Genomic DNA, 55,308 nt, shown 5'->3' on the forward strand with positions numbered 1-55,308 from the left:
CGGCGGCGGAGGTCGCCCGTCTGGCCCGGCAGGTGGACGCGACGGCGCTGTTCCTTGCGGACGAGCGGTCGGCGTACGGCCGGCGGCGGCTGGCAGCGCTCCGCGAGATCGGGCTGGAGGTGAGCGCGCTTCCGGGCGTCACCGTCGTCCCGCCGGGCGACCTGGTCCCGGCCGGCGGCGACCACTACCGGGTGTTCACTCCGTACTGGCGGGCCTGGGAGGCGGCCGGCCGGCACCCGGTCGCGGCGACGCCCCGGAAGGTCCGCCTGCCGGAGGGCGTGCGCGCTGGCCCGCTGCCGAGGTTCGCCGATCTGACGTCGGGCGAGGCGTCCCCTGACCTGGCCGAAGGCGGCGAACGGGCGGGACGGCGGCGCCTGGAGCGATGGCTGGACGAGGACGCGGCGGACTACGAGCGGGTCCGCGATGACATCGCCGCCGACCGGACGTCCCGGCTCGGCCCGTACATCAAGTTCGGGTGCGTCTCACCGAGGGAGGCGGCCGAGGCCGGGCCCGGCGCGTTCCGGCGGCAGCTCGCGTGGCGCGACTTCCACCACCAGGTCGCCGCCGCGTTCCCGGACCTGTCCAGAGCCGACTACCGGCCCCGCCGCCGCGAGTGGAACCGGGACGAGGACGCCCTGGCCGCCTGGCGCGACGGCCTGACCGGCGTCCCGATCGTCGACGCCGGGATGCGGCAGCTGCGCCGCGAGGGCTACATGCACAACCGCGCCCGGCTGATCACCGCGTCGTTCCTGACCCGCGACCTCGGAATCGACTGGCGGGCGGGGCTGCGCCACTTCAACGACCTGCTCGCCGACGGCGACGTCGCCGACAACGCCGGGAACTGGCAGTGGGTCGCCGGGACCGGCAACAGCACCCGGCCCGGGCAGGTCATGAACCCGCTGCGCCAGGCATTCCGCTTCGACCCATCCGGCGACTACGTCCGCAGATACGTGCCCGAACTCGCCGGTATCGAGGGGCGGGGCGTCCACCGCCCCTGGACGCTGCCCGAGGACCGCAGGCGCGGGCTCGGCTACCCGCCGCCCGTCACCGACCTCCCCTGACCCGTCCGGCCGGGCACGGCCCGTCATTTCAGCGGGTCGTGACCCCAGTTCATGAGCGAATGGCGCCACTTGGTGTCCTTGACGTCGCCGGACGGGCGCTGGGCGAGGTGGCGGCGGACATAGCCGACGACCTTGTTCATATGGTCGTAGTCCTGGTCGGACAGGTCCGCTCTCTTCGCGCGCATCAGCTCGACGATCCGGCGCCCGGACGCGTGGCCGGTCGATTCGCCGCCGTTCCTCCTCTGGCCGGCGGACCTGGACTCGTCGGTGTCCAGCCAGTCCTCGAGCTCCTTGGGCGTCATGTTGACGGCCGCGCCGAACTCCGACGCGACGGCGTCCCGCGCGGCGGCGGCGTCGCGCCCGGCGCGGTGATCGGCTCCGCGTTCGCTGCCCATGCGCCCGCGATACCCCCTCACGCGCCGGCCATTCCATGAAACCCCTGGTCAGAGGCATGATCTTCGGTCGTTCAGGGGCGCCTGGGGGTGACGAGTCCGGACTCGTAGGCGAACACGACGAGCTGGGCGCGGTCCCGGGCGCGCAGCTTGGTCATCGCCCTGCTGACATGCGTCTTCGCCGTCGTCGGGCTGATCACCATGCGGGCGGCGATCTCGTCGTTGGACAGCCCGCGCGCCACCAGCGCGGCGACCTCCCGCTCGCGGTTGGTCAGCACGTCGAGGGCCTGCGGGACGGGCTCGGGACGGCGGGCGACGTACTCGGCGATCAGCCGGCGGGTGATCGCGGGCGACAGCAGCGCGTCGCCGCGGGCCGCGACCCGCACGCCCTGCAGCAGGTCGGCGGGCTCGGTGTCCTTCACCATGAAGCCGCAGGCGCCGGCGCGCAGCGCGTTGAAGACGTACTCGTCGAGGCCGTAGTTGGTGAGGATGACGACGTGGACGCCGCTCAGCCGCTCGTCGGCGGCGATCAGCCGGGTCGCCTCGATGCCGTCCATCACCGGCATCTGGATGTCGACGAGCGCGACGTCGGGCCGGTGCTCGCGGGCGAGCGCGACGCCCTGCTCGCCGTTCGCGGCCTCGGCCACCACCTCGATGTCGTCCTCGATCTCCAGCAGGGCGCGGAAGCCGCCGCGGATGAGGGCCTGGTCGTCCATGAGCAGCACGCGGATCACGGCGCCTCCTCCAGCGGGAGCTCGGCGCGGACGGTGAAGCCGCCCTCGGGGCGGGGCTCGGCGCGGAGCCGGCCGCCGAGCGCCGCGACGCGCTCGCGCATGCCGAGCAGCCCCTTGCCGGGCACGGGCGGCGCGTCCGGATCGGCCTTGCCGTCGTCCTCGACCTGCACGACGAGGGCGTCGCCGGCGTACTCGACGCACACCGCGGCGGCCGCGCCGCCGGAGTGCCGCGAGACGTTGGTGAGGGCCTCCTGGACGATCCTGTACGCCGCCCGGTCCACCTCGGACGGCAGGTCGCGGCGGGTGCCGGAGACCGTCACCGTGGCGCGCAGGCCGGTGGAGCGGGCCCGTTCGACGAGGTCGTCGAGGCGGTCGAGGCCGGAGACCGCGGCCTCGCCGTCGGGGCCGCCGGAGCCCTCGGCCCCGTCGGGGTCGTCGCGCAGCACCTCCAGCGTGGCGCGCAGCTCGCGCATGGCGTCGCCGCTGGCCTCCTGGATCGCGACCAGCGCCGGCGGCACGTCCTCGCCGCGCCGGTGCGCGAGGTGGACGGCCACCCCGGCCTGGACCTTGATGACGGAGATGCTGTGGGTCAGGGAGTCGTGCAGCTCCCGGGCGATGCGCAGCCGCTCCTCCCCCGCGCGGCGCAGCGCGGCCTCCTCGCGGGTGCGCTCGGCCTCGGCGGCGCGCTGCTCGGCCTCCTCCAGGTACGCCTGCCGGTGCCGGGTGACCGTCGCCGCGACGCCCGCGGCCACGAACCAGCCGATCAGCAGCGCGACGCTCTGCAGGTTCTGCCCCGTCCCGTCGGCGCCGGGCAGGTTCACCGCCACGCCGGCGGCCAGGAACGCCAGGCTCACCAGCGCCGCGGCCACCTGGTGGCCGGCCCGCACCGCGGCGAACACCGCGATCATGACGGGGTAGGCGGCCGCCGGGCCCGGCTGGGTGCGCGCCGCGATCACGAGCATGAAGGCCGTGCTGGCGAAGAGCGCGACCAGCGGCGCGCGCCGCCACGCGACGAGCGCGAGCGAGCCGGCGATGCCGGCCGCGATATCCAGCGCGCCCGCGCGCGGCGAGTAGATCATGACGACCGACAGCAGGACGGCCATCGCCGCGGCGAGCAGGCCGTCCTGGGCGAGCGGCCGCCACCCGTCCAAGAACCTCATTCAGGTAGGTTATGGACCTTTTTGCCCCCCGTCCTCCGCTGGAGGGCGTAATACCCGGCTACTCCCGGCGTTGTAGAGCGGCCGAGCGTACTGCGGCGGTGCCAGGTGAAGGAGTCTTCCCCCGCACGATGACCGCCGACCAGCCCGAACAGCACCATTTCCGGCATGGACACGACGCGAGTCGCAAGGGAATGGGTGCGGTGACGACGACAAGACCGGCAAGTGCGCGGACGGCGGCCGGACCGGGGGCGCGGCCCGGGCTCACGCTCGCCGCCGTCGCCGTCGTGCAGTTCATGGTGTCGCTGGACCTGTCCGTGGTGAACGTGGGGCTGCCGCGGATCGCCTCCGGCCTCGGTTTCAGCGCCGTCGGCGTGACGTGGGTGATCCACGCCTACGCCCTGACGTTCGGCGGGCTGCTGCTGCTCGGCGGCAAGGCCGCCGACCGCTACGGCCGCAGGCGGGTGCTGCTGCTCGGGCTCGCCCTGTTCGGCGCGGCCTCCCTCGTCGGCGGCCTCGCCCAGGAGCCCTGGCACCTCGTCGCCGCGCGCGCCGCGCAGGGCGTCGGGGCCGCCGCGCTCGCACCGGCCGCGCTGGCGCTGCTGACCTCGACGTTCCCGGCGGGCCGGGAACGCATCCGGGCCTTCGGGATCTGGAGCGCGGTGAACGCCGCCGGGGGCGCCCTCGGCGTCCTGATCGGCGGCCTGCTCACCCAGTACGCCGGCTGGCGGTGGGTGATGTTCGTGAACGTGCCGATGGCCGCCTGCGCGCTGGCCCTCGCCAGGCGCGGCGTCGCCGCCGACGCGCCGCGGGTCCCCGGCGGCCGCCCGGACGTCCTCGGCGCCGTGCTCGCCACCGCGGGCCTGGTCCTGCTGGTCTTCGGCGTCGTCCGCACCGACCGGTACGGGTGGACCTCCCCGGCCACGCTCGGCACGCTGGCGGCCGCCGCCGCGCTGCTGGCCGCGTTCCTGCAGGTCGAGCGGACCACCCGCCGCGAACCGCTGATCCGGCTCGGGCTGTTCGCCAACCGGTCGGTCGCCGGCGCGAACGCCTACAACCTGCTGGCCGGCGCGGCCCTGTCCTCCTCGTTCTACTTCGTCTCCCTCTACGTCCAGCGGGTCCTCGGGACGGGCCCGGCGCTGACCGGCGTCGAGTTCGTGCCGTTCGCGCTCGGCGTCATCGCCGGCGCCGCGCTCGCCGTCCGGCTCGGCTACCGCTTCGCGCCCCGGACGCTGCTCGTCACCGGCGGGCTGCTGACCTCGGCCGGGTTCGCCTGGTTCGGCCTGATCAGCGCGGACGGGTCGTTCGCCGCCGACGTCCTCGGTCCGTCCCTGCTCGCCAGCGTCGGCTTCGGGCTGTGCCTCGGGCCGGTCGTGTCCATCGCCACCGCCGGGGTCGCGCCGCACGAGGCCGGCACCGCGTCGGGCCTGCTCAACAGCGTCCGCCAGATCGGCGCCTCGCTCGGGCTGGCCGTCCTCGGCACCGCGGCGCACCACCGCACCGGCCCGGTCGCCACCCCCGCGGCCCTCAACGACGGGTACGCGATCGGCTTCACCCTCGGCGCGGTGCTCATGCTCGCCGCCGTCCTGCTCGCCGTGGCCGTCCTGCCGCGGACGGGCCCGCCGGAGGCGGCGGATACCGGCGAACTCGTACGGGACTGACTCCGCCCCATGAACCGGCAACCACCGCAGGAAGGACGTCGCGGCATGCCCGTCACTCCGATCGACCTCTTCGCTTCCCTCCTCCACTTCCGCCAGGGCGGCGACATCCGCGCCGAGAAACGGACGGTGTGCTCCGGGCACGACGGCTGGCAGCTGACGGCCTTCCACGCGAAGACCGACGCCGACGTCCACGCCGACCGCTGGGAGGTCCACCCCGAGGCCGAGGAGGTCGTCTCCTGCCTCATCGGGAAGATCCGCCTCTACCTGCGCCCCGAGGAGCCGGGCCAGGAGGAGGAAGAGGTCCGGCTGACGGCCGGGACCGCCGCGATCGTCCCGCGCGGGCGGTGGCACCGGATCGCGCTGGACGTCCCCAGCAGCATCATGGCCGTCACCCTGCCGCACGGCAGCAGGCTGGAGGCGCACCGATGACCGCCGCCGGCGTCGCCGCGCCGGTGCAGGGCGCCGGTGACGCGGCGGACCGCGACTCGGCCGGGCTGCTGCGGCCTCACCTCCCCGGCTTCGCCGCCCTCGTCGTCCTGCAGGTCATCGGCGCCCTGGCCGGTCTGGCGCCGCTCCTCGCGGTCGCCGAACTGGGCCGTTCGCTGCTGGCGCCCGGCCCGGTCGACCACGGCCACGTCCGGGCCGTCGTGATCGCGGGCGCGGTCGGGCTGCTCCTCCGGCTGCTGTTCACGGGCGCGTCGTCGGCGATCGGGCACCTGCTCGACGGCCGGGTGCAGCTCGAATTCCGGCGGCGGCTCGCCGCGCGGCTCGGCCGCGTCCCGCTCGGCTGGCTGTCCGGGCGCCGGACCGGTGAGCTGGCGAAACTCGCCGGGGACGACGTGAGCGCCGTGCACCCGTTCATCGCCCACACTCCGGGCGAGCTGATCTCCGCGTTCGTCGTCCCGCTCGCGTCGCTGGTGTACCTGTTCACCATCGACTGGCGGCTGACACTGATCACACTCATCCCGGTGCTGCTGGCGGTGGCGCTCGTCCCGCTGATGATGACCCCGTCCCGTGTGCGCGCGCAGAAGGAGTTCGACGGCGCGATGGGACGCATCACGAACTCCGTCGTCGAGTTCGTCCAGGGCATCGCGGTCGTCAAGGCGTTCGGGGGCGGCGACCGCGCACTGCGCAGGTTCGGCACGGCCGTGGACGACTTCGTCACCTCCTTCTCCCGGATGGTGAGCGCCCTCTCCGCGGTCGCGGCCGGGATGCAGGTGGTGCTGTCGCCGCCGTTCGTGCTGCTCACGGTCCTGACCGGCGGCGCGGCCCTCATCACCGGCGGCGGCATGGCCCCGGCCGACCTGCTGCCGTTCCTGCTGCTCGGGATGGGCCTGACCGCTCCGGTCGCGGTGCTCGGCCACGGCTTCGACGATCTGCAGGCCGCCCACCGCGCGGTCGGCCGGATCCGGGACGTGCTCGCGGTGCCGCCGCTGCCGGAGCCGGAGCATCCGGTCGCGCCGCGCGGTCACCGGGTGGAGCTGCGGGACGTCCGGTTCGGCTACCGCGCCGGCCACGAGGTGCTGCGCGGGATCGACCTCGTGCTCGAACCCGGGACGGTCACCGCGGTCGTCGGCCCGTCGGGAAGCGGGAAGTCGACGCTGGTCCGGCTGCTGCCGCGGTTCTTCGACCCGGCCGGCGGCTCGGTCTCGCTCGGCGGCGCCGACCTGCGCGACCTCGCCGCGCGGGACCTCCACCGGATGGTCTCGTTCGTGTTCCAGGACGTCCGCCTGCTGCGCGCGTCGGTCGCGGACAACATCGCGCTGGCGGTGCCGGACGCCGGCCTCGACGCGATCGCCGACGCGGCGCGGCGTGCGAACGTCCATGACCGCGTCCTCGAACTGCCGCGCGGCTACGACACCGTCATCGGCGAGGACGCGGAACTGTCGGGCGGCGAGGCGCAGCGGATCGCGATCGCCCGCGCGCTGCTCGCCGACACACCCGTCCTGGTGCTCGACGAGGCGACCGCGTTCGCCGACCCGCAGACCGAACTGGCGGTGCGGCGGGCCCTGACGGCGCCGGACGGCGACCGGACGGTGCTGGTCATCGCCCACCGCCTGGAGACGATCACCGACGCCGACACGATCGTGATGCTGGAGGACGGGGCGGTCGCCGAACGCGGCACGCCCGCCGAACTGCTGGCCCGGGACGGGAGGTTCGCGGCGTTCTGGCGGTCCCACCGGGCGGCGGTCGCCGGCGGGACCGGGCCCCGGGACGGCGCGCCACAAGGAGACGACCTGCGATGATCTCGATGCTGCTGCGCGTGCTGGGCGACCGGTACGCCCGCCCGGTGCGCCGCACCGTCGCGCTGATGACGATGACCGCGGTGGTCGAGGGCCTGTCGTACGCGCTGCTGGTCCCCGTCCTGCGGGCGCTCTTCGGGAGCACGCCCGGGGGCGCCCGGCCCTGGCTGATCGCGTTCGGGGCCGCGGTCGCGGTGTACGCGGTCCTGCGGTACGTGAGCGACCTGTCCGGGTTCCGCGTCGGGACCACGCTGCTGCGCGGCATGTACCGCCGGCTCGGCGACCATCTGGCGCGGCTGCCCGTCGGCTGGTACGGCCCGCGCCGCGTCGGCGAGGTGTCGGTGCTGGCCGGGCGCGGCGTCCTGCAGGCGATGAGCGCGATCGCGCACCTGCTGGGCCCACTCGTGTCCGCCTGCGCGACGCCGCTGACCATCGTCGCCGTCATGCTCGCCTTCGACTGGCGGATGGGGCTGGCGGCGCTGCTCGCCGTACCGGCCGTCGCGGTGATCCAGGCCTGGGCGGGACGGGCGACGGCCGCCGCCGACGCCGAGCGCGCCGACCGCGACCACGAGGCCGCGGCGCGGGTCATCGAGTACGTGCAGGCCCAGCCGGTGCTGCGCGCCGGCGGCCGGACCGCCGAACGCTTCGAGATGCTCGACGACGCGCTGCGCGGGCTGCAGCGCGCGTCCCGCCGGTCGCTGGTGTCGGCGCTGCCGGGCGTCCTCGGCCTGACGCTGACGGTTCAGGCCGTGTTCACGGCGCTGCTGGCCCTCGGCGCCTACCTCGCGCTCGGCGGGGACATCGGCACCGCCGACCTGCTGGCGATCCTCGTGCTCGCCGCCCGCTGCGCGGACCCGCTGCTGTCGCTGTCGGAGATCGGCGGCAAGCTGCGCGGTGCGCGCGCCGAACTGGTACGGCTCGACGCGGTGCTGAGCAGCCAGCCGCTGCCGGAGCCCCGCGAACCGGTCCGGCCGCTGCACCACGGCCTGGAGTTCGACTCCGTCGCCTTCCGGCACGGCGACCGGACGGTGCTCGACGGTGTGTCGCTGTCGGTCCCGGAAGGGCGACGGCTCGCCGTGGTCGGTCCGTCGGGCGCGGGCAAGAGCACGCTGCTGCAGCTGGTCGCGCGGTTCTACGACGTGGACGTCGGCGCCGTCCGCATGGGCGGCGCCGACGTCCGCGACATCAGCACGGACGTGCTGATGTCGCAGATCGCCGTGGTGTTCCAGGACGTCTACCTGTTCGACGGCACGATCGAGGAGAACGTCCGGCTCGGCCGCCCCGGCGCGAGCGAGGCGGAGGTGCGGGCGGCGGCGAGCGCGGCGCGGCTGGACGAGGTCGTCGGACGGCTGCCCGGCGGATGGGCGGCGCGCGTCGGCGAGGGCGGCGAACTGCTGTCGGGCGGCGAACGCCAGCGCGTCTCGATCGCGCGGGCGCTGCTGAAGGACGCGCCCGTCGTGCTGCTCGACGAGGTGACGTCCGCGCTGGACCCGGTCAACGAGGCGGCCGTCCACGACGGCATCGAGCGGCTGGTGGCGGGCCGGACGGTGGTGATGGTGGCGCACCGGATGCGGACCGTCCGCCGCGCGGACCACGTCGCCTTCCTGGACGGCGGCCGGATCGTCGAGGAGGGCACCCACGACGAGCTGCTGCGCCGCGGCGGCCGCTACGCCGACTACTGGGACCTCTCCACGAACTCCGTGCCGGCCGGACCACGATCGGCGGCCCGGCCGTGACCGGCCTACCCGCCCATCACCTGGGTCACATGCGTGCCCTCCGGCAGCGGGCGCAGGATCGTCCACAACGGCCGGACATGCGACTTCACCATCTTCCAGCGCCCGTCCTCGACGACGTACTCGTCGTCGTACTCCGCCGCCATGAGCAGCTCGGTGTTGTCGACCCGGTTCACCTGCCTGAAGCGCAGCGTCCAGGTGCCGGACGCCCTGGAATCGTCCAGCACGGTGATGACCGGGTGGAAGCCGTGGTGCATGTCCAGCACCGCGTACCCGCCGTCGACCTCGCGCAGCGCGATGTCGCTGAACACCTTCGTCAGCGCGTCCGCGTCCGCGAACGTCCCGAGCGAGCCGTAGTCGATCGACGCGGCGCCCTTGGTGAAGCAGTCCCGGAACGCGACGGGGTCCTTCCCGTCGCACGCGCTCCAGTACCGGTGCTTGAGGGCCTTGATCGCCTCGATCCGCTCCAGGTCCGCCACCCGCTGCTCCAGGGAACGCTCCCCTGCGGCCTCCGCCATCCCGAACCCCTCTCAGAGTGGATCACGCAACGCTAACCGCGTGCGCCGGACGGGGCGCCGCGCGTTCCCGGCCAGCGGGAGCATGGGCCGCGGAGAAAAAGAATGGGCGGAACGTCGGCCGGCTGCTAACGTGCCGGAGGCCGTGAACGCAGGCGAGGAGGTGAGACCCATGAACGCTGTACCGAAGTGGGTGCTCCCCTTCATCCTCACGGTAGGCGACTGACATAGGTGTCGCCGGGAGCGCCCCAGACAGGCACTCCCGAAAGGCAACACCTATGCATTCCCTGCGCTTCACCGCGTCGATGACGTCCGACGGCGTCCTCGAACGCGACTTCACCCTCGGCGAGGTCACCGGCGTCCTGTGGTCGCCGGCCTCCGGCCCCGGCCACGCTCCGCTGATCCTGATGGGCCACGGCGGCGGCCTGCACAAGAAGACCCCGGCGCTCATGGCCCGGGCACGCCACCTCGCCACCACCTGCGGCTACACCGTCGCCGCCATCGACGCCCCCGGGCACGGCGACCGGCCCCGCACCGCCGAGGACGACCAGGCCCGCGCCGAACTCCGGCGGGCGGTCGCGGCGGGCGAGCCGATCGGCCCGGTCAGCGCCCGGTACGGCGCCTCGCTCGCGGAGCGTGCCGTCCCGGAATGGCAGACCACCCTGGACGCCCTCCAGGACCTGCCGGAGATCGGCCCCGACGCGCCGATCGCCTACGGCGGCGGCATCACGCTCGGCACCGCGATCGGGATGCCGCTCACCGCGGCCGACCCGCGGATCACCGCCGCGATCTTCGGCGGCGGGTTCGTCGTGCACGACGCCCTGCTGGAGGCGGCGCGGCGCATCACCGTCCCGGTCCTGTTCCTGCTCCAGTGGGACGACGAGCACGTCGACCGGCAGTCCGCGCTCGGGCTGTTCGACGCGATCGGGACCAAGGAGAAGACGATGCACGCCAACCTCGGCGGGCACGGCGGGGTGCCCGCGTTCGAGGACCCGGCCCCGTTCCTCGTCCGGCACCTCGGCCGGGCGACCATGTCACCGGCCTGACGCCACGGCACCGGCGCCCGGCCCCGTACGGCCGGGCGCCGGTGCCCGTCGTCCCGTTTCGCTACTCCGGCACCGGGCGGCCGCGGCTACCGGGTGACCATCCGGAGCAGAGCGCGGCCGAGTTCGCGGACGGAGTCCTCGGCCTCCTGCAGCGCCCCCTGCAGGTCACCGCCCTCGTCCTTGCGCTCGGGTTCGGGCTCCTCGCCATTCCCCTCGTCGCTGGAGCCGGAGCCGGACGGCGCATCCTCCCCGTCCTCCTCACGGGACGCCTCAGGGGCTTCCTCTCCGTTCCCCTCGCCGGTCTCCTCTGTGTCCTCCCCCGCATCCCCCTCAGCTTTCTGACCTGCACCTTCGTCCGCTTTCTTGGTGTCTGCGTCGGCCCCGTCACCCGTATCCTCAGCGGCGGCGTCTTCGCCCTTGCCCGCGGCTTCGGCGGCCTGGCCTGAGCCGTCGCCTGCGGTCCGAGCTACCGCACCGGCGGCTTCGCCCGCGCCCTCGCCTGCATTCTTGGTGGCGGCGCCGGCCCCGTCACCCACGGCCGAAGCGGCCTGGCCTGCGCCCTTGCCTGCGTTCTCTGCCGCCGCGCCGGCGCCCTTGCCTGCGCCTTCGGCGGCCTTGCCCGCGCCCTTGCCCGTGCTCTCGGCGGCCTTGCCCGCGCCTTCGCCGACGCTGCCCGCGGCTTCGCCGGTGCCTTCGCCGACCTTGTCGACGGCGCCGCCCGTGCCCTTCCCGACTTCCTTCGCTGCGCCGCCGGTGCCCTCGCCGACGTCCTTCACGGCACCGCCCGCGCCCTTGCCGACCTCCTTGGCAGCGCCGCCGGTGCCTTCACCGACGTCCTTCACCGCGCCGCCGGCGCCTTCACCGACGTCCTTCACGGCACCACCCGCGCCTTCACCGACGTCCTCGACCGCGCGGCCCGTGCCCTTCCCGACGTCCTTGACGGCACCACCGGCGCCCTCGCCGACGTCCTTCACGGCACCACCCGCGCCTTCACCGACGTCCTCGACCGCGCGGCCCGTGCCCTTCCCGACGTCCTCGACGGCGCCCCTGGCGCCCTTGCCGACCTCGCCGACCGCCTCGCCGGTCCCGCTGCCGATGTCGGTCACGGCGGCCTCCACGCCGCGGCCGAGATGCTCGAGGATCTGCGGGTTCCGGTCGAGGGTGGTCAGGACCCGGTCGACGATCCGGGCCACGTTGTCGAGCCGGACCTGGAGCATCGCCTGCGCGCCGACGCCTTTGATCTCCAGCTTGACCCGGCCGAGGCCCACGTCTGCGCCCACGTTCAGCTTGAGCAGGTCGAGCACCTCGGCGACCAGCGAGACGTGCGCCTCGAGGTCGTTGACCTCCAGGGAGATCTCGTCGACCTTGACCTCGGGCACATTGAGGTAGACGTCCGGTCCTTCGGCGGAGGGGCTCTTCTCGTCGTGCGGGACGATCCGCCCGGTCTTCTCCGGGACCTCGCCGGACTCGCTCCGGTCGCGGTCGGGGCTCGTGCCCGCAGCGTTGTCGGCCATGGCTCCTCCAAGCCGGGGATCGGGGACGGGCGGATCAGTCCTCGCCGCGCCCTTCCTTCTGCTCCTGCTCCTTGTTCTCCTGCTCCTTCTTCTCCTGCTCGATCGCGTCCTCGTGCGTCCGGACGACCTCGCCATCGCGGATCTCGCCGCGCCAGCCCTCGGTGTCGTCCTGCTCCAGCATCGTGCGCGTCATCATGTGGCGCTCGATGTGCTTGAAGTCGAGGCGGAGCCGGCGCCCCTGGGCGCGCCACAGGTTCGCGGTCTTCTCGACGAAGCCGTCCGGGTGGTACTCGGCGACCAGGAGGATCCGGGTCAGGGTGGGGGCGAGCTCGTGGAAGGTGATCGAGCCGTCGACGTACCCCTTCGGACCCTCGGACTTCCAGACGATGCGCTCGTCGGGCACCTGCTCGACGATCGTGGACTTCCAGGTGCGGTGGGAGAAGAAGATCTTGGCCCGCCAGTTGAGCTGCTCGTCGGACTCCTGCTCGACGCTCTCGACCTTGCTGGTCATGCTCGGGAAGTCGGCGAACTGGGTCCACTGGTCGTAGGCGACGCGTCTCGGCAGGCCGACGTCGAACTTCTCGACGATGTTGGTGGCCTTGGCCTCGTCGCTGCCGCCGCCACCGCCGCCGTCGCCGGATCCGACGGCCTTCTTGGCGGTCTCCTTGGCGCCCGTCATGCCCGCTTTGAGGCCCGCCTTGAGCGGGGACTTGCCCTCGCCCAGGGTCTTGGCGCCCGTGGCGGCCATCTTCGCGGCGGTGCCGCCGCCGTTTCCGTTTCCGTCTCCGCCGCCGTCGCCGGAGCCGTCTCCGACCGCGTCGGTCAGCCGCCCGGTCATGTTCTTCACCGTTCCGCTGGCGGTGTGGAGGGCCCGGACCATCAGCGCCTGGACGAACTCCTGCCCGGCCTGTTTGAGCTGGTCGATGGGGAGAGCGTCGGACGGGCCGTGGGCGGACTCCTGCTTCCGGTCAGTGTCGGGAGGGCTGGTTCCAGCCATCGTCACCACTTCGTCTCGTCTTGATGCCGGTCGTGTTGGTGCCGGACTCGTCCGGCGGACGGGAACATGCGCAGCGTCCATCGGCCGCGCCACCGTGCGTCAATGCACCTGCTTGCGAACATAGCCCGTAGAACGCGACTTAACGTACAGATACGCATTGACCTGCGGAAATTACGATCTACGCGACATCACCGGACAAAAGGTCCAGAGTCGGCGCCGGCAGGCTTGGCGCGATCTCGATACCGCCACCGGACGGCCGAGCGTGCCGCGTCCCGGCCCCGCGGTTCGGGCCCGGGGCGCGGTGGCCGTTCGTCGCGGGAATGGCGCCGCTCGCCGCAGCACCGCCCCGGTGGCGCGTCGCGACCGATTGAAACGGTTAAAAAGCGGGAGGCGAAATCCGTCGGGACTCCCGCGGCCGACCCTCCGGCCGTGGGGGCGATTCCGATTCACATAGGAGAATATCCTTGAAAACGCACTACAAGGCGGCCATTGCCGTCATGGCGGGCGTCATGGGCACCGGCACCCTCGCCGTGCCGGCCGCGTTCGCGGACGCGGGCCCCGCCGGCGTGCCGGTGGTGCTGCCGGCCGTCAACGCCTACGCCAAGGGACTGGTGACCTCCCACCACAGGCTCGCGATCCGGGCCAGGCCGACCACCCGCTCCCGAGTCCTGGGCCACCTCCACCCGAGGCAGATCGTCGACATCAAGTGCTGGGCGCGGGGCCAGTCGGTCCACGGTGACCGCACCTGGTACCGGCTGGGCATCAGCACGCCGGAATGGGTCGCCGGCCGCTACATCAGGATCATCAAGGGCCGCGTGCACCACTGCTAGGCCCGCGCCGTCGCATGCGGTGAGCCGGGCGCCCGGCTCACCGCATGCACGTTTTTCCCGGGTGCCCCCGGTGGACGGGTCGGGCTAGGCGGCCGGCTGCAGGGGAATGCGCAGGACCATGCAGGTGCCGGTGGTCCGGTCGGCGATCTGCAGGGTGCCCTGGTGGGCCCTGGCCGTCTGGCGGGCGATCGCCAGCCCGAGGCCGGTGCCGTTCGGGTCGGCGCGCCGGGCGTCCGCTCTCCGGTAGAAGCGCCGGAAGACCGCCTGCCGCTCGTCCTCGGGGATGCCGGGCCCGTCGTCGGCGATCTGCAGGACGGCGTCGCCGTGGTCGCAGGCCACCGACACCTCGATCCGCGTGCGCGCGTGCCGCTCGGCGTTGGCGAGCAGGTTGCCGAGGAGCCGCAGCAGGCGCGAGCGGGAGCCGGCCACCACGGCCGGCGGCTCGAAGCTGGTGTCGAGCGTGAGCGCGCAGCTGTGCCCGGCCAGGATGTCGCGCGCCAGCTCGCACAGGTCCAACGCCTCGGTCGTGACGGGTGCGCCGGCGTCGAGGCGGGCCAGTTCGAGCAGGTCGGAGACGATGTCGCTGAGGCGTTCGGCGTCCTGCAGGGCGGCGTGCAGGACCTGCCGCGAGTCGACGTCCGGTTCGGCGAGCGCCGCCTCCAGGCGGGTCTGCAGCCCGGTGAGCGGGTTGCGCAGGTCATGGGTGGCGTCGGCGACCTCCTGCCGCTGGCGGCGCACCGTCTCGCGCAGCTCGGCGGCGGTCTCCCGCTCCTCCCGCTGGACCTGCCGCAGCCGGTGGTTGACGCTCTGCAGCTCCCGCGTGCGGACGTACAGCTCGACCTCCACCTTCAGCAGGTCGACGGGCACGTCGGCGCCGTACGGCTGCTCCGCGCGGAGCTGCTCGATGAACGCGGTGACGTCCTCGATCCGGTGGATGATCAGCGACACCCGGCCGTCGGTGTCGAGCAGCGGGGCGTTCACCGTGCTCCAGTACCGCTTCTCGTAGACGCCGGGACGGCCTGGCACCTGCGCGTCGTAGCGTCCCCACGGCATGACGTAGGGCTGCCCTTCGGCCAGCACCCACTCCAGGGCCGTCCGCCAGTGGGCGGCGTTCTGCCCGTCCGCGCCGCCCGGGAGGACGTCGAAGACGCGGTGGCCGAGGAGCCGCTCCCGCGGCCCGGCCAGCCGTTCGTAGGCCCGGTTCACCGCGACGAACTCCAGGTCGGGCGAGATCACCGCGCACGCGACCGGCTCCGCGTCGAACACCGTGGCCAGATCCAGCTCCACCATCCCGCGAACGTACCCGGATATGCGACGGAACAGCACATATGGCGCAATTGAAATATCCCAAGAAACCATAAACCGGCACCAGGTCTCGGCAGATCACCGGCGGACGGGCGCGCGGATACCGCCCGGAATCCCGGCGTGTCCGCGGGGCACGAAGTTTCCCGAGCCATGAATGGCCGCTGTGAGGGCATCGGCTCCACGGGGGAATCACTCCCCGGTGAGCACACCGATGTACACGACGGACCGCATCCCCGACGACCAGGAGGGGGTCACCACGCTGGGGATCAGGGCCGGCCAGCCCGGCTCGAGCCCCGAGTCCGCCTTCACCAACCTCGAACGCGCGAGCGCCGACCTGCGGCCCGACGCGGTCCTCGGGGTGTGCCTCCTCGCCGTCCCGAACGTGCTGGGCCGCACCGACTTCACCACGACCGACGTCATGCGCATCCACACCGAGACGCAGTACATCGCGTACGGGACCTGTGTCCGGTTCGAGACCTGATGGGCGGGCCGGCCGCCCCGCCCTTGTCGGCGGCGACAAGCACCCTTGGCGCGCGCGGCGCCGACGCCCGGACCGTCGCCGAGCTCGGCACCGCGTTCCAGGCGCTCCGGTTCGGCGCGGGGCGGCCGCGGGACGCGGGCGGCCCGGGGGCGGACCGGCGCCGGTGAGCCGCCCGCGATGAACCGCGTCCGACGCCAGGTCGCCGACCTGCACCCCGGGTACGCCGCGCTGGTCATGGCGACCGGGATCGTCTCGACCGGCCTGGAGCTGTTCGGCTCGGACGCGCTGTCGGACGCGCTGCTCGGCGTCGCGGCGGCCGCGCTGGTCGTGCTGGCGGCGGCGTACGTGTGGCGGGCGGTCGCCTACCCGCGGCGCCTGCTCGCCGACGCCCGGAACCCGGGCAAGGGGTTCGGCTACTTCTCGCTGGTGGCCGCGCCGAACGTGGTGGGCGTGCGGCTGGCGCTCGACCACCACGTGCTGACGAGCGCGGTGCTGGCGCTGGTCAGCGTCCCGATCTGGCTGGTGCTCACCTACGGCATCCCCGGTGTGCTGATCGTCGGCCACCGCGACGACCCCGTCACGCCCGGGATCAACGGGAGCTGGTTCATGTGGGTGGTGGGGACCCAGTCGCTCGCCGTCTCCGCGGCGACGGTGGCCGGGGCGAAGCACGGGTGGGCGGGTTCGCTCGCGCCGCTGGCCGTGGCGTTATGGGGCATCGGGGTCGTCCTGTACCTGATGCTGGCCGGGCTGGTCACCGCCCGCCTGCTGGACGAGCCCGTCACGCCGCACGCGCTGAGCCCGACGTACTGGGTCTACATGGGCGCGACCGCCATCACCGTCCTCGCCGCCGCGAAGATCCTGGCGCTGCCGGCGGGGCTGCCGGTGCTCGCGTCGACCGGCCAGGTGGTGTCCGGGCTCGCGTTCCTGCTGTGGGCGTTCGGCACCTGGTGGATCCCGCTGCTGCTGTTCTTCGCGGTGTGGCGGCACCTGGTGCGCGGCGCGCCGGTGAGCTACGAGCCCACGCTGTGGAGCATGGTCTTCCCCCTCGGCATGTACGCGGCGGCGACCGCGAGCTACGGCCGGGCGCGGGGCCTGGGGTTCATGGTCGACATAGCGCGCGTCGAGGTGTGGGCCGGTTTCGCGGCCTGGCTGTCGGTGGCCATCGCCATGGGCGCGGCGCTGCTCCGCCCTCCCCCGGCGCCGCCGGACGGGGCGCGGGGACCGGTGGACCGCGGCGGCCCGCCGCGGGACGAGGAGAGGAAGGCGGACGATGGACAGTGACCGCGTGGCCGACATCTGGGGTGCGCGCACGCCCCACGGGGCCGGCGCCCCCTGGCCGGACCGGGTGGACGGGTTCCTCTCCGGCGGGATCGGCGAGGACGACGTCGAGCGGTGGGTCCGCAGCGCCTGCCTGCTCTGCTCGAACGGCTGCGGGCTGGAGATCGCGGTCGCCGGCGGCCGGATCGTCGGCGTGCGGGGCCGCGCGGAGGACCGCGTCAACCACGGGCGGCTCGGCCCGAAGGGGCTGTACGGGTGGCAGGGCGAGCAGCACGAGCGGCTGACCGCGCCGATGGTCCGCGAGGGCGGCCGGCTGGTGGAGACCGACTGGGACACCGCGATGGCGCGGGTGGTGGAGCGGTCCCGGGCGCTGCTGGACGCCAAGGGGCCGCTGTCGCACGGGTTCTTCACGTCCGGGCAGCTGATGACCGAGGAGTACTACACGCTCGCGGCCATCGGGAAGGGCGGGATCGGCACCCCGCACATGGACGGCAACACCCGGCTGTGCACGGCGACCGCGGCGACGGCGTTCGGAGAGAGCTTCGGCTGCGACGGGCAGCCCGGCTCCTACACCGACATCGACCACTGCGACACCGTCTTCCTGTTCGGGCACAACGTCGCCGAGACGCAGACGGTGCTGTGGGCCCGCGTGCTGGACCGGCTGGACGGCCCGAACCCGCCGCGGCTGGTGTGCGTCGACCCGCGCCGCACCAAGGTCGCCGAGCGCGCGACGGTGCACCTGCCGATCCGCAACGGCACCAACCTCGCGCTGATGAACGCGCTGGTCCACGAGCTGATCGCCCGCGGGCACGTCGACGCCGGCTACGTCGGGGCGCACACCATCGGCTACGCGGGTCTGGAGGAGCTGACCCGGGACGCGACGCCGGAGTGGGCGGCGGAGATCTGCGGCGTGCCGGCCGCCGACATCGTCCGCGCCGCGGAGATCTTCGGCACCGGCGAGCGGGTGGTGTCGACGGTCTCGATGGGCTTCTACCAGTCGCACCAGGCCACGGCGGCGTCCTGCCAGGTGAACAACCTGCACCTGCTGCGCGGGATGCTGGGGCGCCCCGGCGCGGGGATTCTGCAGATGAACGGCCAGCCGTCGGCGGAGAACAACCGGGAGGCCGGCTGCGGTCCCGCGCTGCCGGGCTTCCGCAACTGGGACAACCCCGAGCACGTGCGCGAGCTGGCCGAGCTGTGGAACGTCGACCCGATCGTCATCCCGCACTGGTCGCCGCCGACCCACGCGAACGCCATGTTCCGCTACGCCGAGCAGGGCTCCATCGGCTTCCTGTGGATCGCCGGGACGAACCCGATGGTGTCGATGCCCGACACCGGCCGGATCCGCCGCATCCTGTCCGGCGACCAGTGCTTCGTGGTGGTCTCCGACGGCTACCGCACCGAGACGACGGAGCTGGCCGACGTGGTGCTGCCCGCGGCGCTGTGGGCGGAGAAGACCGGCACCGCCACCAACGTGGACCGGACGGTGCACCTGTTCGAGAAGGCCGTCGAGCCGCCCGGCCAGGCCCGCAGCGACCTGGTGATCTGGCTGGACTACGCCCGCCGCCTCGGCCTGACCGACAAGGACGGGGCGCCGCTGCCGGCGTGGAACACCCCGGAGGAGGCGTTCGAGGCCTGGAAGCGCTGCACCGCAGGCCGTCCGGTGGACTACACCGGGCTCACCTACGGGATGCTGCACGACCGCGGCGGCATGCAGTGGCCGTGCAACACCGGCGCGCCCGACGGCACCGAACGGCTCTACACCGACGGGCGCTTCCCCACCGCCTACGACGACTGCGAGACGTTCGGGCACCACCTCGCCACCGGCGCCACGGTGTCGGAGACCGAGTTCCGCGCGAGCCGTCCCGACGGGCGGGCCGTCCTCAAGACCGCGCCCTACGAACCGGCCTACGAGCTGCCCGACGAGGAGTACCCGCTGCGGTTCACGACCGGCCGCACCGTCTACCACTGGCACACCCGCACCAAGACGCGGCGGGCCCCGCAGCTACAGGAGGCGGCGCCGTCGATGTGGGTGGAGATCTCCGAGCCGGACGCGGACCGCATCGGCGTCGCCGAGGGCGACATCGTCCGGGTGACGTCCCGCCGCGGCAGCATCGAGGCACCGGCGCGGATCTCCCGCATCCGCGAGGGGACGGTGTTCGCGCCCTGGCACTACGGCAACCCCGGCGACGAGGACCCCACCGACCGAGACGCGGCCGGCCGGGACACGGCCGACACCGCCGCGAACGAGCTGACCATCAACGCCTGGGACCCGATCTCCAAGCAGCCGGAGTTCAAGGTCGCGGCGGTGTCGGTGGTGCGCGTCCGGGCGGGCGACGGCCCGGCGCCGGCGCCCACGACCACCGCGTCCGCGCCCGTCCACGGCACGTCCACCACGAACCGGCGGTGACCGCGATGCATCTGCCCACCTACCTCACGATGCTGGCGGCCGCGGAGCGGACGCTGGCCGCCTCGCACCTGCGGGTCGCCGGCGGGCACACCGACGAGCCCGACGTGCGCTACACCTGCACCGGCTTCGCCGCGCAGAGCACCCGGAACGCCGACGCGCTCGACCCGATCGCCGAGCGGTACGCCGGCCGCCGGCAGGCCGAGCCGGACCGGCTGCACCCGCGCGGGCTCACGGCCGTCCGGCCCGGTCCCGTCGGGCTGCTGCGCGACCTCCAGGACCTCTACCAGCTCGCCGGCCTGGTCGAGATCACCTGGACGCTGGTCGGGCAGGCGGCGGCCGGCGCGCGCGACCGCGAGCTGATCGGCGTCGCCGGGGCGTCCGGACCGCGGATCGGCGCGCAGCTCGCCTGGCTGCGGATGCGGATGAAGGCCGCCGCCCCGCAGACCCTCCTGGTCGCGCCGTGACCCGCCGGTGTCAGCTCGTGATGCGGTGTCAGCTCGAGATGCGGTGTCAGCTCGTGATGCGGGGTCAGCTCGCGATGATGCCCGCGACGAGGTTGATGGTCGCGGCGAGGATGACCGTCCCGTAGAGGTACGACAGCAGCGTGTGGCGCAGCACCACGGCGCGGATCGCCGTGCTCGACACGTCGGTGTCCGACACCTGGTACGTCATCCCGAGGTTGTAGCTGAAGTAGAGGAAGTCCCGGTACGACGGCTGCTCCTCGCTGTTGAAGTCGATCCCGCCGGCGGGCTCGCCGTAGTAGAGGTGCGCGTAGCGGACGGCGTACATCAGGTGCAGCATCCCCCAGCTCATGAAGACGCTGAACAGGCCGACCGCCGCGGCCGCGCTCCGGGTGCCGGAGCTCCCCACGGCGAGCAGCACCGCGACGCCGACCAGGCTCCCGGCCGCCGCTGTCACGATGACCGACTCGGCGACCAGCGGGCGGAAGCCCTCGCGGCGCGCGTGCCGCCGGGTGTCCCCGGCCGTCATCGGCCAGACCGCGACGACCCCGGTCAGGACGAACACGGCGGTCGCCGCCGCGATCCCCGACAGCAGCCCCACCGGGACGTTCGCGAGGACGCACACCAGCACGCAGACCACGGCCCCGGCGGCGACGGAGACCGCACGCTGGGCGGGTATGGACGGCGGCGGCACCGGCATCGGCGCGTCCCTCCCCGAGCGCCTACAGCTTCGTCAGAGCCGGGCCCTTGTGCATGGCCACGTGGTCGGTCTTGTCGCTCTTGATCTCGTACTGGGGGTCGTCCTCGCTGCACCGGCGCATGTGGCCCTTGTACTCCACGTCGTGCGTGTGCTTCCTGATGATGACGCCCTCGACGTACCCGGCCTCGGAGTTCCACCTGACGTGGTCCCCGACGGAGAACTGCTCGGCCATGCCCCCGTGCCCTCCCGCGTCTCGTCCCGCCGGCACCCCTCGTCCCGCGGCGCTGATCGACCGGAGGAGGATACCCACGGACCCGCGGCCCTCACCTGGCGCGCCGTCCGTGTCGGCCGCACCAAGGGCCGCTGTCGCCACGGACAAAACTGCCCCCGTCCAGCCCCCGGACCGGTTTCACCGGCTCAGGGCCGGGGGTAGACCGGCGCTGACGATGATCGGGTGCGCGGCACCCGGGGGCGGGAACGGCGGGGGGACGCGATGCCGCAGCAGGGACAGCCGCAGGACGTGCTGGCGCCGCCCGCGACGGCCGCGATCTTCCTGGTCGTGACGGTCCGCCCGGGCGGCGAGGACACGGTGCGCGGGCTGCTGCCCGACATCGCCGGGCTGACGCGCGCCGTGGGCTTCCGCTCCCCCGAGGACGGCCTCAGCTGCGTGACCGGCATCGGCGCGCACCTGTGGGACCGGCTCTACGGCCCGCCGCGCCCGGCCGGCCTGCACCCGTTCCGGACGCTGACCGGCGCCGCGCACACCGCGGTGTCGACGCCCGGCGACCTGCTGTTCCACCTGCGGGCCCGCCGCCCCGACCTGTGCTTCGAGCTGGCGCGCCGGCTCATGTCCCGGCTCGCCGGGCACGCCGACGTCGCCGACGAGGTGCACGGCTTCCGGTACTTCGACGAGCGGGACCTGCTCGGCTTCGTCGACGGCACCGAGAGCCCGTCCGGACCGGACGGCGTCGTCGCCGTGACCATCGGCGACGACGACCCCGCCTTCACCGGCGGTAGCTACGTCGTCGTGCAGAAGTACGTCCACGACATGCGCGGCTGGAACGCGCTGCCGGTCGAGGCTCAGGAGCTGGCGATGGGCCGCGAGAAGCTCAGCGACATCGAGCTGCCCGACGCGGCGAAGCCGTCGAACTCGCACGTCGCGCTCAACACGATCGTCGACCCGGACGGGACCCAGCACCAGATCGTGCGGGACAACATGCCGTTCGGTTCGATCGGCGCCGACGAGTTCGGCACCTACTTCATCGGCTACGTCGGCCGCGTCGACGTCATCGAGAAGATGCTCGAGAACATGTTCATCGGCGACCCGCCGGGCAACCACGACCGCATCCTGGACTTCTCGACGGCGGTCACCGGCGGCCTGTTCTTCGTGCCGACCGCCGACTTCCTCGACGACCCGTCGCCCCGCCTCGCCCTCGCGTCCGCCACGACCGCCGCGGAGCCGGAGCCGGAGCCGGGCGGGGGCCCGGCCGCGGACGGCTCGCTCGGCATCGGCAGCCTGAGAAGGAACGGCACATCATGAACAACCTGCACCGCGAACTCGCCCCGATGTCGGACGCGGCCTGGACCGACCTCGAGGCCGAGGTGCGCCGCACCTTCACCCGCCACCTCGCGGGCCGCCGCGTGGTGGACCTCGTCGGCCCCGCGGGGCCGGCGCTGTCCGCGGTCGGCACCGGGCACGTCGAGCCGCTGGCCCCGCCCGCCGAGGGGGTGCTGGTCCACCGGCGGCGGTCCCAGCCGGTCATCGAGCTGCGGGTCCCCTTCGAGGTCGCCAGGCAGGACGTGGACGACGTCGAGCGCGGCGCGCTCGACCCGGACTGGCAGCCCGCGAAGGACGCCGCGAAGAAGATCGCGTTCGCCGAGGACCATGCCGTCTTCCACGGCTCGGACCCGGCCGGGATCACCGGCATCGCGCCCGGCAGCTCCAACCCGGCGCTGCCGCTGCCGGCCGACGCGCGGGAGGTGCCCGACGCGGTCGCGAAGGCGCTGAGCGCGCTGCGGCTGGCCGGCGTCGGCGGGCCGTACAGCCTGCTGCTGTCGGCGGACGCCTACACGGCCGTCTCGGAGACCACCGACCACGGCTACCCCGTCCGCCACCACCTCGCGCGGCTGCTGGGCGACGGCGAGATCATCTGGGCGCCGGCGCTCGACGGGGCGCTGCTGCTGTCCACCCGCGGCGGCGACTACGAGCTGCACCTCGGGCAGGACCTCTCGATCGGGTACCTGTCGCACGACGCCGAGCACGTCCGGCTGTACCTCCAGGAGACGCTCACCTTCCTGGCGGTCACGTCCGAGTCCAGCGTCCCGCTGACCGCGTAGCCCGCGCCGCCGGTTCAGCCGCTCAGCGCGGCGTTCCCGGCGCCCAAGGCCAGGCGCATCGGCTCGGGGACCGGCACCGTCCGGCGCGGGTCGGCGGCGTCCACGCAGACGAGGGTGAGGGCGGCGGTGCAGGCGCGGTCGCCGTCCTCGGTGACGAAGTCGCCGCGCACCGCGAACGAGGTGCGTCCGAGCCGCTCGGCGAACAGCCGGCACTCCACGACGTCGAACAGGGTGATGGTCCGCTCGTACTCGGCGGTGGAGGCGCGCGTCACCACCGCGACCCCGAGCCGCGCGGGCAGCTCGTCGAACCGCAGGCCCCGCAGGTACCACCATTCGGTGTGCGTCCGCTCCATCCACCGCTGGTAGTTGGCGTAGTAGACGATCCCCGCGGGATCGCAGTCGCCGTAGGACAGGCGGAAACTCACGGCGTGCAGCGGCTCGGCCGACACATGCGCTCCCTCGGTGGTCGGTGCTGGGGCTTGAGATCCTAGGGCGCGCCAATGATCATCTCGCGTCCACTCCCACGTCACCGGCCGCGTCGATCATGACGGCATGACACGCCCCCTGCTCGCCGCGGCGCTCTGCGCGGCGGCCGTGACCGCGCTCGCCGCCCCGGCCGCGGCCTCCGCCCGCAGCGCCGCCCTCCCCCTCGGTCCCTCCTCGCTGCACGAGCAGCGCGACACGCGCCCCTTCGCGCCGGGCGTCACCCTCACCACGATCGTCCGCGGCGAGAAGTCGGCCGCCGACGTCTGGACGCTGCACGTCCGGCTGGCCGTGCCCGGCAACCCCTCCGCGGTGATCGCGCCGAAGGCGACCGCCGAGGACGCCGCGCGCCGGCTGGAGGCCGCCGGCTTCCAGCCGCGCGTCGAAGCCGTGGACGGCCCGCGCTTCGCGGACGTGCGCGCGGGCCGGGTCGGTTACGTCGTCCGGATCGGCCGGTACGCGACGGAGGCCGACGCCAAGAAGGACCTCCCGGCCCTCAACGCCGCCGGGTTCTCGGCGGGCACGTCCTACACGGCGCAGGACGGGACGGCGGCGACCGGCCCGTGGCGCCTGCACGTGATCACCGTCGACCCGCGCCGGTTCGGCGGCCGCGTGGTGTCCTCCGTCGGCGGCACGCTGACCGCCACGGACAAGGTGTCGGACCTGGTGCGCTCCAGCGGCGCCGTCGCCGGCGTCAACGGCACCTACTTCACCGCCGGCGGCAAGGGCGGCTCGGCGGGCCTGCACGTGCTGAACGGCGAGCTGACCAGCGAGGCGAACGACGGACGCACCGCGCTGATCCTGCCGCAGAACGGTCGCGGCGCGCGGTTCGCGCAGCTCAGCACCGTGCTGCGCGTCCGGGCGCAGGACCGTGCCGGCCGCGAGCTCGACGGCGTCAACCGGCTGCCCGGGCTGGTCGACAACTGCGGCGGCGTCGGTGGCGACCAGCCGACCGAACGCCCGCAGCACGACGTGACCTGCACCGACCCCGACGAGCTGGTCGCCTTCACCCCCGTCTACGGGGCGTCGAGCCCGGCCGGCGACGGCGCCGAGGCCGTGCTGGACGCGTCCGGGCGCGTGACGGAGCTGCGGCCGACGCGCGGCACCGCCATCCCGGCCGGAGGCCGCACCGTCCAGGCGATCGGGACGGCCGTCGACTGGCTGCGCGGCCACGCCCGCCCCGGCACGAGGCTCGCGATCTCCGAGCAGGTGCTCGACCACGGGCGCCCCGTCCGCCTCGACGCCCGGACGTCGATCCTCGGTGCGGGCCCGCAGCTCGTCCGCGACGGCCGCGCCTGGGTCGACGCCTACGCCGACGGCCTCGTCCACACCGGCGACGACCAGTCGTTCTACTACAACTGGGTGCTGCGCCGTAACCCGCGCACCATGGTCGGCGTCGACCGGCGCGGGCGGCTGCTGATGGTCGCGGCGGACGGCCGCGCGCCCGGCTACGCCGAGGGCCTGTCCATCGAGGAGGCCGCGAAGGTCATGCGGTCGCTCGGCGCGGTGGAGGCCATGAACTTCGACGGCGGCGGATCCACCACGATGGCGACGGCGGGCGGCGCGCTCGTCAACCGCCCGTCCGACGGCACGGGCGAGCGCAGTGTCGGGGACGGGATCCTGCTGCTGCCCGGCCGCCGCTGACCGCCCGTTCGCCTGCCGGAACCGGCCCCTCCGCCGCCCCTGACCGGGCGGCGGAGGGGCCGCCGCTTTCCCGGGCGGCACGGCGGCCTTTCCGTTTCCCGGCGGCCCGTTCACGGAAGGCCGGTTCCGGCCGCCGGGGTTTGCATGGCCACATGCGGTAACCCTCATGTTCCTTGCGTCCCGTGGCCACTCGATTAACGATGACGTGGACCGCGTGGAGGAGGGCGAATCGAGCGGCGAATAATGGTCCGCCGCAACGCGCGAAAACAGGGCGGCCGCATGCACCTGACCGCCGGAGGACGACTTCCAGCATCCGCAGATCGACCAATGAGGGCCGACGCCATGATGAATGATCTTCTGTCTCTGTCGACGAACGCGTTCATCGCCGGCATCGAGGCGGCCGCCCGCCGATTCGACACCGCGACCTATCCGCAGCAGAACCTGCCCGCCGACGACTGGACCCTGCTCACGCGGGCCGGGGTGCTGCTGCCGACACTGCCCAAGGAGTACGGCGGACGCGACGACCACGTCGAGATGTGCCGCGCCGTCGAGACCGTCTCCGAATGGAACCTGCCGGTCGGCATGTACGTCACGGTCATCACGGCGGTGGCCCTGCGCCCCATTGTGCTGTGGGCCCGCGAGGAGGCCAAACAGGAAGTGCTGCCGCTGTACGCCGGCGGCGACCCGGCGATCTGCGGATTCGCCTCCACCGAACCCGGCTGCGGCTCGGCGATGTCCGGCATGCGCACCACGTTCGAGGAGGTCGAGGGCGGTTACCGGATCCGCGGCCGCAAGCACTGGCAGGCGTTCAGCATCAGCGCGCACTGGTGGCTGGTCAGCGCGAAGAACGACGAGGACGGCCGCAGTTACGGCTATTTCATCGTCAAGCGCAGCGAGGGATTCCGCACCGTCCAGCCCTACGAACCACTCGGCCTGAAGGCGATCGACTACGGGCTCAACGAGATCGACGCGGTCGTCCCGCGGCACCGGCGCATCCCCGCGGAGGGCAGGAATCTGCGGCCGATGGTGGAAATGCTCATGGCGTCGCGGGCGATGATGGCGGCGATGGGCTGCGGATTCCTGCGCCGTATCAGCCGCGAGGCGCACGCCTACGCCGATCACCGCAAGATCGGCCCGGGCCCGCTCTCGGATATCCGGTTCGTCCGGTACAGGCTGGCCGCGATCGACGCGTCGTACACCGTCTGCGCGGCGCTCAACCATTACCTGCAGAACGACCTGGACATGAAGGAGAGCATGATCGGCGCTTTTCCCGCCGTCCAGGCGATCAAGACGGTCGCCACCGAGCGGATGCTCAGTTCCGCGCACCATTACCAGCAGCTCGCCGGCGGCGAGGGCTACCGCTGCGGGTCGCCGACCAACATCTCCGGCCAGGCGTTCCTCGACGCCCGCGTCTACACCGTCTTCGACGGCACCAACGACCTGCTCAGCCAGCAGCTCGCCGAGCACTGCCTGTCCCGGACGGCCGGGCGGCCGCTCAGCCGGTTCCTCGCCGGCTGGCCGCTCACCTCGGCCGCGGTCGCCGCGCACCGCCTCGACCTCGGCTTCCTGGACCGCGACCTGCGCCAGGAGCACCGCGTCCTCGCCGGCCGCGTGATCGGCTACGCCTTCGCGATCGGCCAGGTCATGCGGTGGGCCGCGGAGACCGGCGCCGACCCGCGGCGGGCCCGCGCGGCGATCGAGTTCCTCAAGGCCGACATCGCCCGCGGCGCCGGCGAGTTCCGGCTGCTGTCCACCGGGGCGCTCGGCATCGACGACGGCGCCGCTCCCCCGGCCGACGCGCCGGCGTCGCACTCGATCCCGGTGGCGCCCGGCGCGTGGCCGGGCCTGCCGCGGCACCCGTGACCGCGGCGGCGCCCCGTCAGCCCTGCCGTTCCTCGCGCCGGCGGATCACCTGCATCAGGTCCGCCGCCCGCGCCTTGATGAGGTCCAGCCCGGCGTGGCCCCAGGGGCGCGGCTCGCGGTCGATGACGCAGATCGTGCCGAGCACCGTCCCCGTCCGGTCGATGAGGGGCGCGCCGACGTAGGTGCGGATGCCGAGCTTGTCGACGACCGGGTTCCCGGCGAAGCGCGGGTAGTCGCACACGTCGTCCAGGACCAGCGCCTTGCGGCGCACGACGACGTGCGGGCAGTAGCCGTGGTCGAGCGGCACCTCCCGGCCCAGCTCGACCGCGTCGGCCGGGTCGGCGCCCGGCGCCTGCGGCGCGTACAGGCCGCCGAGGTACTGGCGGTCGGTGACGAAGTTGACCATCGCGAACGGGGGCAGGTCGGTGCCGGCGAGGTGCCGCGCGGCCTCGGCGAGGTCGCGGGCGAACGCGTCGAACTCGGCGTCCGGTCCCCCGAGCCGCAGTTCCCGCAGCCGCACGGCGCGCTCGGGCACGTCCGGGTCGACGGGCGTCAGCAGGTGGCCGGACGGCTCGTACAGCGGGTCTTGGATCACGGGGGCTCCTGGGAGGCGGGACTTGCGTCAGACGGAGGCGGACGGGACGGCGACGAGCAGATGGCGGATCAGCGCCCGCAGCACCGACGTCGCGGAGCCGCCGTGCCGCGCGTCGCACAGCACGATCGGCACCCGCGGGCCGAGCCCGAGGGCGCCGCGGACCTCGTCGGGGGCGTAGCGGAACGCGCCGTCGAACTCGTTGACCGCGACGAGGAAGCGGGTCCCGCGGTTCTCGAAGAAGTCGACGGCGTCGAAGCAGTCCTCCAGGCGGCGGGTGTCGGCGAGCACGATGGCGCCGAGCGCGCCCGCGGACAGCTCGTCCCACATGAACCAGAAGCGCTGCTGGCCGGGGGTGCCGAACAGGTACAGCACGATGCCGTGCTGCTCGATCGTGATCCGGCCGAAGTCGAGCGCCACGGTGGTGGTGGACTTGCCCTCGATCCCGCCGAGGTCGTCGGCGCCGACGCTGGCCGCGGTGATGAGCTCCTCGGTGCTCAGCGGCTCGATCTCGCTGACGGCGCCGACGAAGGTCGTCTTCCCGACGCCGAACCCGCCGGCGATGAGGATCTTGACCTGCGTCGGCGACGGCGGCGGCGTGGAGGGCGGGGACTGCGGCGGCGCGTCAGGCTCGTTGAAGGCCATCGAGCAGCTTCTCCAGGAGGGCTCTGTCGGTGGGGTCGGCGGCGGTGCGCCGCGCCCCCGTGGTCATGGCGCGGCACTCCAGCAGGTCGGCGAGGAGGACCTTGGTGATGGTCACGGGCAGCCGCAGGTGCGCGGCGACCTCGGCGACCGACGTCGGCGCGCGGCAGCAGGCGAGCGCCTCGGCGTGCTCGGGGGCCATCTCCCGGGGCCGCCGGCCCGTCGCCACCACCAGCGACAGCAGGTCGAGCCGGACGGCGGGGCGGGTGCGGCCGGCGGTCACCGTGTACGGGCGCACCAGCGGCCCGGCGGCGGCGTCGACCCAGACCTCCTCGTCACCGGCCGTCATGGCGAGGGCGCGCGGTCGCCCGCCGCGGCCGCCGGCCGTGCCGCGGTGTGCAGGAACGGCCGGACCGCGCGGATCAGCCGGGCCATCTCGAAGCCGACGACGGCCGGGTCGGCGTCCGCGCTCGCCATCACCGCGAGGACGGAGTTGAAGCCGGCCCAGGAGATGAACAGCTGGCTCGACCGGAGCTCGGCGACGACCTGCCGCACCTCGTTGCTCCCGTCGAACCTGGTGCCGGCGCTCCGGGTGATGGAGAAAAGGCTGGAGGCGAGCGCCGCCATCTGCTCGGCGCTGGTGCGGTCGAATCCGTGCGCCGCCTTCAGCATTCCGTCGGCGGACAGCAGCACGCTGCCGCGTATCGCGGGGACCTCGTCGCCCAGTCCCTGCAAAAGCCAGGCGAGGTCCTGGGACTCGTTCGGGGGCACGGCGTTCAATGGGAACTCCTCGTCATTTCCTGGTGGCCCGTCATTTCCCGGTGTCCAGGCCGTCGGCGGCGCCGTCGTTCTCCAGTGCGCTGCGCATGCCCTTCTGGAATGCCGCCATCAATCCCGGATTGTGCTCGGCCTCCTGGTCGGGCTCCCGGCGCGCGGGGGCGGCGGCCAGTTCGGGCGACAGGTGCTGCTGCGCCCGGCGCCGCGGCAGTTGCGGGCGCTCGCCGTCCGGCAGGGGGACGGCGGGGCCGGGCACCGCGGGCTGCGGGCCGGTCTCCCAGCTGGGCGCCGCGGGCCGGTGGGGCGCCGCGGGCGCGGAGGACCCCTGTGCGAACACGGGGACGTCCTGGGGGTCGCGGGCAAGGTCCGGCCGCTCGGACGCGGCGTGCCGCGGGCCGGGCGGCGGCGCCGATGGGACGGGTGCCTGCGGGACGGGTGCCTGCGGGGCGGGTGCCGGGGACTCGACGGCGTCCTCCGCCTCGCCCGTCAGCTCCGCCGGGACCACGACGACGGCCTGCGTCCCGCCGTAGACGTTGGTCTGGAGCTGCACGCGGACCTTGTGCCGGCGGGCCAGCGCGGAGACGACGTGCAGCCCGATGCGCCCCTCGCTCAGCAGTTCCTCGGTGTGGCCGCGCTCGTGGTCGGCGAGCAGCTCGTTCAGCCGCCGCTGCTCCTCGCGCGGGACGCCGAGGCCGCGGTCCTCGACCTCGATGGCGAGGCCGGCGGCGACGCCCTCGACGCGGACGAGCACCTGCGTCTGCGGCGGCGAGTACCTGGTGGCGTTCTCGATGAGCTCGGCGAGCAGGTGGACGATGTCGGCGACCGCGCTGCCGTGCACGCTGCCCTCGGCGGGCGGCACCACCTTGACCCGCTTGTAGTGCTCCACCTCGGCGATGGCCGAGCGCAGCATCTCGTACACGGTCACCGGCCGGGTCCACTGGCGGCGGGACGCGGCGCCGCCGATCACGGCGAGGCTCTCGGCCTGCCGACGGGTGCGGGTGGCGAGGTGGTCGACCTTGAACAGGCCCTTGAGCAGGTCGGGGTCCTCGACCTGGTTCTCCAGCCCGTCCAGGCCCTGGATGGCCCGGTGCGACAGCGACTGCATCCGCCGGGCGAGGCTGACGAAGACGCCGACCCGCCGGTCGCCGCCCGCCGGCCGACGGGTCGCGGCATCGAGCACGGCGTTCCACGCCTCGCCCTGCGCCCGCCGCAGCTCGCACGCGAGCTGCGCGGCGGGGTCGGCCTGGTCGGCGGGCGCGGCGTCCTCGCTCCAGCGCGCGACCGGTTCGCCGGCGTTGAGGCGCTCGGCCATCTCGCGCAGTTCCCGCCGGCCGCGCGCGGCCAGGAAGGCGAGCTCGCCGAGCCGGCGGCGCACGGCCTCCTGGTCGCGGGCGGCGAACCGGGCCCGCTGGCGTTCGACGCGGCGGGTCGCCGCGTCGGCCGCCCAGGCGGCGACCAGCAGGACGGCCACGGCGCCGAGCGCGGCGACGACCAGCACGATGCGGGTCGACCGGGGCAGGGCGCGGTCGCCGTAGAGCACCGCGACGGCGACCAGTCCCAGGACGCCGACGACGGCGGCGGGGAGCACGGAGATGGACAGGTGGACGACGCGCATGCCGGTCTGGCGGTGCCTGCCGTAGGCCGGGGCCCTGTCGTAGCGCTGGACGTCCCGGCGATCGGCCCCGGCGGCGGGTTCGAAGAAGTCAGGCATCGGCGTCCTCGGTGCGTCGGACAGTGAAGATCAATAAACTGAGCAATACGGACTCGTATGCCTACAGCCGTATCTAGGCTGACACAACGCCTCACCGAGGACGCGCGGAATGCCGAGATTCCAGGGATCCAGGCGCGATTTGCTGTAATTGGTCCGCATTGTCCAACTCATCCATTGACCATGGATTGCGCGCCGAAAATGCGGTCTCTGCAGTTATAACCACTGAAACGGTGCAGAACGGACCATGATCGGAATGGTCCAATACCCCGGGTCAGCGGGCGGCCGGGGGCTCCCGCCGCGCCCGCGCCCGCGCGCGCGTCCAGGGCCAGGTGATCAGCGCCCAGCCGAGCAGGATGATCACGACCTCGGCCAGCACGTACCAGGGCCACGGCCCGAGCAGGTCCAGCGCCGAGCCGGTGGACGGCTTGCTGTTGAGGTACCCGTAGTTCGTCCCGGCGATCTCGTTGAACACGAACGCGCCCGCCGCCCACACCACCGTTACGGCGACGGCGAACCAGTAGCAGCGCCAGTCCGGACGCATCCCGAGCCCCCAGGTCAGGTACACCGCCGCCCACACGATCATCAGGTGCATGCCCCAGAACGCCAGGTAGTCGATGTCGGGGTAGTCGCCGCCGTTGAGCGCCGGGGTGAGCAGGCCCTGCACCGACAGCGTCAGGCCCCAGTAGTACGTCAGCGCGTACCAGCGCCGTCCGAGCGTCCACACCGCGCCGGCCGCCGTCAGCCAGGCGATGTCGCACAGCTGCAGGGGCAGCGATCCGCCGATGCGCCACTCCGCCGGCAGCAGCGTGTGCACCTGCGTCCCGGCCATCACGAACAGGATCGCGAGCGCGTACGCCCGGCCGAAGCCCTTCGCCTGCTCCCCGAAGCCCTCGCCCGCCTCCGGCGCCGTCCGCTGCGCGCGGCCGACCGTGACGAGGACGGCGCAGCCGACCGCGAACACCCCGAGGGCCACCCAGTGGGACGGCCCGTACGCGACGAAGCGACCGGCTGCGATCAGCGGCATTCGGTGATGCTAACCGCTGCGGCCCCGCCACGGCCCGTGCGGCGGCGCCGAGAGTGTCGGCGGGTCCCGTTAGGTTCCGGGGCCATGATCGAGACGGTGGACATTCCGGTCGAGTGGCGCGAGCACCTCCACCCCCGGCGCGGCGGCGCCGCCGGGCCCGAGGTCGTCCCGGACGGGGCCGCGGCGCGGCGGGCCCGCGAGTGGGAGCGCGCGGCGCGCCCGATCGCCGAGGAGATGGCCGCGCACGAGCGCACCGAACCCGGGATCGCGAAGGCCGTGCGAACGTGGCTGGACGGCGGGGACGACCCGGCGGGCGCCGCGGTCCTCGCCGCCGTCGCGGTGAAGTACCTGGACGACATCGAAGGCGCCGCCTTTGTGGACGCCTGGGTCCTGGACCGCGGTCCGGCGTTCGCCGCCTGCGCGCTCACCGAGGCGTCCTCCCTCGCGCTCGGCCCGCTACCGAAGCCGGCGACGCCCGGTCCCGACGGCTCCTTGGTGGTCCAGGTCGTCATGTACTCCAATCCGCCGCGAGGATGGCGCGGCGAGATCCGGCGCGCTACGTCCGGCGACCATTTCGCCGTCTGCCGCTGGATCGCCGAGGACGCGGCCGCGAAGCGGCTCCGCGCGCTGCTCGCGGTGGCGTCCGACGAGCAGTACGTAGATGCGGTCGCGCGGCTCGCGGCGCATCGCGGCGACGCCCTGAGGCGCCGCACCGCGTCCTATCTCGTCCCGACCGAGACCGCCTGGGTCGACGAGTCCCTCGACGACGCCGTCGAGCTGGACGTCCTCGGCCAGGAGCACGTGCTCGCCTCGATGTCCACGCCCTCGCACGCCGGACGGGCCGGCTGGGTCCCGTGGACGCCCGCCGTGGCCGGGTCGCTGCTCGACGGGCTGGGCGCGGACGCGGTGTCCCTTCTCGCAGGCGCGCTCGGGTTCGCCCGCTACAACGCCCGGGAGGAGGCGGGCGCGATCGTGCTGAGGGCCCTTCGGGAGATCGGCGACGAGCGGACGTTCCGCCTCCTGCTCCGCCGCATGGCCGACCCGGGTGTGCCCGCCGCGCTGGCGGAGACCGCCGAGCGGCACCCGGTGCAGGCGGTCCGGGCGCTGGCGCCGCTGGCCGACGACGGGACGGTCCGGGGCCTGCAGGCGGGCGGACTGGTGCGGGGGCTGCTGCACGCCGACCCCGGTCTGGCCGAGGCGCTGCCCCCGGCGACCCGTGCCGCGCTGCTGCCGCGCCCGGCCGTCCCCGACTGCGACGACGTGCCGGACGTGCTGGCCGGCAGGCCCGCCCGGACCTCCAAGGCGGACTGGGCCGCCCCGGCGGCGCTCCCGCAGATCCTCACGCGTGCCGGTGACCGGGCCCTGCCCGCGAGCGCGACGAGGTCGCTGCTGAACCGGCTCGCGAAGAAGGACGCCGAGGTCGCGGCCGTCCGCGAGGCGTGCGACGCGCACTCGCTGGCCGAGTTCTCGTGGGCGGTGTTCCAGCGCTGGTACGCGCTCGGGGCGCCGTCCAAGCACAACTGGGCGCTGGCGCAGCTCGGCCTGATCGGGGACGACACGACGGTGCGGCGGCTCGCTCCGCTGATCAAGCAGTGGCCGGGCGAGGGCGGCACGGCGCGCGCCACCGCGGCGCTGGACGTGCTGGCCCGGATCGGCTCCGACGTCGCGCTCACCCACCTGTTCGAGCTGACCCGCCGCGGCAAGTACAAGGGGCTCAAGGCCAGGGCGGTGCAGAAGATCGACGAGATCGCCGCCGCGCGCGGGATCACGCCGGACGACCTCGCCGACCGGGCCGTCCCCGACTTCGGCCTGGACGCCGCCGGCACGCTCGTCCTGGACTACGGGCCGCGCCGGTTCACCGTGGCGTTCGACGAGCAGCTCGTGCCGCTGGTCGTGGAGCCGAGCGGCAAGGTCCGCAAGAGCGCGCCGAAGCCCGGCCCGAAGGACGACCCGGCGCTCGCCCCGGCGGCGCACGCGCTGTTCACCGGGCTCCGTAAGGATCTGCGGACGATCGCCGACCAGGAGATCAAGCGGCTGGAGAAGGCCATGATCACCCGGCGGGCGTGGACGCCGGAGGACTTCCGCGCGCTGTTCGTCCTGCATCCGCTGCTGGGCCACATCGTCCGGCGGCTGGTGTGGATCACCGGCGGCGGCACGGCGTTCCGCGTCGCCGAGGACGGCACCTACGCCGACCTCGGCGACGAGGCGTTCGCGCCGCCGGCGGACGCCCTGATCGGCATCGCCCACCCGCTGCTGCTCGGCGACGACCTCGACGCCTGGGCGGAACTGTTCGCCGACTACGAGATCCTGCAGCCGTTCGAGCAGCTCGGACGGCCCGTCTACCGGCTCGCGGACGACGAGCGCGCCGCGCACCGGCTCGCCCGTGCGGAGGGGCTCGTGCTGCCTTACGGCAAGGCGAAGGGCCACTCGCAGGGCCGATGGGAGTCGGTGGACGCCGACGGGAACTTCGCGGGCGGTTGGCTCGCCCGGCGCGACCCGACGGGCCTGTGCGTCGTGGCGAGCCTCAGCCCCGGCCTCGGCTCCTACATGTACGGCGACGGCGATGACCAGAAGGTCACCGCCGTGTGGGCGGGCCCGGCGCCGGCCCGCGCGCCGCAGGACTCCGTGCCGCTCGGCGACGTCGATCCGGTGACGATGAGCGAGGCCGTCCACGACCTCGTCCGCAGCGCGTCCTGACCGCCCGTCCGCCCGCGCCCGTCCGCCGGTCAGGCGGGGTCGGTGAAGGAGGCGGGGCGCTTCTCGAAGTAGGCCCGGACGGCCTCGGCCTGGTTGGGCGAGCCGCGGAGCTCGGCGAGGGCGCGGGACTCCTCGAGGAACTGGCCGGCGAGGTCGCCGCCGTCCCCGGCGCGGTTGAGCAGCCGCTTCGCGGCGCGGATCGCGTCGGGGCTGCTGCCGGCGATCTGGCGGGCCAGGTCCAGCGCGGCGGCGCGCGGGTCGTCGGCGGTACGGGTGGCGAGGCCGAGGCGGACGGCCTCGTCGCCGCCGACCATCCGCCCGGTGAACGTCAGCTCCTTGGCGACGTCCTCACCGACCAGCCGCAGCAGCGCGGCGGTGCCGGTCATGTCGGGCACGAGGCCCCAGCGGATCTCCAGCACCGACAGCTTCGCGTCCGGCGCGACGATCCGGATGTCGGCGCCGAGCGCGATCTGCAGGCCGCCGCCGAGCGCGTGCCCGTGCACGGCGGCGATCACGGGCTGCGGCAGCTCGCGCCAGCCGTGCACGGCCTGCTGCCCGAGGTTGGTGATGCGGCCCGGCTCGCGCTCCATGACGTCGGACATGAGGCGGCGGAGCCGGTCGCCGCCGGACGCGGCGGTCGCGTCGCCCGCCATCGCGGCGAAGTTGGCGAAGTCGAGGCCGGCGCAGAACGCGCGCCCCTCCCCCGACAGCACGACGGCCCGGACGGACGCCTCGGCGGCGAGCGCGCCGGCGGTCTCGGCGAGGGCCTCGAAGGTGGCCATGTCGAGGGCGTTGAGCTTGTCGGGGCGGTTGAGGCGGACGTCGGCGACGCCGTCCTGGACGGTCAGCGAGATCCGGTCGGTCATGGGGACGGTTCCTCTCCGTAGAGGCCGCGCCGCCACAGCGCGGCCAGGGTGGCGACGGCCTCGTCGTCGGTGATGGAGGCGCCCGGGCCGTCGCCGCCCTGGGCGAGCCAGACGAAGCAGAAGTGCTCGAACATGGCGCCGATGGCGGAGGCGGCGAGGGCGGGGTCGAGCCCGGCGGCGTGGCCGGTGTCCTGGGCCTGGCGGACGGTCCGCTCGATGATGCGGACGCCGACCATGCGGCTGGCGCGCCACCGTTCGGCGAACTCCTCGTCGACCATGGCGAGCTGGAACACGCCCACGAGGACGCCGAGGTGCTCCTTGTAGGCGTCCCAGTAGGCGCGGGCGGCGTTCTCGAAGAACGCGGCGCTGCCGTCGGGCGCGCCGGGCGAGTGCAGCAGCACCTCGTGGGAGAAGCCGTCGGCGAGCGCGGCGAGCAGCTGCTCCTTGTTGTCGAAGTAGCGGTAGAACGCGGCGGTCGACTTGCCCGCGGCGGCGGCGATGTCGTGCACGGTGGTGCGCAGGAAGCCGCGCTCGGCGATGAGCCGGCGGGCGGCGTCCTCGAACGCGGCGCGGGTGGCGCGGCCCTTGGCGCTCGGCGGTTCCGGCGGCGCGACGGTGCCGGACGCGGGGGCCGGGTCGGTGGTGGTCGTCTCAGGTGACATAACGCGGTTCATCATCCCAGTAGGGCTCGCGGACGAGGCGGCGCAGCACCTTCCCGGACGGGTTGCGGGGCAGTTCGGCGGCGAAGTCGACCGTCGTCGGGCACTTGTAGTGGGCGAGGTGCTCGCGGGCGTGCGCGATGACCTGCTCGGACGTCGCGGTGCCGACGACGACGGCCTTGACGGTCTCGCCCCATTTCGGGTGCGGGACGCCGATGACGCAGACGTCGTCGACGCCTGGGCAGGACGCGAGGACGTTCTCGACCTCGGCGGCGTAGACGTTCTCGCCGCCGCTGACGATCATGTCCTTGATCCGGTCGGTGAGGTGCAGGAACCCGTCGGCGTCGAGGAACCCGGCGTCGCCGGTGCGCAGCCAGCCTCCCGGCGCGTACAGCTCGGCGGTCGCGGCGGGCGCGCGCCAGTAGCCGGGGGTGGTCTGGTCGGCGCGCACCCAGACCTCGCCGGTCTCGCCGGGCGCACGCTCTCGGTCGCCGCCGGGTTCGACGACGCGGACCTCGATGCCGCCGAAGGGGCGGCCGGCGGTGCGCAGCCGGGTCCCCGCCCGGTGCTCGGCCTCGTCGAGGCGGGTGACGGGCCCGGTCGTCTCGGTCATCCCGTACACCTGGACGAACCCGGCGTCCGGGAACGCGGCCATCGCGCGGCGCAGCACGGGCTCGGCGATGGGCGACGCGCCGTAGACGATGGTGCGCAGGTCGGGCAGGTCGGTGAGGGACGGGTCGTCGAGCAGCATCCGCAGCACGGCGGGGACGAGCAGGGCGGCCGTCACGCGGTGCCGGCGCAGCGCGTCGAGCACGGCGGGCGGGTCGGCCTGGGCGAGCAGGACGAGGTGGGCGCCCTGGTAGGCGGGCACCCAGAGCCAGCCCGCGCCGGCGGCGTGGAAGACGGGCGCGCAGTTGAGCAGCACGGCGTCCGCGCCCGCGTACGGGTAGACGCCGGGGCGGGCGAGGTGGTTGAGGACGGCCCGGTTGGTGGTCGTCACGCCCTTGGGGGTGCCGGTCGTCCCGGAGGTGTAGCAGAGCATGGCCAGGTCGTCGGGGTCGGGAACCGGATCGGGTGCTGCGCCGGCGGGGCCGGGCGGCGGCCAGCCGTCCGCGGGGACGACCGGCCCGGCGAACCCGGCGGCGCGTGCGGCGGCCCCGGCCGCGTCGGCCTGGTCGGACGCGGCGACGAGGACGGCCGGTTCGGCGTCGGCGAGGATCGCGGCGAGCCCGGCGGGCGGCAGCCGCCAGTTGAGCGCGAGCGAGGCGGCGCGCAGCCGGGACGCGCCGTACATGAGGGCGGCGAAGGCGATGCCGTTGGGGCCGAGGTAGGCGACGCGGTCGCCCGGGCGGACGCCGTGCCCGCGCAGGTCGGCCGCGGCGCGGTCGGCGAGGTCGTCGAGGTCGGCGTAGGTACGGGTGCGCCCGTCGGTGGTGATGGCCGGGGCGTGCGGCCGGGCGGCGGCCTGGGCGCGGAGCCGGGTCGCGAACGAGTAGCTCTCCACGGACGTGAACGTAACGCCGCGTTCACCTCTTGCCAAGGCCCTAATTGTGACGTTACGTTCACGAATATCGGCGGTCGCGGCCGGCGCCGGCAGGGCGCCCGCGACCGGTCCGCCGGAGACGCACCGCGGGAGGCACGCGTGAAGACCGGAGCCGAGTACCGGGAGTCCCTGCGCGACGGGCGCAGGCTGTTCCTCAACGGCCGGAAGGTGAGCGACCTGGAGGACGAGCCGCTGCTGGCGGCCGGGGTGGCGGAGGTCGCGGCCGGCTACGACCGCTACCACCGGCCCGGCGACGCGGTCGGCCCCTACTTCGCGTTCCCGACCACCGCCGAGGACCTGCGCGCCCAGCTGCACGAGCTGCTGACCTGGGACATGACGACCGTGACGACCGCGCAGGGCCTGCAGGCGCTGCTGACGGCGGCGGCGCGGATGCGCGCCGACCACCCCGAGTACGCCGCGCGGATCGAGGCGTACTACGACTGGTGCAAGCGCGAGGACGTGCGCGGCGTCCAGGCCATCACCGATGCCAAGGGCCACCGCCGCCTCTCCCCCTCGCAGCAGGACGACCCCGACCTGTACACGCGCATCGTCGAGCGGCGCCCCGACGGCGTGGTGATCCGCGGCGCGAAGATGCACATCACCGCGGCGGCCACCTCGCACGAGCTGGTGGTGATGCCGACCAAGCGGATGAAGCCCGGCGAGGAGGACTGGGCGGTCGCCTGCGCCGTCCCGGCCAACGCGCCCGGCGTGTCGATCATCAACACGACGTACGCGCCGCGCGGCGCCGCGTCCGGCGAGGACGCCGGGTACTGGCCGCACTCCAGCCACCACAACATGCCCGAGGGCTTCCTGGTGTTCGACGACGTGTTCGTCCCGAACGAGCGGGTGTTCCTGGCGGGCGAGGTCGGGCACTCGGCGACGTTCGCGCACGCGCTCGGCCTGTGGGAGCGGCTCGGCGGCACCGCGCACCTGGCCGAGATCGGCGACATCCTGACCGGGTTCGCGCAGCTCATCGCGGAGGCCAACGGGCTGGACCGGGTGTCGCACATCCGGGAGAAGATCAGCGAGATGATCATGTACGCGACGCTGGTCCGGGCCGGGCTGGAGGCGGCGATCTCCAACGCGGAGAAGAGCCCCGAGGGCTGGATGTTCCCGAGCGAGCTGTACACCAACGCCGCCAAGCACTTCGGCGCCGCCGAGTTCAGCCGGATGGTCCGCCACCTGCACGACATCGGCGGCGGCGCGATCCTCACCGCGCCGAGCCCCGACGACCTGGCGAGCCCGGAGACGGGCCCCTATGTCCGCAAGTACATGCGCACGATGGAGGGCGTGGACGCCGAGTACCGCAGCCGGCTGTTCCACGCGATCCGCGACTACACCGCCGACACGTTCGGCGGCTGGCAGCACGTGACGATGCTGCAGTCCGGTGGCGGGCTGTACGCGCAGCGGATGGTGTCGAGCAAGCACTACGACATGGCCGCCGCCAAGCGGATGGCCCTGGACATCGCGGGGCTGGAGTGACGGAGTCGCCGGACGGGTTCGAGAAGCGCGCGCGGGCGTTCCTCGACGCGCATCTGCCGCCGCGTCCCGCGCCCGCGCCGTCCGACCGGGTCGCGCTGCTGGAGGAGATCGTCCCGGAGCGCGAGGCGGAGACGCTGCGGGCCGCCAAGCGCTGGCAGGGACTGCTGTACGACGCGGGCTTCGCCGAGCTGGAGGGCAACCGGGCGGAGGCGTTCGCCGCGCTGCTCGCCGGCTACGACGCGCCCGACCTGCAACCGCTGCTGGTCGGCCTGCACATCGTCGCGCCCGCGATCCGCGCGCACGGCTCCGACGAGCTGAAGCGCCGCTACCTGCGGCCGCTGCTGCGCGGCGAGACGACCGCCTGCCAGCTGTTCTCCGAGCCGGACGCGGGCTCCGACCTCGCCTCGGTGCGGACGCGGGCCGTCCGCGACGGCGACTCCTGGGTCGTCACCGGGCAGAAGGTGTGGAGCTCGGGCGCGCACCACGCCGACCTCGGCGAGGCGCTCGTCCGGACGGACCCGGACGCGCCCAAGCACCGGGGCCTGACGCTGTTCCTCGTGGACATGCACGCGCCGGGCGTCGAGGTCCGGCCGCTGCGGCAGATGACCGGCGGCGCGTCGTTCAACGAGGTGTTCCTCAGCGAGGTGCGGGTGCCGGACGCCGACCGCATCGGCCCGCTCCACGGCGGCTGGAAGGCGGCCATCACCAGCCTGTCCAGCGAGCGGGCCGCGCTCGGGGGCGCGGTCGACGCCGTCCCGCCCGACCTGGTGGAACGACTCGCCGGGCAGGCGCGCCGCCGGGGCGCGCTGACCCCGGCGGCGCGCGGCCGGCTCGGCCGGCTGGACGCCGCGCTGACCGCCGCCGCGCAGGTCAACCGGAGCGCCGGCCTCGACCCGGCGGCCGCCGCGTCCATCTCCAAGCTGCTGGTGAACCGGGCGCTCGCGCTGGCCGTGGAGACCGCCTCGGCGGTGCTCGGCCCGTCGCTGGCCGCCGACCTCGGCGACGGCGGCCACGCCTGGTCGGAGTTCCTGCTCGGCGCGCCCGCGCTGCGGATCGCGGGCGGCACCGACGAGATCCAGCGCACGATCCTGGCCGAACGCCACCTGGGACTGCCGAGGGACCCGCGATGACCGACGCCTCCCCGACCGGCACCGCTTTCGACACCGCCGAGCAGGACGAGGTGCGCGCCGAGCTGCGCGGCCTCGTGCGGGCCTTCTGCGCCGACCATCTGCCGATGCCGCGGGTCCGCCGTGTCGTCGAGACGGACGGGACGGACGCCGGCTACGACCCGGCGCTGTGGCGGCGGTTCGCCGGGCTCGGCCTGGCCGGGCTCGCCGTCCCCGAGGAGTACGGCGGCGCGGGGCAGTCGCTCGCCGAGGCCGCCGTCGTCGCGGAGGAACTGGGCCGCGCGCTCGCGCCGCTCCCCTGGCTGTCCACGTTCCTCGCCGCGTCCGTGCTGCTCACCGCGGACGACGAGGCGCGGGCGGAACTCCTGCCGGGCATCGTGGCGGGCGAGCGGATGGCGACGCTCGCGCAGGGCGGCGGCGTGCGCGCCGAGGGCGGGCGGCTGTCGGGGACCACCGGCCCCGCGCCCGACGCCGCGTCCGCCGACCTCCTGCTGGTCGTCGCGGACGGCGCGCTGTACGTCCCCGAGACCGCCGAGCGCAGGCCGCTGGCCTCGATCGACGGTACGCGGCGGATCGCCGCGCTCGCCTTCGACGGCACCCCGGCGCGGCGGATCGGCGGCGCGCCGGACCCGGCACCGGGCATGACCGCCCTGGCCGCGGAGATGGCCGGGGGCGCGCGGGCGGCGCTGGACATGGCCGTCGCGTACGCCAAGGTCCGCGAGCAGTTCAGCCGTCCCATCGGCGCGAACCAGGCGATCAAGCACCTGTGCGCGGAGCTGCTTGTGGACGTCGAGGCCGCGGCGGCGCTCGCGGCGTGGGCGGCGCGCGAGCCGTCGCCGCGTACTGCGGCGATGGCGCTGGCCTACTGCGGTGACGCCTTCGTGCACGTCGCGACGGAATGCATCCAGATCCACGGTGGCATCGGCTTCACCTGGGAGCACGACGCCCACCTCTACTTCAAGCGCGCCCACGCGTCCCGGTTCCTTCTCGCCGCTCCCGACGACCTCTACGCCGCGCTGATCCCCTGACCGGCGCCCGCTCGGAGTGACATCGAGCACTCGTATGAGACAATGATGTCTCATATGAGGTAGCATGGTCTCATGTCGTTCGATCGTGATGCCGTCCTGGCCAGCGCGGCGGAGCTGCTGTCGCGCAAGGCGACCGCCACCCAGGACGAGATCGCGCAGGCCGCCGGGATCAGCCGCGCCACCCTGCACCGCCACTTCGCGGGCCGCGAGAAGCTCGTCCGCGCACTGGAGGACCTGGGTCTGCGCCGCTTGGAGGCGGTCCTGGACGAGGCCCGCCTCGACGACGGCACCGCGACCGACGCGCTGGTGCGGCTGGTCGAGGCCAGCCGCCCGGTCGCGGCGTTCCTCGCCTTCCTCGCGACCGAGAACCAGCTGTTCGAGGGCGAGGGGGTCAACGCGGGCTGGGAGCGGCTCGACGCCCGCATCACCGCGCTGTTCCGGCGCGGCCAGGAGGCCGGCGAGTTCCGCATCGACCTGCCCCCCGCCTGGCTCACCGAGGCGCTGTACGGGCTGATCGGATCCGCCGCCTGGACGATCCAGTCCGGCAAGACCGCGCCCCGCGACTACACCGCGATGATCACCGGGCTGCTGCTGGGCGGCGTCGAACGCCGCGCCCCGCGCCCCTGATCGCCCATCACTCACCCCTCATCACGCCCCATCAATCACGCACCACCTGTAAGGACAGTGGGACCATGACCACCGCGACGCCGCCCGCCCTCGTGCGGCACGACCGGACCCCGGGCCGCTGGGCCGCCCTCGGCGTGCTCGTCCTCGCCGTACTGCTCGTCGCCGTCGACGCGACCGTGCTGGGGCTCGCCACCCCGTTCATCAGCGAGGACCTCAAGCCGTCCGGCGCCCAGCTGCTGTGGATCGGCGACGTCTACTCGTTCGTCATCGCCGGGCTGCTGGTCTCCATGGGCGGCCTCGGCGACCGGATCGGCCGCAAGCGGCTGCTGCTCGGGGGCGCCGCCGCGTTCGGCGCGGTGTCGGTGCTCAACGCCTACGCCACCAGCCCGGAGCTGCTCATCGCGGCCCGCGCCCTGATGGGCGTGGCGGGCGCGACGCTGATGCCGTCGACGCTGGCGCTGATCCGCAACATCTTCACCGATGCCCGGGAACGCTCCATGGCCATCGGCATCTGGGCCTCCAGCGTCTCGGCGGGCGCCGCCGTCGGCCCGCTGGTCGGCGGCCTGCTGCTGGAGCACTTCTGGTGGGGCTCGGTCTTCCTGATCAACCTGCCGGTGATGGCGGTGCTGGTCGTGGCCGGCGCGCGGCTGCTGCCCGAGTCGAAGAACCCGTCGCCGGGGCCGTTCGACCTGCCGAGCGCCGCGCTGTCCCTCGTCGGCATGATCGGGACGGTCTACGCGATCAAGGAGGCCGCCGCGCACGGGGTCTCCGCGCGGGTCGGCGCGGCCGCCGTCCTCGGCGTCGCCGCGCTCGTCTGGTTCGTCCGGCGGCAGCGGACCCTCGACTCGCCGCTGATCGACGTCCGGCTGTTCCGCAACCGCGGCTTCTCCACGGCCGTCGCCGCCGACCTGCTCGCGGTGCTCGGCCTGGCGGGGCTGGTGTTCTTCCTGTCCCAGTTCTTCCAGCTCGTCCAGGGCCGTTCGCCGCTCGAGGCGGGCCTGGCGGAGCTGCCCGCCACGATCGGCTCCATCGTCACCGGCCTGCTGGCGGCGCTGGCCGTCCGGCGCACGTCGGTCCGCACCGTCGTCGCGGGCGGGCTCGCGGCCATGGGCCTGGCCCTGGCGCTGCTCGCCGGGCTGCACGCCGGCACCGGCTACTCGCTGCTGTTCGCCGCTCTGCTGCTCGCCGGCGCGGGCGCCGGGTTCGCCTTCGCGACGACCTCCGACATGATCGTCTCGCTGGTGCCGAAGGAGCAGGCCGGCGCCGCGTCCGCGGTCTCCGAGACCGCCTACGAGCTCGGCGCCGCGCTCGGCATCGCGCTGCTCGGCTCGATCACCACCGGCGTCTACCGGGGCTTCGCGACGCCGCACGGCGTCCCCTCCGGCGCGGCCGCGGCGGCGCACGACTCGATCGGCGGCGCCGCCCAGGCGGCCGCGGCGCTCGGCGGACCCGAGGGCCACGCGCTGCTGGCGGCCGCCCGCGACGCCTTCGCCGAGGGCCTGCGGTTCACCGCGGGCATCGGCGCCGCCGTCCTGCTGGCCACCGCCATCGCCGCCTGGGTCCTGCTCAAGGGCCAGCGCTCCGGCACGGCCGCCGACTGAGCGCGGCCCCGCCGGGACGGGACGGGCGGCCCTCGCCGCCCGCCCCGCCGCGCGCTCAGCGTTGAGCGGGGTTGTAGCCGAGGCCGCGGAGCTGGTCCGCGCTGAGCCTCGACACGTTGTGGTCGTGGTCGGTGGACGCGTACTGGTGGATCGTCCACTCCTTCCACGGGGACGGGGCGGTCACCCGTCCCGGCGCCTTCCCGTAGTGCGCCACCCACAGCGGATAGCCGCCGAGGCCCTTGCCGTGCTCCTGCGCGAACGACCACGAGCTGTAGAAGAACGGCTTCACACCGGTCTTCTGCTGGACGTGGTCGAGCCAGCGCTTCGCCCAGTCGTTGACCTGCTGGTCCGAGCGGCCGTCGGTCGACTCCAGGTCGAGCATGAGCAGGTCGCCGGGCTGCAGGCCGGCCGCGTTCACCACCGACAGGAAGTGGTCGGCCTCCCGCACCGGGTCGTTCTTCGGGTGCCCGTAGTGGTAGGCGCCGCGGACCAGGCCGCTCTGGCGGATCTTCGCCCAGTTGGCGGCGAAGGTCTCGTCGTCGTGCCCGGTGCCCTCGGTCGCCTTGGCGATGCCGAACGCCATGCGCCCGCCGCCCCAGTCGACGCCCCGGTCGTAGGTGGACACGTCCACCCCCTGCGGGAGGGGCTTCGGCGGCTCGGCGGCGTTGGACGGGGCGGCCAGGTGGAACATGGCCCCGCCGGCGATCGCCGAGGTCACCAGCAGCTTCGCGAGGCGCTTCATCGGTCCTCCCCCGTGGCCTTGGGCCGCCGGTGCCTGAGGAAGACCAGCAGCGAGAGCGTCAGGAACAGGACCGCGGTGAGGGCGCCCCACAGCTCGACGGACGGGCCGTCCTCGGGCGCCGGCCGGGTGTAGGCCATCGCCGCGGTCTGCGTGCCTGCGGTCCCGGAGTGGTCGGCGGCCTGCTGCGCCTTCGCGGCGGCCGGCTTGCGGCCGATCGGGACCTTCTCGGGATGCCCGTAGCCGACGACGTTGTCCTGGTCGCGGACCTTGCGCTTGACGAACTGCCCGTCGACGTTGCCCTCGATCGTGTGGATCCGCGAGCCGTCGACCGAGGTGACGATCCCGACGTGGTCGATGCCGTCGATGCTCTTGCCGCCGGACCAGTCGTAGAAGACCAGCGAACCGGGCGTCGGCTTGTGGTCGAACGCCTTGTGGTTCTTGAAGAACGTCGCGTGCGAGGGCGTGTAGGCGAACTTCCCGACCTGCTTGGCGACGCCCGCCTTGGTCGCGCCCCAGACGAGGAACATGTCGCACCAGGCCGCGTTCGAGAAGTCGTAGGAATGGTCGATGTTCTTGGAGTACCAGTCCCCGAACTTGGTGTAGCCGCCTCCCTTCTCGGTGTACCCGAGCTCCGTCTCGAGGGTTTTGATCATTTCTTGGATGCCCGTGTCCAAGGGCCTTCCACCTCTCCTTATCCGCCTGCCGGGTTAGCTGACGGGTTCGGGCCAGGAGACGGCCCTACCGCTGGCGACCAGCGGATTCACCCCAACGAACCTGGGTCCCCGGCTCCCCCTCGCGGGAGATTCGGCGTCCGGCCGAATTTCGGCCGATGCAGCGGAGACTAAGCACCGGATAAGGGCATGACCAAATTTCCAGAGCAAATAAATTATGCATAAAACGGCACCTTGTGAAGCGGATTCCCCGGCGCCGCCGCGCTTTCCGGGCGCGCGTTTCCATGCACCGGCACCCCCGGGTCAACCGATCGATGGATGCGCGGCGTCGCCCGGACGGCACGCGCCATTCCGACGATCACCGGATGGCGCCGCGGCCCCCGGCGGCGATCGTGGACCTCGGACACGACCGGAACCGAGCACGAGGAGGACGTCCGGTGAACGACACGATCGGCACGGCGATCCGCCTGCGGCGCCGCGCGCTGGGCATCACGCAGGCCGGGCTGGCCCGGCTCGCCGGCCTCGACCAGCCCGCGGTCTCCCGGCTGGAGTCCGGGTCCCGCCTGCCGCCGCTGCCGGTGCTGGAGCGCGTCGCGCACGTCCTCGGGCTCCGCGTCACGATCGCCCTGGAGCCGGCCACGGCACCGCAGGGCCCGCCCCGGAGCCCGGGGCGCCCCTGAGAAGGGTCAGCCCGGCAGCCGGATGAGGCGCCGCTCGACGGCCGCGGTCACCGCGGCCGTCCGCGTGTCGACCCCGAGCTTGCCGAAGATGTGCACCAGGTGGGTCTTCACGGTCGCCTCGCTGATGAACAGCCGGCGCGCGATCCGCTGGTTGGACAGGCCCGTGGCCAGCAGCTCCAGGATCTCGATCTCGCGCGGGCTGAGCGCCGGGGCCGGCTCGCGGACCCGGTTCATCAGCCGCGTCGCGACCCGCGGCGACAGCGCCGTCTCGCCCTGCGCCGCCGTCCGGATGCCGCGGAACAGCTCGTCCGGCGGACCGGCCTTCAGCAGGTACCCGTCTGCGCCGACGTCGATCGCGCGGGCGATGTCGGCGTCGGAGTCGTAGGTGGTCAGCACCAGCACGCGCGGCGGGTCCGGCAGCGCGAGGATCCGCCGGGTGGCCTCCACCCCGTCGATGCCCTCGCCGAGCTGCAGGTCCATGAGGACGAGGTCGGTGGGGACGAGCCCGGCCTGCCGGACCGCCTCCTCACCGTCCGCCGCCTCCGCGACGACCTCGATGTCCGGCTCGCCGCCCAGCAGGGCGCGCAGCCCGGCCCGGACCACGGGGTGGTCGTCGACGATCGTCACCCGCACCGCGCTCATCCGGTCCTCCCCTCCCCGTGCGGCAGCCCATCCTGCCGTGTTCCGTCCCGCGGCGCCTCGGGTGCCGGGCCGCGCCGCGGGACCGCGGCGGCGACGACGGTGCCCGCGCCCGGTGCGCTCTCCACCGTGAGGACGCCGCCGACCCCGGCGATCCGGTCCCGCATCGCCGGGAGCCCGTAGCCGCGCCCCGGCGCGGACGCCGTGCGCGACGGGTCGAAGCCCGATCCGTCGTCGGCGACGTCCAGCGAGACCGCGTCGCCGAGGTAGGTCAGCGTGACCATCACCGTGGACGCGTGCGCGTGGTCGCGGGCGTTCGCGACGGCGCCCTGCGCGACGCGGAGCAGCGCCGTCTGCGCCTCCACGTCCAAGGGATGTTCTTCCCCTTCCATGCGGAACCGCACCCTCGGGCCCGCCGCCCGCGACTCCGCGCCGACCAGGTCGGCGAGCGCGCGCGGCAGCGACCCGGCGCTCAGCCCGGGCGGCGCCAGCGCGCGCACGAAATGGCGCGCCTCCTCCAGGTTCGCCGCCGCGACCCCGGCCGCGTCGCGCAGATGCCGGTGCGCGTCGTCCGGCGCGGTGTCCCACTGCCGGTCGGCGGCCTGGAGCAGGATCCCCATGCTGGTCAGCCCCTGCGCGAGGGTGTCGTGGATCTCCCGGGACAGCCGCTCGCGCTCCTCCAGCACCCCCGCCGAGCGCTGCGTGGCCGCCAGCTCGCCGCGGGTGCGGACCAGCTCGTCGATGAGCCGCTGCAGCTCCAGGAAGATCACCGCGGCCATCGCGGCGACCGCGACCGGCGCGAGCACCAGGCTCGGGTCCAGCCGGTCCGCGAGGTAGATCTCCGCGAAGATCACCGCACCGGTGAGCACGACGACCGTGACGATCGCGGCGCGCGGCGACAGCAGCCGCAGCGCGAGGAAGAACAGCGGGATCGCGCACCAGGCGAAGCTCGGCGCCGCGATGACCAGCACCAGCCAGAACAGCATCACGACCGCCAGCCAGGCGAGCCGTCCCCGGCGCCCGAACGCCTCCCAGCCCGCGACGCCCGCCGCGTACGCCACGGCCGTCACGCCGCACATCACCAGCCACACCGTGGTCATGCCGCCCAGCCCGTGCCTGACCACCAGCCGGGACGCCGACGCCGCGAGCAGCAGGAAGAACCCCGCGTGCATCGCGAGGTGTATCCGGTGCTCGCTCCCCGTCACCTCTGCTCCCTCCCCGCGCGGGCCGCCGCGCAAGCCTTCCCCGAGCAGCCTCACCCGCCCGGCGGCCGGCGGCATCGTCCGATCGGTTGATCCGGCCGTGCACCGATCCGATCCGCGTGATCAACCGGGTCCGCGATGGGCCGGCGCCCGTTCCCGGCGAGGCTCGAAGACAACGGATCGACCACCAGCACCAGAAGGAGCACCATCATGCGCAAGCAGCAGAACACCGAGGCCGCGCCGGAGTCCGGGAAGCGGCGGATCCGCGTCCGCACGCTCGCGGGGGCGGCCGCCGGGGTCGCCATCGTCGCCGGCGCCGTCGCCGTGTCCGCCGCCGGGGCGTCCGCGTCCACCGCCGCGCCGGTGAAGGCGCCCGCGAAGGCGCCGCAGGCCGTCCAGGACGTCCGGACCCTCAACACCGACGCCGCCATGCGGATCGCGACCGCCGTGCAGAAGGAGGCCGCCAAGCAGAAGCAGCGCGTCGCGGTCGCGATCGTCGACCGGTCCGGCGACGTGCGCCTGGTCGTCAAGGGCGACGGCGCCGGCCCGCAGACCGTCGAGTCGGCGAAGCGCAAGGCGTTCACCGCCGTCTCGTTCGGGCAGCCGACCTCGAAGCTGACCCAGAACGCGACCGGGAACGGGCCGAGCGTCCGCGACATCCCCGGCACGCTGTTCCTCGCGGGCGGCGTCCCGGTCGCCTCCGCCGGCTCCCCGATCGCCGGGATCGGCGTCGGCGGCGCGCCGCAGGGCAGCATCGACGAGAGCATCGCGCAGGCCGGCCTCAGCGCCGTGCAGGGGCAGCTCGGCTGACGGTTCCGGCCGATCCGGCGGGACGGTGCGCGGAGCCGGGACGGCTCCGCGCCCGCCCGGGCGGGCCGAACGGACGAAGGAGACGAAGATGAGCGACCAGGACCTACTGCGCGCCGCGCGGAGCGGTGACGCCGCCGCCGCGCACGCCGCGCTGCGGAACGGCGCGGACGCCGACGCGCGCGACGAGCACGGGCGCACCGCGCTGCAGCTCGCCGCCGAACGCGACCATGTGGCGGTCGCCGACGTCCTCGTCGACGCGGGCGCCGACCCCGACCTGCAGGACCGCAAGAGCGACAGCGCCTTCCTCGTCACCGGCGTGACCGGGAGCGTCGCGATGCTCCGGGCGCTGCTGCGGGCCGGCCCCGACCTGACGCTGACCAACCGGTACGGGGGCGTCGCGCTGATCCCGGCGTGCGAGCGCGGCCACGTGGACTACGTCCGCGAAGTGCTCACGACCGGGATCGACGTGGACCACGTCAACCGGCTCGGCTGGACGGCCCTGCTGGAGGCGGTCGTCCTCGGCGACGGGACGGCTCCCTACCAGAAGATCGTGACGCTGCTGATCGACGCGGGCGCGGACGTGAACCTGCCCGACGGCGACGGTGTCACGCCGCTGCGGCACGCCCTCGACCGCGGCTCGGTGGAGATCGCCGAGCTGCTGCGCGCGGCGGGCGCGCACGTCTGACCTGTGCCGCCGGGCGCCGCGCCGGGGCGTCCGGCCGTCCGTGAGATGCTGCGTCCGTGGCGACGACCGGTCCGGCCGAACCGACTCCGCGCCGCCGGCGCGGCCGTCCCGGCCACGACCAGGCGGCGATCCTGCGCGCCGCGGTGGAGCTGTTCAACCGCAAAGGCTACGACGCCACCAGCATGGGCGACCTCGCCAGGGAGCTCGGCCTCACCAAGCCCGCCATCTACCACCACGTCGCGGGCAAGGAGCAGCTGCTCGGCCAGGCCCTCGACGACGCCCTCGACGAACTCACCGCCGCCGTGGCGGAGGCGTCCCGCGAGCAGGAGGGGACGACCGCCTACGGGCGGCTGCGCGCGGTGGTGCGGCGCAGCGTGGAGGTCCTCGTCGCGCACCAGCCGACCGTCACGCTGCTCCTGCGCGTCAGGGGCAACAGCGAGGTGGAGCTGACCGCGCTGGAGCGGCGCCGGTGGATCGACGACCGCCTGGCCGAGCTGGTCGCGGACGCCGCCGCCGAAGGCTCCCTGCGCGCCGACGTGCCGCCCGCGCTGGTCAGCAGGCTGCTGTTCGGCATGGTGAACTCGCTCGTCGAGTGGTACCGCCCGGACGGCGCCTACGACACCGCGACGGTCGCCGACGCCATCACCGCCATCGCCTTCGACGGCCTCGCCCGCCACGAGACCCGCCCCGCTCCAGACGCCCGTCAATGACTCTGTGGGGGGTGGGGAACAACACCCCCCACCCCGGCAAAGGCGGCCTGACCGCCGCCCTCCACTCCGCTGGCGCTCCGCTCCGGGCGTCGGTCAGGCGTCGTAGTCGACCGTCACGGCGTCGCCGGTCGGGAACGACTGGCAGGTCAGGACGAATCCGGCGTCGACCTCGGACGGTTCGAGGGCGTAGTTGCGGCGCATGTCCGCCTCGCCCTCCCGGACGCGGGCGCGGCACGTCCCGCAGACGCCGCCCTTGCAGGCGAACGGCAGGTCGGCGCGGGTGCGCTGGGCGCCCTCCAAGACGGTCGTCTCGCGGGACACCCGGGACGTCGTGCGCAGGCCGTCCAGGACGACGGTCAGCTCGGTCGTCGCGCCGGTCACGGTGTCGTCGTCCCGCCGTGGCTGCGGCGGCGGCGCGTCGACGTAGAACAGTTCGACGTGCACCTGCGCGGGGACGGCGAGGTCGGCGAGGACGGACCGCGCGTCCTCGACCATCTGCAGGGGCCCGCAGAGCCAGACGTGGTCGAAGACCTCGGCGGGGACCAGGCCGGTGAGCAGGCGGGTGAGGCGGTCGCGGTCGAGGCGGCCGGAGAACAGCTCGGCGTCGCGCGGCTCGCGCGACAGCACGTGGACCAGCTGGAGCCGCGGCCCGTACCGGTTCTTCAGGTCGCCGAGCTCCTCGGTGAACATCACGGTGCGGCTCGTCCGGTTGCCGTACAGCAGCGTCACCTGCGCGCCGGGGTGGGCGAGCACCGTGGAGGCGACCGACAGCATCGGGGTGATGCCCGAGCCCGCGGCGACGCACAGGTGCCGTTCGCCCAGCGCAGGGTCGGCCTGCCAGGAGCCGGTGGGGGTCTGCACCTCGATGCGCGTGCCCGGTGCGACCTCGTTCACCAGCCAGGACGAGAACAGCCCGCCGGGGATCTCCCGGACGCCGATCCGCGGCGCCTCGCCGGCGGGCGCGCAGATCGAGTAGGAGCGGCGCTCCTCCCGGCCGTCGACGAAGCGGCGCAGGGTGAGGGACTGGCCCGCGCGGAAGGCGTACGCCTCGCGCAGCTCGGCGGGGACGGCGAAGGTGATCGCGGCGGCGTCCTCGCAGAGGCGGTCGACCGCCGCGACGGTCAGCGCGTGGAAGGCGCCGGCCCTGCGGGCGGGCGCGGCCGCGGGCGCGAGGGTGGTCATGTCAGATCTCCTTGACGTGCTCGAACGGCTCGAGGCAGTCGGTGCAGCGGTACAGGGCCTTGCAGGCGGTGGCGCCGAACTCCGAGATCGGCCGGGTGGCCGCGGAACCGCAGCGAGGGCAGGCGGGGGCGCGGCGGGTCGGCCCGAGGGTGAGCCCGAGCGGCCCGGTCGGGCGCCGGACCGGCCCCGGCGGTGACAGGCCGGCCGCCCGCAGCGCGGCCCGGCCGTGCTCGGAGATCCAGTCGCTCGACCACGGCGGGTCCAGCACGACGCGGACCCGCACGCGCGCGAAGCCCGCGTCGTTCAGCCGGTGGACGAGGTCGTCGCGCATCGTCGCGAGGGCCGGGCAGCCGGTGTAGGTCGGGGTGATCGAGGCGACGAGGGCCTCGCCGCCGTCGGGGTCGCGCTCGACGTCGACGCCGCGCAGGACGCCGAGGTCGGCGAGGGTGAGCATCGGCATCTCGGGGTCGCGGACCCGCCCGGCCGCCGCGAGGGCGCGCTCGCGGACGCTCACCAGCGGCCGCCCGGGTGTGCGCGCGCGACGACCTGCATCTCGGCGAGCATCCGGCTGAGCGCCTCGGTGTGCATGCCGTCGCGTCCCGTCCGCCCGCCGATGCCGGCGAGGGGGGCGCGGTCGGGCCGGTCGACGCCGCTGACGGCCAGCACCTGGTCGAGGACGGCGTCGACCTCGCCGCGGACGGACGCGGGGTCGACGCCGACACCGGCCTCGGCGAGGGACGTTTCGAGGGGGTGCGCGGTGACCATCTCGGACTGGAGCGGCCACAGCGCGTCCAAGGCCGCGAGGAGCCTGCGGCGCGACTCCTCGGTGCCCTGCGCCAGGGTGAGGAACCAGCGCCCCGCCCAGTCGCGGTGGTAGGTGACCTCCTTGGCGCCCTTGGCGGCCACCGCCGCCAGCACCCCGTCGGTGCTCGCGCGGAGCCGTTCCAGCAGCGCGAGCCGGGCCACCGAGAACAGCAGCAGGCGGACGACGACGTGCGCGAAGTCGCCGTTCGGCACCTCGGCGAGGCGGACGTTGCGGAACTCCCCCGCCTCGCGGAAGAACGCGAGCGCGTCCTCGCCGGGCACCGGGGAGCCCTCCGGCAGGGCCGGGACGGCGCCGGGGTCGGCGGCGGCCGCCCGCGTCAGCAGCAGCCGCGCCTGCCCGAGCAGGTCGAGGGCGGTGTTCGCCAGCGCGATGTCCTCTTCGAGGTCGGGGGCGCGGCTGCACCACTCCGAGAGGCGCTGCGACATGACCAGCGCGTCGTCGCCGAGCATCAGGCAGTACGCGGCGAGGTCGGCGCCGGCGACACCGTCCGGCACGGTGGTGTCGACGCCGGCGAGGGGGTCCTCGAAGCCGGTGCCGAACGCCCACTGCGAGGAGTCGCCGCCGCCCGCCAGGCCGTCGAACACGCCGCCGAGGTCGCTGTTCAGAAGGTCGTCGCTCATGGTGGTCCGCCCTCACATGTGCGGGACGTTCTCGGGGATCTCGTAGAACGTCGGGTGCCGGTAGACCTTGTCGCCGCTGGGCGAGAACAGCGGGTCCTTCTCGTCGGGGCTGGACGCGGTGATCGCGTCGGCCCGCACGACCCAGATGCTCACGCCCTCGTTGCGCCGCGTGTAGACGTCGCGGGCGTGCCGCAGCGCCATCACGTCGTCGGGGGCGTGCAGCGAGCCGACGTGCACGTGGTTGAGGCCGCGCTTGCCGCGGACGAACACCTCGTACAGCGGCCATTCGCGCCGGTCGCCGCTCATCGTGCCTCCTCCCGCGCCCGCGCGGCGGACCGCTCCGCGAACGCCGTCGCGGCCTCGCGCACCCAGGCGCCGTCGTCGTGGGCGGCGCGGCGGTGCGCCATCCGCTGCTCGTTGCACGGCCCGTTCCCGCGGATCACCTCGGCGAGCTCCGTCCAGTCCGGCTCGCCGAAGTCGTAGTGGCCGCGCTCCTCGTTCCAGCGCAGGTCCGGGTCGGGGAGCGTCACGCCGAGGGCGTCGGCCTGCGGGACCGTCATGTCGACGAACTTCTGCCGCAGCTCGTCGTTGGAGTTGCGCTTGACGCCCCACGCCATCGACCGGGCGCTGTTCGGCGACTCGGCGTCCGGCGGGCCGAACATCATCAGCGACGGCCACCAGAACCGGTCGACCGACTCCTGCACCATCGCGCGCTGCCCGTCCGTGCCGCGCGTCATCGTCATGAGCAGCTCGTAGCCCTGCCGCTGGTGGAAGGACTCCTCCTTGCAGATGCGGATCATCGCGCGGCCGTAGGGCCCGTAGGAGGTGCGGCACAGCGGCACCTGGTTGCAGATCGCGGCGCCGTCGACGAGCCAGCCGATCGTGCCGACGTCGGCGTAGGACAGCGTCGGGTAGTTGAAGATCGAGGAGTACTTCTGCCGGCCGCTGAGCAGCATCTCCGTCAGCTCGGCCCGGGAGACGCCGAGGGTCTCGCACGCCGAGTACAGGTACAGCCCGTGGCCGGCCTCGTCCTGCACCTTGGCCAGCAGGATCGCCTTGCGGCGCAGGGACGGCGCGCGGCCGATCCAGTTGCCCTCCGGCTGCATCCCGATGATCTCCGAGTGCGCGTGCTGGGCGATCTGGCGGACGAGGGTGCGGCGGTAGCCGTCCGGCATCCAGTCGCGGGGCTCGATGCGGTCGCCCCGCGCGATGGTCGCGTCGAACCGCTCCTGCGCCGCGTCCGGCGGCGCGGGGTCCGCGGGGGTCGTCGTCATGTCCCCTCCTCACCGGTCGAACGAATTACTTATCGTTCGGTCAGTAATACGGTCGCACGCGGCGGCGCCTCCGCGCAACAGTCGGGGACGAAACGGCCGGGACCGCCGCCGGAGCGGTCCGGGGCCGCGGGCTACGGTGAGGTCAGCCGGACCCGACCGGCCGCATCCACCGTGGAGGACCGCCATGCACCGCCTCACCGTCCAGTACTTCGCCCCCGCCGACCCGGCCGCGTTCGACGAGCGCTACCGCAGCACGCACGTCCCGCTGGTGCACGCGCTGCCCGGGCTGAAGTCCTTCACCCTGACGCACCCCCGGGCGCTCGGCACCGACGCCCCCTACCTGGTCGCGGACCTGTGGTTCGAGGACGGCGACGCCCTCAACGCGGCGCTGGGCAGCCCGCAGATGGCCGCGGCGGCCGAGGACGCGGCGAAGTACGACGTCGCCTCCACGACGATGTTCTCCGGCGAGGTCCACGAGACGCTGGGCTGACCGGAACGCTCCGGAGCACGCCGGAGCACGCCGGAGCACGCCGGAGCACGCCGGAGCATGCAAGGGCCGCCGCCCCCTCGTCCCGGACGAGGCGGGCGGCGGCCGCGTCTCACCCGCCCGGAGGCGTCCCCCAGGCTGCGCCGCGGCCGCGGGCCTCGTCGAACACCAGCCAGGTGCGGGTGGCGCGGACGCCGGGGATGTCCTGGATGCGCTCCAGCACGACATGCCGGAGCGCCGCGTTGTCGGGCGCCCTGACCAGGGCGAGCACGTCGAAGTCGCCGCCCAGCATCGCGAAGTGCTCGACGTAGGCGATCTCCTTGAGCCCGGCCGACACGGCCCGCCAGGAGTTCTGCTCGATGGTGATCGAGACGTACGCGCTGGTGCCGAGGCCCGCCCGGTGCGGCGCCAGCTCCGCGGTGAACCCGGTGATCACGCCGTCGTCCATCAGCCGGGTGAGCCGGGCGTAGGCGTTGGCGCGCGACACGTGCACGTTCTCGGCGAGGGCGCGCACCGAGATCCGGCCGTCGCGCAGCAGCTCGGCGATGATCGCGCGGTCGACCGCGTCGAGCCGTCCGGCAGAACGTCCCGGCCAGGCGCCGTCCGCGGCGTCTTCGATCGACATTCGGCCCTCCATTCGCCCATTTCGTAGCCACTTGTCGCTCATTATCCGCCATGTCTTGAACGGATGGTCGCCGGAGCGGACGCTGTGGACGACAAGCGTCCAGAGAGAGCGAGGCGCGCCATGCCGGTGCGGAAGCCCACGACCGTACGGGAGCCAGTGCGGAAGACGGCCCGGAAGACGGTGCGGGAGGCGGCTCGGAAGACGGCGCCGGCGACCGGGCGCGACCGGAACCCGGCGGTCGACGAGCTCCTCCCGTCCGCCGTCCCGGTCCGCTTCGTCGCCGAGGACGGCACCGCCGTCGAGCCCCCCGCGGGCCGGACGGCGCCCGCCGACGGCGAGCTGCTGGACGCCTACCGCCGGATGGTCCTCGGCCGCCGCTTCGACCGGCAGGCGACCGCGCTGACCCGGCAGGGCCGGCTCGCGGTGTACCCGTCGAGCCGCGGCCAGGAGGCGTGCCAGATCGGCGGCGTCCTCGCGCTCCGCGACGCCGACTGGCTGTTCCCCACCTACCGCGACTCGGTGGCGCTGGTCGCGCGCGGCCTCGATCCCGCCGAGGTGCTGACGCTGCTGCAGGGCGGCTGGCACTGCGGGTACGACCCCGCCGCGGTGCGCGTCGCGCCGCAGTGCACCCCGCTCGCCACGCAGACGCTCCACGCGGTCGGGATGGCGGAGGCCCTGCGGCGCAAGGGCGAGGACGGCGTCGTGATGGCCTTCGTCGGGGACGGCGGCACCAGCGAGGGCGACTTCCACGAGGCGCTCAACTACGCGGCGGTCCGGAAGGCGCCCGTGGTGTTCTTCGTGCAGAACAACCGGTACGCGATCTCGGTGCCGCTGGCCAAGCAGACCGCCGCGCCCGCACTCGCCTACAAGGGCGTCGGCTACGGCGTCCGCTCCGAGCAGGTGGACGGCAACGACCTCGTCGCGGTGCTGTCCG

Annotated in this window: 56 protein-coding genes and 1 riboswitch (2 of these 57 cut by a window edge); of the genes, 27 read left to right on the plus strand and 29 right to left on the minus strand. The window is 73.9% G+C overall.

The window, feature by feature from the left end:
- A protein-coding gene (locus tag J4709_RS08545; protein WP_208238858.1) for a cryptochrome/photolyase family protein crosses the window boundary here: on the plus strand, positions 1-1,061 show its 3' portion. Its footprint begins 232 nt before the window's first position; only the last 1,061 of its 1,293 coding nucleotides appear in the window; its start codon lies beyond the left edge, outside the window; the stop codon is at positions 1,059-1,061.
- A 23-nt stretch (positions 1,062-1,084) separates the two neighbouring features.
- On the opposite strand, the gene J4709_RS08550 is transcribed toward J4709_RS08545, so the two are convergent.
- The 3 genes from J4709_RS08550 to J4709_RS08560 form a co-directional block, all read right to left on the minus strand.
- Complete coding sequence (locus J4709_RS08550; protein WP_208238860.1) at positions 1,085-1,456, minus strand: DUF3140 domain-containing protein; 372 nt, start codon at positions 1,454-1,456, stop codon at positions 1,085-1,087.
- A gap of 71 nt (positions 1,457-1,527) precedes the next feature.
- Positions 1,528-2,187 (minus strand): response regulator, encoded by a 660-nt coding sequence (locus tag J4709_RS08555; RefSeq protein WP_208238862.1) that lies wholly within the window; start codon positions 2,185-2,187, stop codon positions 1,528-1,530.
- Positions 2,184-3,347: a sensor histidine kinase gene (locus tag J4709_RS08560; protein WP_208238865.1), complete on the minus strand. Its 1,164-nt coding sequence runs from the start codon at positions 3,345-3,347 to the stop codon at positions 2,184-2,186. Before J4709_RS08560 ends, J4709_RS08555 begins: the two co-directional genes overlap by 4 nt.
- A 191-nt stretch (positions 3,348-3,538) precedes the next feature.
- Between J4709_RS08560 and J4709_RS08565 the strand changes: the two genes are divergently transcribed.
- The 4 genes from J4709_RS08565 to J4709_RS08580 are packed head-to-tail and all read left to right on the plus strand — an operon-like array spanning position 3,539 to position 8,984.
- On the plus strand, positions 3,539-5,005 hold the full coding sequence (locus J4709_RS08565; RefSeq protein ID WP_208239280.1) for an MFS transporter: 1,467 nt from the start codon (positions 3,539-3,541) through the stop codon (positions 5,003-5,005).
- Positions 5,006-5,050: 45 nt separating this feature from the next.
- Positions 5,051-5,434, plus strand: a complete 384-nt coding sequence (locus J4709_RS08570; RefSeq protein ID WP_208238867.1) for a cupin domain-containing protein — start codon at positions 5,051-5,053, stop codon at positions 5,432-5,434.
- Entirely contained in the window at positions 5,431-7,251 is a 1,821-nt protein-coding gene (locus tag J4709_RS08575; protein WP_208238869.1) for an ABC transporter ATP-binding protein, read from the plus strand. The genes J4709_RS08570 and J4709_RS08575 overlap by 4 nt, the downstream gene beginning before the upstream one ends.
- Positions 7,248-8,984, plus strand: a complete 1,737-nt coding sequence (locus J4709_RS08580) for an ABC transporter ATP-binding protein (protein ID WP_208238872.1) — start codon at positions 7,248-7,250, stop codon at positions 8,982-8,984. The genes J4709_RS08575 and J4709_RS08580 overlap by 4 nt, the downstream gene beginning before the upstream one ends.
- Positions 8,985-8,989: 5 nt before the next feature.
- Here J4709_RS08580 and J4709_RS08585 read toward each other — a convergent pair whose 3' ends face one another.
- Positions 8,990-9,499: a nuclear transport factor 2 family protein gene (locus tag J4709_RS08585; protein ID WP_208238873.1), complete on the minus strand. Its 510-nt coding sequence runs from the start codon at positions 9,497-9,499 to the stop codon at positions 8,990-8,992.
- A gap of 275 nt (positions 9,500-9,774) precedes the next feature.
- Here J4709_RS08585 and J4709_RS08590 point away from each other — a divergent pair, with 275 nt between their 5' ends.
- The gene (locus J4709_RS08590) at positions 9,775-10,542 is read left to right on the plus strand and encodes a dienelactone hydrolase family protein (protein WP_307801082.1); all 768 of its coding nucleotides are present in this window, start codon (positions 9,775-9,777) and stop codon (positions 10,540-10,542) included.
- 86 nt (positions 10,543-10,628) lie between these two features.
- Here J4709_RS08590 and J4709_RS08595 read toward each other — a convergent pair whose 3' ends face one another.
- On the minus strand, positions 10,629-11,921 hold the full coding sequence (locus J4709_RS08595) for a putative sodium/potassium/calcium exchanger (protein ID WP_208238876.1): 1,293 nt from the start codon (positions 11,919-11,921) through the stop codon (positions 10,629-10,631).
- A 169-nt stretch (positions 11,922-12,090) separates the two neighbouring features.
- Positions 12,091-13,053: an SRPBCC family protein gene (locus J4709_RS08600; protein WP_208238877.1), complete on the minus strand. Its 963-nt coding sequence runs from the start codon at positions 13,051-13,053 to the stop codon at positions 12,091-12,093.
- Between the two features lie 464 nt (positions 13,054-13,517).
- Here J4709_RS08600 and J4709_RS08605 point away from each other — a divergent pair, with 464 nt between their 5' ends.
- Entirely contained in the window at positions 13,518-13,883 is a 366-nt protein-coding gene (locus J4709_RS08605) for a hypothetical protein (RefSeq protein WP_208238879.1), read from the plus strand.
- 84 nt (positions 13,884-13,967) lie between these two features.
- Here the strand turns inward: J4709_RS08605 and J4709_RS08610 are convergent, their stop codons facing one another.
- Positions 13,968-15,173 carry a sensor histidine kinase gene (locus tag J4709_RS08610; protein WP_208238881.1) on the minus strand — a complete coding sequence of 402 codons (1,206 nt, stop codon included), beginning with the start codon at positions 15,171-15,173 and terminating at the stop codon, positions 13,968-13,970.
- Positions 15,174-15,387: 214 nt separating this feature from the next.
- Between J4709_RS08610 and J4709_RS08615 the strand changes: the two genes are divergently transcribed.
- The 4 genes from J4709_RS08615 to J4709_RS53060 all read left to right on the plus strand — a co-directional run bounded on the left by J4709_RS08615 (position 15,388) and on the right by J4709_RS53060 (position 19,821).
- On the plus strand, positions 15,388-15,669 hold the full coding sequence (locus J4709_RS08615; RefSeq protein ID WP_208238883.1) for a hypothetical protein: 282 nt from the start codon (positions 15,388-15,390) through the stop codon (positions 15,667-15,669).
- 177 nt (positions 15,670-15,846) lie between these two features.
- Complete coding sequence (locus J4709_RS08620; protein WP_208238885.1) at positions 15,847-16,950, plus strand: tellurite resistance/C4-dicarboxylate transporter family protein; 1,104 nt, start codon at positions 15,847-15,849, stop codon at positions 16,948-16,950.
- A complete protein-coding gene (locus tag J4709_RS08625; protein WP_232383177.1) occupies positions 16,940-19,357 on the plus strand; it encodes a molybdopterin oxidoreductase family protein in 2,418 nt (805 codons plus the stop codon). Before J4709_RS08620 ends, J4709_RS08625 begins: the two co-directional genes overlap by 11 nt.
- Entirely contained in the window at positions 19,354-19,821 is a 468-nt protein-coding gene (locus tag J4709_RS53060; protein WP_232383178.1) for a hypothetical protein, read from the plus strand. The genes J4709_RS08625 and J4709_RS53060 overlap by 4 nt, the downstream gene beginning before the upstream one ends.
- A gap of 64 nt (positions 19,822-19,885) precedes the next feature.
- Here the strand turns inward: J4709_RS53060 and J4709_RS08630 are convergent, their stop codons facing one another.
- Both J4709_RS08630 and J4709_RS08635 read right to left on the minus strand, forming a co-directional pair.
- A complete protein-coding gene (locus J4709_RS08630; RefSeq protein WP_208238888.1) occupies positions 19,886-20,518 on the minus strand; it encodes a DUF1345 domain-containing protein in 633 nt (210 codons plus the stop codon).
- A 22-nt stretch (positions 20,519-20,540) separates the two neighbouring features.
- Complete coding sequence (locus J4709_RS08635) at positions 20,541-20,750, minus strand: hypervirulence associated TUDOR domain-containing protein (RefSeq protein WP_208238890.1); 210 nt, start codon at positions 20,748-20,750, stop codon at positions 20,541-20,543.
- A 261-nt stretch (positions 20,751-21,011) separates the two neighbouring features.
- Between J4709_RS08635 and J4709_RS08640 the strand changes: the two genes are divergently transcribed.
- Together J4709_RS08640 and J4709_RS08645 are read left to right on the plus strand one after the other, a co-directional pair.
- A complete protein-coding gene (locus tag J4709_RS08640) occupies positions 21,012-22,058 on the plus strand; it encodes a Dyp-type peroxidase (protein ID WP_208238892.1) in 1,047 nt (348 codons plus the stop codon).
- Entirely contained in the window at positions 22,055-22,855 is an 801-nt protein-coding gene (locus J4709_RS08645; RefSeq protein WP_208238894.1) for a family 1 encapsulin nanocompartment shell protein, read from the plus strand. The genes J4709_RS08640 and J4709_RS08645 overlap by 4 nt, the downstream gene beginning before the upstream one ends.
- A gap of 14 nt (positions 22,856-22,869) precedes the next feature.
- Here the strand turns inward: J4709_RS08645 and J4709_RS08650 are convergent, their stop codons facing one another.
- Positions 22,870-23,304, minus strand: a complete 435-nt coding sequence (locus J4709_RS08650) for an acyl-CoA thioesterase (RefSeq protein WP_208238896.1) — start codon at positions 23,302-23,304, stop codon at positions 22,870-22,872.
- Positions 23,305-23,407: 103 nt separating this feature from the next.
- Between J4709_RS08650 and J4709_RS08655 the strand changes: the two genes are divergently transcribed.
- Positions 23,408-24,982 carry a phosphodiester glycosidase family protein gene (locus tag J4709_RS08655; RefSeq protein ID WP_208238905.1) on the plus strand — a complete coding sequence of 525 codons (1,575 nt, stop codon included), beginning with the start codon at positions 23,408-23,410 and terminating at the stop codon, positions 24,980-24,982.
- Between the two features lie 342 nt (positions 24,983-25,324).
- Entirely contained in the window at positions 25,325-26,845 is a 1,521-nt protein-coding gene (locus tag J4709_RS08660; RefSeq protein WP_208238907.1) for an acyl-CoA dehydrogenase family protein, read from the plus strand.
- Between the two features lie 16 nt (positions 26,846-26,861).
- On the opposite strand, the gene J4709_RS08665 is transcribed toward J4709_RS08660, so the two are convergent.
- The 6 genes from J4709_RS08665 to J4709_RS08690 all read right to left on the minus strand — a co-directional run bounded on the left by J4709_RS08665 (position 26,862) and on the right by J4709_RS08690 (position 31,591).
- Entirely contained in the window at positions 26,862-27,440 is a 579-nt protein-coding gene (locus J4709_RS08665) for a GAF domain-containing protein (protein ID WP_307801084.1), read from the minus strand.
- A gap of 27 nt (positions 27,441-27,467) precedes the next feature.
- Positions 27,468-28,082, minus strand: coding sequence for a GTP-binding protein (locus tag J4709_RS08670; RefSeq protein ID WP_208238909.1), 615 nt, complete (start codon positions 28,080-28,082; stop codon positions 27,468-27,470).
- A complete protein-coding gene (locus J4709_RS08675; protein ID WP_208238911.1) occupies positions 28,063-28,428 on the minus strand; it encodes a DUF742 domain-containing protein in 366 nt (121 codons plus the stop codon). Before J4709_RS08675 ends, J4709_RS08670 begins: the two co-directional genes overlap by 20 nt.
- Complete coding sequence (locus tag J4709_RS08680) at positions 28,425-28,850, minus strand: roadblock/LC7 domain-containing protein (RefSeq protein WP_307801112.1); 426 nt, start codon at positions 28,848-28,850, stop codon at positions 28,425-28,427. Before J4709_RS08680 ends, J4709_RS08675 begins: the two co-directional genes overlap by 4 nt.
- Before the next feature lie 40 nt (positions 28,851-28,890).
- Complete coding sequence (locus J4709_RS08685; RefSeq protein ID WP_208238914.1) at positions 28,891-30,567, minus strand: sensor histidine kinase; 1,677 nt, start codon at positions 30,565-30,567, stop codon at positions 28,891-28,893.
- Between the two features lie 271 nt (positions 30,568-30,838).
- Positions 30,839-31,591 carry a YwaF family protein gene (locus J4709_RS08690; RefSeq protein WP_208238916.1) on the minus strand — a complete coding sequence of 251 codons (753 nt, stop codon included), beginning with the start codon at positions 31,589-31,591 and terminating at the stop codon, positions 30,839-30,841.
- 84 nt (positions 31,592-31,675) lie between these two features.
- Here J4709_RS08690 and J4709_RS08695 point away from each other — a divergent pair, with 84 nt between their 5' ends.
- Positions 31,676-34,288 carry a DUF4132 domain-containing protein gene (locus J4709_RS08695; RefSeq protein WP_208238917.1) on the plus strand — a complete coding sequence of 871 codons (2,613 nt, stop codon included), beginning with the start codon at positions 31,676-31,678 and terminating at the stop codon, positions 34,286-34,288.
- Between the two features lie 29 nt (positions 34,289-34,317).
- Here the strand turns inward: J4709_RS08695 and J4709_RS08700 are convergent, their stop codons facing one another.
- The 3 genes from J4709_RS08700 to J4709_RS08710 are packed head-to-tail and all read right to left on the minus strand — an operon-like array spanning position 34,318 to position 37,317.
- Positions 34,318-35,154, minus strand: a complete 837-nt coding sequence (locus J4709_RS08700; protein ID WP_208238919.1) for a crotonase/enoyl-CoA hydratase family protein — start codon at positions 35,152-35,154, stop codon at positions 34,318-34,320.
- Complete coding sequence (locus tag J4709_RS08705) at positions 35,151-35,816, minus strand: TetR/AcrR family transcriptional regulator (RefSeq protein ID WP_208238922.1); 666 nt, start codon at positions 35,814-35,816, stop codon at positions 35,151-35,153. Before J4709_RS08705 ends, J4709_RS08700 begins: the two co-directional genes overlap by 4 nt.
- On the minus strand, positions 35,806-37,317 hold the full coding sequence (locus J4709_RS08710) for a class I adenylate-forming enzyme family protein (protein ID WP_208238924.1): 1,512 nt from the start codon (positions 37,315-37,317) through the stop codon (positions 35,806-35,808). The genes J4709_RS08705 and J4709_RS08710 overlap by 11 nt, the downstream gene beginning before the upstream one ends.
- 138 nt (positions 37,318-37,455) lie before the next feature.
- Between J4709_RS08710 and J4709_RS08715 the strand changes: the two genes are divergently transcribed.
- The 5 genes from J4709_RS08715 (at position 37,456) to J4709_RS08735 (ending at position 43,221) form a co-directional block, all read left to right on the plus strand.
- Entirely contained in the window at positions 37,456-38,838 is a 1,383-nt protein-coding gene (locus J4709_RS08715; protein ID WP_208238926.1) for a 4-hydroxyphenylacetate 3-hydroxylase N-terminal domain-containing protein, read from the plus strand.
- Positions 38,835-39,968: an acyl-CoA dehydrogenase family protein gene (locus tag J4709_RS55460; RefSeq protein WP_208238927.1), complete on the plus strand. Its 1,134-nt coding sequence runs from the start codon at positions 38,835-38,837 to the stop codon at positions 39,966-39,968. Before J4709_RS08715 ends, J4709_RS55460 begins: the two co-directional genes overlap by 4 nt.
- Positions 39,965-40,993, plus strand: coding sequence for an acyl-CoA dehydrogenase family protein (locus J4709_RS08725; RefSeq protein WP_208238933.1), 1,029 nt, complete (start codon positions 39,965-39,967; stop codon positions 40,991-40,993). The genes J4709_RS55460 and J4709_RS08725 overlap by 4 nt, the downstream gene beginning before the upstream one ends.
- Positions 40,994-41,065: 72 nt before the next feature.
- Positions 41,066-41,620: a TetR/AcrR family transcriptional regulator gene (locus J4709_RS08730; protein WP_208238934.1), complete on the plus strand. Its 555-nt coding sequence runs from the start codon at positions 41,066-41,068 to the stop codon at positions 41,618-41,620.
- Positions 41,621-41,685: 65 nt separating this feature from the next.
- Positions 41,686-43,221 carry an MFS transporter gene (locus J4709_RS08735; protein WP_208238936.1) on the plus strand — a complete coding sequence of 512 codons (1,536 nt, stop codon included), beginning with the start codon at positions 41,686-41,688 and terminating at the stop codon, positions 43,219-43,221.
- 55 nt (positions 43,222-43,276) lie between these two features.
- Here J4709_RS08735 and J4709_RS08740 read toward each other — a convergent pair whose 3' ends face one another.
- On the minus strand, positions 43,277-43,963 hold the full coding sequence (locus tag J4709_RS08740; protein WP_208238938.1) for a glycoside hydrolase family 25 protein: 687 nt from the start codon (positions 43,961-43,963) through the stop codon (positions 43,277-43,279).
- Positions 43,960-44,616, minus strand: coding sequence for a CHAP domain-containing protein (locus J4709_RS08745; RefSeq protein WP_208238940.1), 657 nt, complete (start codon positions 44,614-44,616; stop codon positions 43,960-43,962). Before J4709_RS08745 ends, J4709_RS08740 begins: the two co-directional genes overlap by 4 nt.
- Positions 44,617-44,643: 27 nt before the next feature.
- A riboswitch (cyclic di-AMP (ydaO/yuaA leader) is annotated at positions 44,644-44,783 on the minus strand.
- A 288-nt stretch (positions 44,784-45,071) separates the two neighbouring features.
- On the opposite strand from J4709_RS08745, the gene J4709_RS08750 reads away from it, so the two are divergent.
- On the plus strand, positions 45,072-45,314 hold the full coding sequence (locus J4709_RS08750) for a helix-turn-helix transcriptional regulator (RefSeq protein WP_208238942.1): 243 nt from the start codon (positions 45,072-45,074) through the stop codon (positions 45,312-45,314).
- 6 nt (positions 45,315-45,320) lie between these two features.
- Here the strand turns inward: J4709_RS08750 and J4709_RS08755 are convergent, their stop codons facing one another.
- Both J4709_RS08755 and J4709_RS08760 read right to left on the minus strand, forming a co-directional pair.
- A complete protein-coding gene (locus J4709_RS08755; RefSeq protein WP_208238944.1) occupies positions 45,321-45,956 on the minus strand; it encodes a response regulator in 636 nt (211 codons plus the stop codon).
- Positions 45,953-47,158 (minus strand): sensor histidine kinase, encoded by a 1,206-nt coding sequence (locus tag J4709_RS08760; RefSeq protein ID WP_307801086.1) that lies wholly within the window; start codon positions 47,156-47,158, stop codon positions 45,953-45,955. Before J4709_RS08760 ends, J4709_RS08755 begins: the two co-directional genes overlap by 4 nt.
- A gap of 207 nt (positions 47,159-47,365) precedes the next feature.
- Here J4709_RS08760 and J4709_RS08765 point away from each other — a divergent pair, with 207 nt between their 5' ends.
- The 3 genes from J4709_RS08765 to J4709_RS08775 all read left to right on the plus strand — a co-directional run bounded on the left by J4709_RS08765 (position 47,366) and on the right by J4709_RS08775 (position 49,360).
- Entirely contained in the window at positions 47,366-47,965 is a 600-nt protein-coding gene (locus tag J4709_RS08765; protein ID WP_208238948.1) for a GlcG/HbpS family heme-binding protein, read from the plus strand.
- 88 nt (positions 47,966-48,053) lie between these two features.
- Positions 48,054-48,650: an ankyrin repeat domain-containing protein gene (locus J4709_RS08770; RefSeq protein ID WP_208238950.1), complete on the plus strand. Its 597-nt coding sequence runs from the start codon at positions 48,054-48,056 to the stop codon at positions 48,648-48,650.
- 56 nt (positions 48,651-48,706) lie between these two features.
- Positions 48,707-49,360 carry a TetR/AcrR family transcriptional regulator gene (locus tag J4709_RS08775; RefSeq protein WP_307801088.1) on the plus strand — a complete coding sequence of 218 codons (654 nt, stop codon included), beginning with the start codon at positions 48,707-48,709 and terminating at the stop codon, positions 49,358-49,360.
- A gap of 93 nt (positions 49,361-49,453) precedes the next feature.
- Here the strand turns inward: J4709_RS08775 and paaE are convergent, their stop codons facing one another.
- Genes paaE through paaA form a run of 5 tightly spaced genes read right to left on the minus strand, consistent with a single transcriptional unit; the run spans position 49,454 to position 53,262 of the window.
- Positions 49,454-50,542, minus strand: a complete 1,089-nt coding sequence (gene paaE / locus J4709_RS08780; RefSeq protein ID WP_208238952.1) for a 1,2-phenylacetyl-CoA epoxidase subunit PaaE — start codon at positions 50,540-50,542, stop codon at positions 49,454-49,456.
- Position 50,543: 1 nt separating this feature from the next.
- Positions 50,544-51,056 carry a 1,2-phenylacetyl-CoA epoxidase subunit PaaD gene (gene paaD / locus J4709_RS08785; protein WP_307801089.1) on the minus strand — a complete coding sequence of 171 codons (513 nt, stop codon included), beginning with the start codon at positions 51,054-51,056 and terminating at the stop codon, positions 50,544-50,546.
- Positions 51,053-51,988: a 1,2-phenylacetyl-CoA epoxidase subunit PaaC gene (gene paaC, locus J4709_RS08790; protein WP_208238955.1), complete on the minus strand. Its 936-nt coding sequence runs from the start codon at positions 51,986-51,988 to the stop codon at positions 51,053-51,055. The genes paaD and paaC overlap by 4 nt, the downstream gene beginning before the upstream one ends.
- Before the next feature lie 12 nt (positions 51,989-52,000).
- Positions 52,001-52,294: a 1,2-phenylacetyl-CoA epoxidase subunit PaaB gene (gene paaB, locus J4709_RS08795; protein ID WP_208238957.1), complete on the minus strand. Its 294-nt coding sequence runs from the start codon at positions 52,292-52,294 to the stop codon at positions 52,001-52,003.
- Positions 52,291-53,262 (minus strand): 1,2-phenylacetyl-CoA epoxidase subunit PaaA, encoded by a 972-nt coding sequence (paaA, locus tag J4709_RS08800; protein WP_208238959.1) that lies wholly within the window; start codon positions 53,260-53,262, stop codon positions 52,291-52,293. Before paaA ends, paaB begins: the two co-directional genes overlap by 4 nt.
- 184 nt (positions 53,263-53,446) lie before the next feature.
- Here paaA and J4709_RS08805 point away from each other — a divergent pair, with 184 nt between their 5' ends.
- Complete coding sequence (locus J4709_RS08805) at positions 53,447-53,752, plus strand: EthD family reductase (RefSeq protein WP_208238961.1); 306 nt, start codon at positions 53,447-53,449, stop codon at positions 53,750-53,752.
- Positions 53,753-53,861: 109 nt separating this feature from the next.
- Here the strand turns inward: J4709_RS08805 and J4709_RS08810 are convergent, their stop codons facing one another.
- On the minus strand, positions 53,862-54,374 hold the full coding sequence (locus tag J4709_RS08810) for an Lrp/AsnC family transcriptional regulator (protein WP_208238963.1): 513 nt from the start codon (positions 54,372-54,374) through the stop codon (positions 53,862-53,864).
- Positions 54,375-54,530: 156 nt separating this feature from the next.
- Here J4709_RS08810 and pdhA point away from each other — a divergent pair, with 156 nt between their 5' ends.
- Positions 54,531-55,308 carry the 5' portion of a pyruvate dehydrogenase (acetyl-transferring) E1 component subunit alpha gene (gene pdhA / locus J4709_RS08815; protein WP_372442051.1) on the plus strand. 389 nt of this gene lie beyond the right edge of the window, so 778 of the gene's 1,167 nt are visible here — the first part of the coding sequence; its start codon is at positions 54,531-54,533; its stop codon lies beyond the right edge, outside the window.

Source organism: Actinomadura violacea (assembly GCF_017573465.1).
GTDB lineage: Bacteria > Actinomycetota > Actinomycetes > Streptosporangiales > Streptosporangiaceae > Spirillospora > Spirillospora violacea.

Coding starts and splice junctions, on each gene's coding strand:
- J4709_RS08570 (WP_208238867.1), top strand. CDS start 5,051: ATGCCCGTCACTCCGATCGACCTCTTCGCTTCCCTCCTCCACTTCCGC.
- J4709_RS08640 (WP_208238892.1), top strand. CDS start 21,012: ATGCCGCAGCAGGGACAGCCGCAGGACGTGCTGGCGCCGCCCGCGACG.
- J4709_RS08625 (WP_232383177.1), top strand. CDS start 16,940: ATGGACAGTGACCGCGTGGCCGACATCTGGGGTGCGCGCACGCCCCAC.
- J4709_RS08745 (WP_208238940.1), bottom strand. CDS start 44,616: ATGATCAAAACCCTCGAGACGGAGCTCGGGTACACCGAGAAGGGAGGC.
- paaA (WP_208238959.1), bottom strand. CDS start 53,262: ATGACGACGACCCCCGCGGACCCCGCGCCGCCGGACGCGGCGCAGGAG.
- J4709_RS08660 (WP_208238907.1), top strand. CDS start 25,325: ATGATGAATGATCTTCTGTCTCTGTCGACGAACGCGTTCATCGCCGGC.
- J4709_RS08580 (WP_208238872.1), top strand. CDS start 7,248: ATGATCTCGATGCTGCTGCGCGTGCTGGGCGACCGGTACGCCCGCCCG.
- J4709_RS08550 (WP_208238860.1), bottom strand. CDS start 1,456: ATGGGCAGCGAACGCGGAGCCGATCACCGCGCCGGGCGCGACGCCGCC.
- J4709_RS08575 (WP_208238869.1), top strand. CDS start 5,431: ATGACCGCCGCCGGCGTCGCCGCGCCGGTGCAGGGCGCCGGTGACGCG.
- J4709_RS08675 (WP_208238911.1), bottom strand. CDS start 28,428: ATGACGGCCGGTGACGAGGAGGTCTGGGTCGACGCCGCCGCCGGGCCG.
- J4709_RS08630 (WP_208238888.1), bottom strand. CDS start 20,518: ATGCCGGTGCCGCCGCCGTCCATACCCGCCCAGCGTGCGGTCTCCGTC.
- J4709_RS08695 (WP_208238917.1), top strand. CDS start 31,676: ATGATCGAGACGGTGGACATTCCGGTCGAGTGGCGCGAGCACCTCCAC.
- J4709_RS08565 (WP_208239280.1), top strand. CDS start 3,539: ATGGGTGCGGTGACGACGACAAGACCGGCAAGTGCGCGGACGGCGGCC.
- J4709_RS08700 (WP_208238919.1), bottom strand. CDS start 35,154: ATGACCGACCGGATCTCGCTGACCGTCCAGGACGGCGTCGCCGACGTC.
- J4709_RS08590 (WP_307801082.1), top strand. CDS start 9,775: ATGCATTCCCTGCGCTTCACCGCGTCGATGACGTCCGACGGCGTCCTC.
- J4709_RS08705 (WP_208238922.1), bottom strand. CDS start 35,816: ATGTCACCTGAGACGACCACCACCGACCCGGCCCCCGCGTCCGGCACC.
- J4709_RS08735 (WP_208238936.1), top strand. CDS start 41,686: ATGACCACCGCGACGCCGCCCGCCCTCGTGCGGCACGACCGGACCCCG.
- J4709_RS08610 (WP_208238881.1), bottom strand. CDS start 15,173: ATGGTGGAGCTGGATCTGGCCACGGTGTTCGACGCGGAGCCGGTCGCG.
- J4709_RS08730 (WP_208238934.1), top strand. CDS start 41,066: ATGTCGTTCGATCGTGATGCCGTCCTGGCCAGCGCGGCGGAGCTGCTG.
- J4709_RS08645 (WP_208238894.1), top strand. CDS start 22,055: ATGAACAACCTGCACCGCGAACTCGCCCCGATGTCGGACGCGGCCTGG.
- J4709_RS08670 (WP_208238909.1), bottom strand. CDS start 28,082: ATGGCCTTCAACGAGCCTGACGCGCCGCCGCAGTCCCCGCCCTCCACG.
- paaC (WP_208238955.1), bottom strand. CDS start 51,988: ATGAGCGACGACCTTCTGAACAGCGACCTCGGCGGCGTGTTCGACGGC.
- J4709_RS08805 (WP_208238961.1), top strand. CDS start 53,447: ATGCACCGCCTCACCGTCCAGTACTTCGCCCCCGCCGACCCGGCCGCG.
- J4709_RS08620 (WP_208238885.1), top strand. CDS start 15,847: ATGAACCGCGTCCGACGCCAGGTCGCCGACCTGCACCCCGGGTACGCC.
- paaE (WP_208238952.1), bottom strand. CDS start 50,542: ATGACCACCCTCGCGCCCGCGGCCGCGCCCGCCCGCAGGGCCGGCGCC.
- J4709_RS08635 (WP_208238890.1), bottom strand. CDS start 20,750: ATGGCCGAGCAGTTCTCCGTCGGGGACCACGTCAGGTGGAACTCCGAG.
- J4709_RS08585 (WP_208238873.1), bottom strand. CDS start 9,499: ATGGCGGAGGCCGCAGGGGAGCGTTCCCTGGAGCAGCGGGTGGCGGAC.
- J4709_RS08600 (WP_208238877.1), bottom strand. CDS start 13,053: ATGGCTGGAACCAGCCCTCCCGACACTGACCGGAAGCAGGAGTCCGCC.
- J4709_RS08770 (WP_208238950.1), top strand. CDS start 48,054: ATGAGCGACCAGGACCTACTGCGCGCCGCGCGGAGCGGTGACGCCGCC.
- J4709_RS08740 (WP_208238938.1), bottom strand. CDS start 43,963: ATGAAGCGCCTCGCGAAGCTGCTGGTGACCTCGGCGATCGCCGGCGGG.
- J4709_RS08765 (WP_208238948.1), top strand. CDS start 47,366: ATGCGCAAGCAGCAGAACACCGAGGCCGCGCCGGAGTCCGGGAAGCGG.
- J4709_RS08725 (WP_208238933.1), top strand. CDS start 39,965: ATGACCGACGCCTCCCCGACCGGCACCGCTTTCGACACCGCCGAGCAG.
- J4709_RS08755 (WP_208238944.1), bottom strand. CDS start 45,956: ATGAGCGCGGTGCGGGTGACGATCGTCGACGACCACCCCGTGGTCCGG.
- paaB (WP_208238957.1), bottom strand. CDS start 52,294: ATGAGCGGCGACCGGCGCGAATGGCCGCTGTACGAGGTGTTCGTCCGC.
- J4709_RS08655 (WP_208238905.1), top strand. CDS start 23,408: ATGACACGCCCCCTGCTCGCCGCGGCGCTCTGCGCGGCGGCCGTGACC.
- J4709_RS08810 (WP_208238963.1), bottom strand. CDS start 54,374: ATGTCGATCGAAGACGCCGCGGACGGCGCCTGGCCGGGACGTTCTGCC.
- J4709_RS08560 (WP_208238865.1), bottom strand. CDS start 3,347: ATGAGGTTCTTGGACGGGTGGCGGCCGCTCGCCCAGGACGGCCTGCTC.
- J4709_RS08690 (WP_208238916.1), bottom strand. CDS start 31,591: ATGCCGCTGATCGCAGCCGGTCGCTTCGTCGCGTACGGGCCGTCCCAC.
- J4709_RS08685 (WP_208238914.1), bottom strand. CDS start 30,567: ATGCCTGACTTCTTCGAACCCGCCGCCGGGGCCGATCGCCGGGACGTC.